Source organism: Phaeobacter sp. G2, assembly GCA_025163595.1.
Taxonomy (GTDB): domain Bacteria; phylum Pseudomonadota; class Alphaproteobacteria; order Rhodobacterales; family Rhodobacteraceae; genus Pseudophaeobacter.
This window is the reverse complement of sequence record CP104100.1, coordinates 1,945,557-2,002,668: the sequence shown is the minus strand read 5'-3', so window position 1 is coordinate 2,002,668 and position 57,112 is coordinate 1,945,557. Positions and strand designations below refer to the sequence as shown.

General features: G+C 59.0%; 57 protein-coding genes (2 of these 57 only partly in view). 15 read left to right on the top strand and 42 right to left on the bottom strand.

What is annotated here, in order from left to right; genetic code table 11:
- The 3 genes in view from N1037_09540 to N1037_09530 are tightly spaced (at most 6 nt apart) and all read right to left on the bottom strand, a layout consistent with a single transcriptional unit that may run on beyond the window.
- On the bottom strand, positions 1 to 898 hold the 5' portion of the coding sequence (locus N1037_09540) for a twin-arginine translocase subunit TatC (protein UWS81230.1). The gene continues 47 nt to the left of window position 1, outside the view; only the first 898 of its 945 coding nucleotides appear in the window; its start codon is at positions 896 to 898; its stop codon lies beyond the left edge, outside the window.
- The gene (gene tatB, locus N1037_09535) at positions 895 to 1,407 is read right to left on the bottom strand and encodes a Sec-independent protein translocase protein TatB (protein UWS81229.1); all 513 of its coding nucleotides are present in this window, start codon (positions 1,405 to 1,407) and stop codon (positions 895 to 897) included. Before tatB ends, N1037_09540 begins: the two co-directional genes overlap by 4 nt.
- A 6-nt stretch (positions 1,408 to 1,413) precedes the next feature.
- Positions 1,414 to 1,629 carry a twin-arginine translocase TatA/TatE family subunit gene (locus tag N1037_09530; protein UWS81228.1) on the bottom strand — a complete coding sequence of 72 codons (216 nt, stop codon included), beginning with the start codon at positions 1,627 to 1,629 and terminating at the stop codon, positions 1,414 to 1,416.
- Positions 1,630 to 1,849: 220 nt separating this feature from the next.
- On the opposite strand from N1037_09530, the gene N1037_09525 reads away from it, so the two are divergent.
- Entirely contained in the window at positions 1,850 to 2,161 is a 312-nt protein-coding gene (locus N1037_09525) for a hypothetical protein (GenBank protein UWS81227.1), read from the top strand.
- Between the two features lie 69 nt (positions 2,162 to 2,230).
- Positions 2,231 to 2,911 (top strand): YafY family transcriptional regulator, encoded by a 681-nt coding sequence (locus N1037_09520; GenBank protein ID UWS81226.1) that lies wholly within the window; start codon positions 2,231 to 2,233, stop codon positions 2,909 to 2,911.
- Positions 2,912 to 2,965: 54 nt separating this feature from the next.
- On the opposite strand, the gene N1037_09515 is transcribed toward N1037_09520, so the two are convergent.
- From N1037_09515 to N1037_09500, 4 genes are all read right to left on the bottom strand, one after another.
- Positions 2,966 to 4,093: an ABC transporter ATP-binding protein gene (locus tag N1037_09515; GenBank protein UWS81225.1), complete on the bottom strand. Its 1,128-nt coding sequence runs from the start codon at positions 4,091 to 4,093 to the stop codon at positions 2,966 to 2,968.
- A 75-nt stretch (positions 4,094 to 4,168) separates the two neighbouring features.
- Positions 4,169 to 5,218, bottom strand: a complete 1,050-nt coding sequence (locus N1037_09510) for a methyltransferase domain-containing protein (GenBank protein UWS81224.1) — start codon at positions 5,216 to 5,218, stop codon at positions 4,169 to 4,171.
- 157 nt (positions 5,219 to 5,375) lie between these two features.
- Complete coding sequence (locus N1037_09505; GenBank protein UWS81223.1) at positions 5,376 to 6,494, bottom strand: hypothetical protein; 1,119 nt, start codon at positions 6,492 to 6,494, stop codon at positions 5,376 to 5,378.
- Positions 6,495 to 6,529: 35 nt separating this feature from the next.
- On the bottom strand, positions 6,530 to 7,309 hold the full coding sequence (locus N1037_09500; protein UWS81222.1) for an SDR family oxidoreductase: 780 nt from the start codon (positions 7,307 to 7,309) through the stop codon (positions 6,530 to 6,532).
- A 309-nt stretch (positions 7,310 to 7,618) separates the two neighbouring features.
- Between N1037_09500 and N1037_09495 the strand changes: the two genes are divergently transcribed.
- On the top strand, positions 7,619 to 8,629 hold the full coding sequence (locus tag N1037_09495) for a Hint domain-containing protein (protein ID UWS81221.1): 1,011 nt from the start codon (positions 7,619 to 7,621) through the stop codon (positions 8,627 to 8,629).
- Positions 8,630 to 8,668: 39 nt separating this feature from the next.
- On the opposite strand, the gene N1037_09490 is transcribed toward N1037_09495, so the two are convergent.
- Entirely contained in the window at positions 8,669 to 10,228 is a 1,560-nt protein-coding gene (locus N1037_09490; GenBank protein ID UWS81220.1) for an ATP-binding protein, read from the bottom strand.
- Between the two features lie 332 nt (positions 10,229 to 10,560).
- On the opposite strand from N1037_09490, the gene N1037_09485 reads away from it, so the two are divergent.
- The 5 genes from N1037_09485 (at position 10,561) to N1037_09465 (ending at position 16,291) form a co-directional block, all read left to right on the top strand.
- Positions 10,561 to 12,168, top strand: a complete 1,608-nt coding sequence (locus tag N1037_09485) for a peptide chain release factor 3 (GenBank protein UWS81219.1) — start codon at positions 10,561 to 10,563, stop codon at positions 12,166 to 12,168.
- A 141-nt stretch (positions 12,169 to 12,309) separates the two neighbouring features.
- Positions 12,310 to 13,050 carry a hypothetical protein gene (locus N1037_09480; protein ID UWS81218.1) on the top strand — a complete coding sequence of 247 codons (741 nt, stop codon included), beginning with the start codon at positions 12,310 to 12,312 and terminating at the stop codon, positions 13,048 to 13,050.
- Positions 13,051 to 13,052: 2 nt separating this feature from the next.
- A complete protein-coding gene (locus N1037_09475; protein ID UWS81338.1) occupies positions 13,053 to 14,021 on the top strand; it encodes a glycosyltransferase family 2 protein in 969 nt (322 codons plus the stop codon).
- Positions 14,022 to 14,298: 277 nt separating this feature from the next.
- Positions 14,299 to 15,933, top strand: coding sequence for a DEAD/DEAH box helicase (locus tag N1037_09470; GenBank protein ID UWS81217.1), 1,635 nt, complete (start codon positions 14,299 to 14,301; stop codon positions 15,931 to 15,933).
- Between the two features lie 184 nt (positions 15,934 to 16,117).
- Positions 16,118 to 16,291, top strand: coding sequence for a hypothetical protein (locus N1037_09465; protein UWS81216.1), 174 nt, complete (start codon positions 16,118 to 16,120; stop codon positions 16,289 to 16,291).
- A gap of 112 nt (positions 16,292 to 16,403) precedes the next feature.
- Here the strand turns inward: N1037_09465 and N1037_09460 are convergent, their stop codons facing one another.
- From N1037_09460 to N1037_09320, 29 genes are all read right to left on the bottom strand, one after another.
- Positions 16,404 to 18,074 carry a ribonuclease J gene (locus N1037_09460; protein ID UWS81215.1) on the bottom strand — a complete coding sequence of 557 codons (1,671 nt, stop codon included), beginning with the start codon at positions 18,072 to 18,074 and terminating at the stop codon, positions 16,404 to 16,406.
- Positions 18,071 to 18,853 (bottom strand): type III pantothenate kinase, encoded by a 783-nt coding sequence (locus N1037_09455; protein ID UWS81214.1) that lies wholly within the window; start codon positions 18,851 to 18,853, stop codon positions 18,071 to 18,073. The genes N1037_09460 and N1037_09455 overlap by 4 nt, the downstream gene beginning before the upstream one ends.
- Before the next feature lie 15 nt (positions 18,854 to 18,868).
- Positions 18,869 to 19,618, bottom strand: a complete 750-nt coding sequence (locus tag N1037_09450; GenBank protein UWS81213.1) for a biotin--[acetyl-CoA-carboxylase] ligase — start codon at positions 19,616 to 19,618, stop codon at positions 18,869 to 18,871.
- A 71-nt stretch (positions 19,619 to 19,689) separates the two neighbouring features.
- A complete protein-coding gene (gene nuoN, locus N1037_09445; GenBank protein UWS81212.1) occupies positions 19,690 to 21,129 on the bottom strand; it encodes an NADH-quinone oxidoreductase subunit NuoN in 1,440 nt (479 codons plus the stop codon).
- A gap of 14 nt (positions 21,130 to 21,143) precedes the next feature.
- Positions 21,144 to 22,691 (bottom strand): NADH-quinone oxidoreductase subunit M, encoded by a 1,548-nt coding sequence (locus tag N1037_09440; GenBank protein ID UWS81211.1) that lies wholly within the window; start codon positions 22,689 to 22,691, stop codon positions 21,144 to 21,146.
- A complete protein-coding gene (gene nuoL, locus N1037_09435; GenBank protein ID UWS81210.1) occupies positions 22,691 to 24,805 on the bottom strand; it encodes an NADH-quinone oxidoreductase subunit L in 2,115 nt (704 codons plus the stop codon). Before nuoL ends, N1037_09440 begins: the two co-directional genes overlap by 1 nt.
- Before the next feature lie 6 nt (positions 24,806 to 24,811).
- Positions 24,812 to 25,117, bottom strand: coding sequence for an NADH-quinone oxidoreductase subunit NuoK (gene nuoK, locus N1037_09430; protein UWS81209.1), 306 nt, complete (start codon positions 25,115 to 25,117; stop codon positions 24,812 to 24,814).
- A complete protein-coding gene (locus tag N1037_09425) occupies positions 25,114 to 25,659 on the bottom strand; it encodes a hypothetical protein (GenBank protein ID UWS81208.1) in 546 nt (181 codons plus the stop codon). The genes nuoK and N1037_09425 overlap by 4 nt, the downstream gene beginning before the upstream one ends.
- Positions 25,656 to 26,258, bottom strand: a complete 603-nt coding sequence (locus N1037_09420; protein UWS81207.1) for an NADH-quinone oxidoreductase subunit J — start codon at positions 26,256 to 26,258, stop codon at positions 25,656 to 25,658. The genes N1037_09425 and N1037_09420 overlap by 4 nt, the downstream gene beginning before the upstream one ends.
- Complete coding sequence (locus N1037_09415; protein ID UWS81206.1) at positions 26,255 to 26,686, bottom strand: carboxymuconolactone decarboxylase family protein; 432 nt, start codon at positions 26,684 to 26,686, stop codon at positions 26,255 to 26,257. The genes N1037_09420 and N1037_09415 overlap by 4 nt, the downstream gene beginning before the upstream one ends.
- Complete coding sequence (nuoI, locus tag N1037_09410) at positions 26,683 to 27,180, bottom strand: NADH-quinone oxidoreductase subunit NuoI (GenBank protein UWS81205.1); 498 nt, start codon at positions 27,178 to 27,180, stop codon at positions 26,683 to 26,685. The genes N1037_09415 and nuoI overlap by 4 nt, the downstream gene beginning before the upstream one ends.
- A gap of 2 nt (positions 27,181 to 27,182) precedes the next feature.
- Positions 27,183 to 28,220, bottom strand: coding sequence for an NADH-quinone oxidoreductase subunit NuoH (gene nuoH, locus N1037_09405; protein UWS81204.1), 1,038 nt, complete (start codon positions 28,218 to 28,220; stop codon positions 27,183 to 27,185).
- A 6-nt stretch (positions 28,221 to 28,226) separates the two neighbouring features.
- Positions 28,227 to 28,586 (bottom strand): hypothetical protein, encoded by a 360-nt coding sequence (locus N1037_09400; protein UWS81337.1) that lies wholly within the window; start codon positions 28,584 to 28,586, stop codon positions 28,227 to 28,229.
- A 23-nt stretch (positions 28,587 to 28,609) separates the two neighbouring features.
- Entirely contained in the window at positions 28,610 to 30,640 is a 2,031-nt protein-coding gene (nuoG, locus tag N1037_09395; GenBank protein ID UWS81203.1) for an NADH-quinone oxidoreductase subunit NuoG, read from the bottom strand.
- Between the two features lie 3 nt (positions 30,641 to 30,643).
- Positions 30,644 to 31,003, bottom strand: coding sequence for a DUF5333 domain-containing protein (locus N1037_09390; protein ID UWS81336.1), 360 nt, complete (start codon positions 31,001 to 31,003; stop codon positions 30,644 to 30,646).
- Positions 31,004 to 31,170: 167 nt separating this feature from the next.
- On the bottom strand, positions 31,171 to 31,515 hold the full coding sequence (locus N1037_09385) for a hypothetical protein (protein ID UWS81202.1): 345 nt from the start codon (positions 31,513 to 31,515) through the stop codon (positions 31,171 to 31,173).
- Positions 31,516 to 31,535: 20 nt separating this feature from the next.
- Positions 31,536 to 32,834 (bottom strand): NADH-quinone oxidoreductase subunit NuoF, encoded by a 1,299-nt coding sequence (gene nuoF, locus N1037_09380; protein ID UWS81201.1) that lies wholly within the window; start codon positions 32,832 to 32,834, stop codon positions 31,536 to 31,538.
- A gap of 6 nt (positions 32,835 to 32,840) precedes the next feature.
- Positions 32,841 to 33,080, bottom strand: coding sequence for a DUF5337 domain-containing protein (locus N1037_09375; GenBank protein ID UWS81200.1), 240 nt, complete (start codon positions 33,078 to 33,080; stop codon positions 32,841 to 32,843).
- A gap of 51 nt (positions 33,081 to 33,131) precedes the next feature.
- A complete protein-coding gene (locus tag N1037_09370; protein UWS81199.1) occupies positions 33,132 to 34,301 on the bottom strand; it encodes an NADH-quinone oxidoreductase subunit E in 1,170 nt (389 codons plus the stop codon).
- Positions 34,301 to 35,512, bottom strand: coding sequence for an NADH-quinone oxidoreductase subunit D (locus tag N1037_09365; protein UWS81198.1), 1,212 nt, complete (start codon positions 35,510 to 35,512; stop codon positions 34,301 to 34,303). Before N1037_09365 ends, N1037_09370 begins: the two co-directional genes overlap by 1 nt.
- Complete coding sequence (locus tag N1037_09360; GenBank protein UWS81197.1) at positions 35,512 to 36,117, bottom strand: NADH-quinone oxidoreductase subunit C; 606 nt, start codon at positions 36,115 to 36,117, stop codon at positions 35,512 to 35,514. The genes N1037_09365 and N1037_09360 overlap by 1 nt, the downstream gene beginning before the upstream one ends.
- Positions 36,118 to 36,140: 23 nt before the next feature.
- On the bottom strand, positions 36,141 to 36,674 hold the full coding sequence (locus N1037_09355; GenBank protein ID UWS81196.1) for an NADH-quinone oxidoreductase subunit B: 534 nt from the start codon (positions 36,672 to 36,674) through the stop codon (positions 36,141 to 36,143).
- Positions 36,665 to 37,030 (bottom strand): NADH-quinone oxidoreductase subunit A, encoded by a 366-nt coding sequence (locus N1037_09350; protein ID UWS81195.1) that lies wholly within the window; start codon positions 37,028 to 37,030, stop codon positions 36,665 to 36,667. Before N1037_09350 ends, N1037_09355 begins: the two co-directional genes overlap by 10 nt.
- A 335-nt stretch (positions 37,031 to 37,365) precedes the next feature.
- Positions 37,366 to 38,148: a crotonase/enoyl-CoA hydratase family protein gene (locus N1037_09345; GenBank protein UWS81194.1), complete on the bottom strand. Its 783-nt coding sequence runs from the start codon at positions 38,146 to 38,148 to the stop codon at positions 37,366 to 37,368.
- A 49-nt stretch (positions 38,149 to 38,197) separates the two neighbouring features.
- Positions 38,198 to 39,055, bottom strand: a complete 858-nt coding sequence (locus N1037_09340; GenBank protein UWS81193.1) for a hydroxymethylglutaryl-CoA lyase — start codon at positions 39,053 to 39,055, stop codon at positions 38,198 to 38,200.
- Between the two features lie 62 nt (positions 39,056 to 39,117).
- Positions 39,118 to 41,061 (bottom strand): acetyl/propionyl/methylcrotonyl-CoA carboxylase subunit alpha, encoded by a 1,944-nt coding sequence (locus N1037_09335; protein ID UWS81192.1) that lies wholly within the window; start codon positions 41,059 to 41,061, stop codon positions 39,118 to 39,120.
- A gap of 87 nt (positions 41,062 to 41,148) precedes the next feature.
- Positions 41,149 to 42,753, bottom strand: coding sequence for a methylcrotonoyl-CoA carboxylase (locus N1037_09330; protein UWS81191.1), 1,605 nt, complete (start codon positions 42,751 to 42,753; stop codon positions 41,149 to 41,151).
- Positions 42,754 to 42,766: 13 nt separating this feature from the next.
- Positions 42,767 to 43,039 (bottom strand): hypothetical protein, encoded by a 273-nt coding sequence (locus tag N1037_09325; GenBank protein UWS81190.1) that lies wholly within the window; start codon positions 43,037 to 43,039, stop codon positions 42,767 to 42,769.
- Between the two features lie 203 nt (positions 43,040 to 43,242).
- Entirely contained in the window at positions 43,243 to 44,811 is a 1,569-nt protein-coding gene (locus tag N1037_09320) for an AMP-binding protein (GenBank protein UWS81189.1), read from the bottom strand.
- 146 nt (positions 44,812 to 44,957) lie between these two features.
- Here N1037_09320 and N1037_09315 point away from each other — a divergent pair, with 146 nt between their 5' ends.
- The gene (locus tag N1037_09315) at positions 44,958 to 45,560 is read left to right on the top strand and encodes an outer membrane beta-barrel protein (GenBank protein UWS81188.1); all 603 of its coding nucleotides are present in this window, start codon (positions 44,958 to 44,960) and stop codon (positions 45,558 to 45,560) included.
- 100 nt (positions 45,561 to 45,660) lie between these two features.
- On the opposite strand, the gene N1037_09310 is transcribed toward N1037_09315, so the two are convergent.
- Complete coding sequence (locus N1037_09310; GenBank protein ID UWS81187.1) at positions 45,661 to 46,821, bottom strand: isovaleryl-CoA dehydrogenase; 1,161 nt, start codon at positions 46,819 to 46,821, stop codon at positions 45,661 to 45,663.
- A gap of 178 nt (positions 46,822 to 46,999) precedes the next feature.
- On the bottom strand, positions 47,000 to 47,455 hold the full coding sequence (locus N1037_09305) for an Lrp/AsnC family transcriptional regulator (GenBank protein ID UWS81186.1): 456 nt from the start codon (positions 47,453 to 47,455) through the stop codon (positions 47,000 to 47,002).
- 117 nt (positions 47,456 to 47,572) lie between these two features.
- Here N1037_09305 and N1037_09300 point away from each other — a divergent pair, with 117 nt between their 5' ends.
- The gene (locus N1037_09300; GenBank protein ID UWS81335.1) at positions 47,573 to 48,430 is read left to right on the top strand and encodes a PhzF family phenazine biosynthesis protein; all 858 of its coding nucleotides are present in this window, start codon (positions 47,573 to 47,575) and stop codon (positions 48,428 to 48,430) included.
- 156 nt (positions 48,431 to 48,586) lie between these two features.
- Here N1037_09300 and N1037_09295 read toward each other — a convergent pair whose 3' ends face one another.
- Positions 48,587 to 49,780, bottom strand: coding sequence for a DegT/DnrJ/EryC1/StrS family aminotransferase (locus tag N1037_09295; GenBank protein ID UWS81185.1), 1,194 nt, complete (start codon positions 49,778 to 49,780; stop codon positions 48,587 to 48,589).
- 77 nt (positions 49,781 to 49,857) lie between these two features.
- Positions 49,858 to 50,520 (bottom strand): HAD-IA family hydrolase, encoded by a 663-nt coding sequence (locus N1037_09290; GenBank protein UWS81184.1) that lies wholly within the window; start codon positions 50,518 to 50,520, stop codon positions 49,858 to 49,860.
- Between the two features lie 130 nt (positions 50,521 to 50,650).
- Here N1037_09290 and glmU point away from each other — a divergent pair, with 130 nt between their 5' ends.
- The 3 genes from glmU to N1037_09275 are packed head-to-tail and all read left to right on the top strand — an operon-like array spanning position 50,651 to position 54,614.
- The gene (gene glmU / locus N1037_09285; GenBank protein UWS81183.1) at positions 50,651 to 52,006 is read left to right on the top strand and encodes a bifunctional UDP-N-acetylglucosamine diphosphorylase/glucosamine-1-phosphate N-acetyltransferase GlmU; all 1,356 of its coding nucleotides are present in this window, start codon (positions 50,651 to 50,653) and stop codon (positions 52,004 to 52,006) included.
- A complete protein-coding gene (gene glmS, locus N1037_09280) occupies positions 52,007 to 53,830 on the top strand; it encodes a glutamine--fructose-6-phosphate transaminase (isomerizing) (protein ID UWS81182.1) in 1,824 nt (607 codons plus the stop codon). It begins immediately after the preceding gene.
- 4 nt (positions 53,831 to 53,834) lie between these two features.
- Positions 53,835 to 54,614 carry a DNA alkylation repair protein gene (locus N1037_09275; protein ID UWS81181.1) on the top strand — a complete coding sequence of 260 codons (780 nt, stop codon included), beginning with the start codon at positions 53,835 to 53,837 and terminating at the stop codon, positions 54,612 to 54,614.
- Positions 54,615 to 54,616: 2 nt separating this feature from the next.
- Here N1037_09275 and N1037_09270 read toward each other — a convergent pair whose 3' ends face one another.
- A complete protein-coding gene (locus N1037_09270; protein UWS81180.1) occupies positions 54,617 to 55,117 on the bottom strand; it encodes a hypothetical protein in 501 nt (166 codons plus the stop codon).
- 92 nt (positions 55,118 to 55,209) lie between these two features.
- On the opposite strand from N1037_09270, the gene moaA reads away from it, so the two are divergent.
- On the top strand, positions 55,210 to 56,220 hold the full coding sequence (moaA, locus tag N1037_09265) for a GTP 3',8-cyclase MoaA (protein UWS81179.1): 1,011 nt from the start codon (positions 55,210 to 55,212) through the stop codon (positions 56,218 to 56,220).
- 10 nt (positions 56,221 to 56,230) lie between these two features.
- Positions 56,231 to 57,112 carry the 5' portion of a 3-deoxy-D-manno-octulosonic acid transferase gene (locus N1037_09260; protein ID UWS81178.1) on the top strand. Its footprint extends 453 nt past the window's final position, so 882 of the gene's 1,335 nt are visible here — the first part of the coding sequence; it begins with the start codon at positions 56,231 to 56,233; its stop codon lies off the right edge, out of view.

The window sequence follows — 57,112 nt, the reverse complement described above, 5'->3', positions numbered from 1 at the left end:
ACTCATCATCATAATAGCCCTCTGCCCGCAGCTTCTCTTCACGCTTGGCCTCAACCCGGCGCACCAGGAAGATCGAGATCTCATAGAGACCATAGACCACCACAAAGAGGATCAACTGGGTGATCACATCCGGCGGTGTCACCAGCGCGGCCAGCACCAGAATGGCAACAACCGCATATTTGCGCATCGCCCCCAGCCCATCAGAACTGACCAGGCCAGCCTTACCCATCAGGGTCAGCAACACCGGCAACTGAAAGCACAGGCCAAAGGCCATGATGAATTTCAGGGTGATATCCAGGCTCTCATTCACCTTGCCAAAGAAGGTGATTTTGACCCCATCCGTGGTGGCAGGCACGACAGCTGTATCGACGTTTACGCCATCCGGCAGGGTTACAGCCACATCTCCAGCCGCCTTGGAAATCAGGTTGGCAAAGATCGAGCTGACATCCGCAAAGCCGAGGAAAAACTGCATCGCCAGGGGGGTCACCACCAGTTGGGCAAAGGTCGCGCCCAACAGGAACATGAAAGGCGAGGCAACCAGAAAGGGCAGAAACGCGCCTTTTTCCGTCTTATAAAGGCCCGGCGCCACAAACCGCCACAGCTGGTAGCCGATCATCGGAAAGGACAGCGCAAAGCCAAAGACCATGGAAATCCGAAACAGGGTGAACAGATATTCCTGCGGCGAGGTATATTGCAGCGTCGGCGAAGGATCACCCAGCGCCCGCAGGGTCTGTTCGATCGGCTGCACCAGGAATTGCAGGATCGGCTCGGCCACGACAAAGGCCAGGATGACCCCTACCGCAAAGGCCAGCACCGACCGGATCAAGCGGGTCCGCAGCTCGGCCAGATGCTCGATCAGCGGGGCGGTTGAGTCTTCAACCTCTTCGCTATGGCTCATGTTTTGGCCTCACTTCCGTCAGAGGGTGCCACTGCTGGCTCGGCGTTGCTTGGCTGTTCAGGCGCGCGGTCCACCGCGGCTTCAGCCGCTTCGGCATGGGCCAGGGCTTCGGTTGCTTCCTGTGCCTTGCGCTCGGCTGCGGCACGCGCGGTTGCGGCTTGAATTTTCTTGGCGTCCTTGGCCCGTTCAGCAGCCAGTTTCCCGGTTTCTGACTCCGGTTTGTAAGAGGTCGGATCAATGGATCTTGCCATATCCTGCGCCGCCTCTTTCACCCCGTCCATAGCCGAACCAACCGGATTGGTCGCAGCCTTCAGCCCCTTGGCCACATCCCGCACGCCGCTTTCGTCAGCAGCGTCGTTCATCGCCGAGCTGAACTCGCGCGCCATGCCCTTGGCCTTGCCCACAAACCTGCCGACATTTCGAAACATCTCCGGCAGGTCCTTGGGCCCGACGACAATCAGCGCCACGACGCCAATAACCAGTAGTTCGGTCAACCCAAGATCAAACATCGGCGCTTACGCCTTGTCTTTGTCAGCTTCGGGGGTCACGTCCTTGGCTTCAGTGGCCGCATCTTCTTCCAGCTCAGCGGTGCCTTCACTGACGCCTTTTTTGAACGATGTAATGCCCTTGCCGACTTCGCCCATCAGGGAGCTGATTTTACCGCGACCAAACAGCACCAGAACCACAACAGCGATAAGCAGGATGCCTGGAAGACCAATATTGTTAAGCATGTGAATCTCTCCTTCACTTTGCCAATGCGCAGTGCATCGGCTGACTATTCCTCTGACCACAGGTCTACGCAGCTCCTGTGTCGGCGCAAAGAGCCCGCAGCCGCTTTGCCCCCTGTGCAGGATGCAAAAACAGTTTTTTTCAGTCACAGGCAAACACAACTGACAGGTTTGTGTCAGTTGCCTCTTGTTAGAGAACCCACATCAACAAAAGGAGTTTGATATGACACAACACGTCGCCGAAACCGTCACCTTTACCCTCAACGAAGGTGTCACGCCTGAGCAATTCGTCCAGCTGAGCAAGGCAAGCGAAGGCTTTGTGCGCGCCAACCCCGGCTTTGTCTTTCGTCGCCTCAGCTGTGGCAGCGACGGCTCCTGGACCGACACGGTGATCTGGAAAGACATGCAAACCGCGCTGGAGGTGGCGGATAGTTTTGGCAAACAGGATTTTGCCCCGGCCCTGATGGCAGCGATTGCGCCAGACAGCGTCACCATTCGCCATGAAACCATTCTCTGGACCCTGATGCCAAACTGATCTGGAACTGTTTCTGGTGGGGGCCGCCTGTCTTGACGCGGCCCCCACCTCTGCGCCAAGGGTAGTCCCATGCGCCGCACCGACCGTCTTTTTGAAATCATCCAGATCCTGCGCGATGGCAAACTCCATCGCGCCCAGGATATTGCCGCGCAGCTAGAGGTCTCCACCCGCACTATCTATCGCGATATGGACACGCTGGTGGCCTCTGGTGTGCCGGTGGAGGGAGAGCGCGGTGTCGGCTATCTGGTGCGCGAACAGATTACCCTGCCGCCCCTGACCCTCACCCCGGCGGAGCTGGAAGCCCTCAACCTTGGCATGGCCATCGTGGCAGAGGCGGCGGATGCGGATCTGAAAGCCGCGGCACAGGCCCTGGCCGCCAAGGTCGATGCGGTTTTGCCAACCGAGGTGATTGCCGAGGCCGACGCCTGGAAATTTGCCGTCTACCCCTTTGCCGATGTGGCCCGTGGCTTTGCCCATATGCCCACCCTGCGCGCCGCGATCAAATCCCGGCAAAAGCTGGCGCTGCGGTATCGCCGCCTTGATGGCACCCTGACGGATCGCACCATCCGGCCGCTGCATATGGAGTATTGGGGGCGTGTCTGGACCCTGACGGCCTGGTGCGAGACACGCGGTGATTTCCGGGTGTTTCGCGTTGATCTGATCGAAGAGGTGCGCGCCCTGCCCGAACTGTTCCTGGATGAACCCGGAAAGACCTTGGCGGATTACGACCCCCACCGCGACAAGAGCTGAAGCCAGATCTCGACTATTCTTAACGGGTCTTGCCTTGGCTGATCTTGCCTTGGCTCAGGCAGGGAAAACGAAACAGCGGTTGCGCGGCACGGTTAGCCACATCACCCGGCCCACCTCTGGCAGGAACACCCGTGGCACCGTCACCTTGAGCACCGATCCATCATAGTCCATCTGGAATTCCACCAGGCTTTCATGGCCAAGATAGCGCGCCCGTTTCACCACTGCGCGGGCTGGTACACCGTCGGTGGCGGTGGGCAGCGGTCCCTTGCCAGCGCGGTCAAAATCGATCCGCACGTGTTGCGGGCGAAAGACAATATCCACATCCGTGCGATCTGCGATGCCCGGCGCCAGGAATTGACCAAAGGGCGTATCGGCTAACGCTCCGTTAACTTGTGACTTCAATACATTGATATCACTAAAGAACGCGACTGATGCCTTGTCGCTGGGGCGGGTATAGACATTATATGGCGCGCCCTGCTGGACAATCTTGCCACCACGCATCAGCGCGATCTCATCCGCCATGCGCATGGCCTCTTCCGGCTCATGGGTGACCAGCAAAACGGCGGTGTCTTCTTCTTTCAGCAGGGTCAGTGTCTCGTCGCGGATGCCATCACGCAACCGGTTGTCCAGCCCGGAAAAAGGCTCATCCATCAGCATGATGCGCGGACGTGGTGCCAATGCCCGCGCCAGGGCGACCCGCTGCTGCTCACCGCCGGACAGCTGGTGGGGATAGTCGTCAATGAACCGCGTCAGCGACACCTTTTGCAGCAGCTCCTCGACCCGGAGGCGTTTTTCATCCTTGCTGCCCTTCAGCCCAAAGGCGACGTTATCGGCGACGCTGAGATGGGGAAACAAGGCAAAGTCCTGAAACATCAAGCCAATCTCGCGCCGCTCTGGGGGAACCCGAAATACCGTGTCGCAGATCAGCTTGCCATCGACATAGATCTCGCCGCTGTCCTGCATCTCAACCCCGGCGATCATCCGCAGGGTGGTGGACTTACCGCAGCCCGAAGGCCCAAGCAGGCAGGTCACCTGCCCCGCCTGAATCTGCAAGGACACATCATCCACCACCGCGCGGCCATCAAAATAGCGATGGATATTGCGGATCTCCAGCCGCGGATGCGACTTAGGCCCAGTCGCAACGGACTGGGAACCCTGAGAGTGGGGGGATGCTGTGCTCATGCGGCCTCGCAAGCTGCGCCGGTTAACGAACGGCTTTAGCGGCAAATACCAACCAGGCGCGCGCCGCGCAAGTGCTCAGCAGCAGGCCGCCGCTGTGCCTTCGGGATCCAACCCGGTGAAGGGAGAATTGCCACCGCAGCCTGCAAAGATGCCGTAGTGATTGGAGAAATCACCAATAAAGTCAAAATGCGGTTCCAGCCGCGTGTCCTTGAGCATCATCCAGGTATTGCCGCAGACAGGAAAGACCTTACCCGCCTCGATCACGTGATGATCATCCAAGCGCAGGGCATGGGGCGCATGGGGAATTGTGCCTTTATAGATCACCGCCTGGCCGTAGTCTTCGCAGTCAGATTCCAACGCCGGCAGCTTGAACAGACGGTAGGTCGCCGACAGGAAGCTGAGCGGCGCCACGCGGGCTTCCAGCTTGGGGTTTTCTATGGTCAGGGGCCGCGCCGTCACCATACGCGGGTCATTAAATCCCGCCCCCTTGGCCAGGGTCAGGAAATCGTTCCAATACAGCGCCCCGGACAGGCATTCCCCGTAGAGCACCTCATCCCGAGCCATGGCATCGGGTACCCGGCGGTCAGCATAGACATCGGAGAAATACATCTCTCCGCCGTCTTTCAGTAGATGATAGGCGCCACGCAGCACCGCGGCCTTATCCGTGGCCAGATTGATCACACAGTTGGAAACGATAATATCAAAAGAGCCCGGCTCCAGGTCCAGCTCTTCCAGTGTTTCGATAAACCCGTGGTGGAACTCCACGTTTGAGCTGTCATGGCCAAAGGCCTCGGCGTGGAAATCCTGATGACGGCGGGCCACATCCAGCTGCGCCGGGGTCATATCCACACCGACAACACGGCCCCTAGGCCCCACCATTTTTGACAGCGCATAGACATCGCGCCCGGCCCCACAGCCAAGATCCAGAATACGCGCGCCTTCCAGCGCCTCAGGCGCGATCAAGCCGCAGCCATAGTAGCGCGTCAGCACCTCATCGTGGATCTGCGACAGCACCTCTTTGACGTGATCCGGGATGTCATCCGGGGTGCAGCAGGCATTGGTCTGCAAATCCTCGCTGCCCTGGAGCACTTCGCCATAGTAGTTCTGCACGGATTCATGGGACATCGGGGGCTTCTCCAAAGTGGCGCGTTCTTAGCAATCGGCCCGGACAGGACTTCCAGACCCACCTTCCGGGCTATCTTGCCCGGTCGCCGCCGACAAGAGTGCGGGCGCATTGCTAACAAATCTGTGACAGAAGGTGAGCATCAGGACGTTAGGGGTATCATGGCGTCAGCTCAAAGCTGTCCTGCGCGGCGACGCGGCCATTGACCAGAACCTCGACCTCATGCCTGCCGGGATGCAGCTTAAACGTCGTGGCGTCGCCCTTTAGCCGATGTCGTTTTGTCAGCGTCACAGGAGACCCTTTTAACTCAGTCTGTTTGAGCTTGAACACCTTTTGCGAGGCTTTTCCCGTAGCCCGCGGGAACCGCACCCGGTAGTCGACCAGAACAGGCAAATCACCGGGCGCAGAGAGGGTTACCTCAAAGTTCAGGACATCGCCTATTTTAACTGTTTTTGTTTCAATTCCTATACTTACATTGACTTCTGCATCCGGATCATACCCCAATACCCGCAGAGCGCGCGGGTGGCCTGATTTCACCAATCCACGGCAGGCATGGGCGGTCAACCAGCTGAGTTCTTTGTCCTGCTGCTGCCCCAACGCGCGCCAATCTTGCAGCACATCCAAAACCAGATCCGGGTCTTTCTTGCTGATATCATTCAAATGATTGGCCACGGATCGGGTCACATAGCGGGTCGGGTCGCTGTGCAGCTGTTGCAAAAGCGGTAGCGGGGTGCGCAGATCCAGGGAAACTCCCTGTCCCCAGGGCAGACGCGGCCGGGTGCCTTCGCTCACCAGGCGGCGGACATGGTAGCTGGGATGACTGGCCCAGTCCTGCATACGTGCCAGTGTCAAATCAGGATGTTCGTTTAAAAACGGTCGGATAGCCCATTCCATTGAGAAACGTTGCGTGACCTCCCCCAACAGGTCCAGCGCCAGTTCCGGGTCACTCTCCAGCCCGCGTGCGACAATGAGCTCCCCCAGGGGGGCAAAAATGAAATCGCCAAAGTCATCATCGGTCTTGCTGGGGTCAAGCGGAGGTGGCAAGGCGCGCAGGATATGTGGCGCCACCTCAGAAAGCGGCCCTTGCAGATGCTGCCCCAACACCTCGGCGATCCAGCTGATGCGGGCCTTCAGCTCCAGCGGCAAAAGCCCCGCCATCACCTCGGCTTCAAAGTGATCAGGTTTAAAACCCGGCACCGCCTCGGCAAAAAGACCCGCCAGATAGCGGGTCTTCTCGATGTTGAACAATTGGTCCTTCAGGGAAAACCCGCTGGCCATGGACATACTCCAAAAATGTTCGGTAATGTAAATTATTACAGGGTTGCGTTGGTTGAACCGCCATCAAGAAGGATGTTTTGTCCAACGATAAAACCAGCGTGTTGCGAACACAGGAAGGCGCAGGTGGCACCAAATTCCGTGCGCGATCCATAGCGCCCGGCCGGAATGGTTGCGGCGCGCTGCGCCTTGGCCTCTTCCATGGTGATGCCCTGCTGGGCGCTGACACCGCTATCCAGCGAGACCGCACGATCGGTGGCATGAATGCCGGGCAGCAGGTTGTTGATGCAAACCCCGCTGCCAGCCACCTGACGCGCGGTGCCCGCCACATAGCCCGTCAGACCGGCACGGGCCGAATTGGACAGACCCAGCACAGCAATGGGGGCTTTGACCGATTGCGAGGTGATATTCACCACCCGCCCCCAGCCCCGGTCCATCATCCCAGGGAGGAGCGCCTTCATCAGGGCAATAGGCGCCAGCATATTGGCGTCCAGAGCCTTGATAAAGTCGTCACGCTCCCAGTCCGACCACAGGCCGGGAGGCGGCCCACCGGCATTGGTCACCAAAATGTCGATATCCGTGGCCGCGGCCAGCAGCTTTGCCTGACCTTCGCTGGTGGTGACATCCGCCACCACGGTTTCAACCTCAACGCCGTAAGCGTCGCGGATCGATTGCGCTGCCTGCACCAGTGCCTCTTCGCCCCGTGCGTTCATCACCAGGTTGACGCCTGCTTCCGCCAGCGCCTCAGCGCAGCCCAGTCCCAGACCTTTGCTGCTGGCACAGACCAATGCTCGTTTTCCCGCGATTCCTAGATCCATTCCTTACCTCCAATGGGTCATTCTTGTGATTTGGCACAGAGTGCACTGCCCCCCCGTCAATGGCCAGCCCTGAAACGCGCCACAGGTCGGCGCTTGGCGACTGTTTGACTGGTAGGTTAACTGGCAGAGTTTGGGGCGCTAAACTGGGCGTCAGAAAGGCCACGCTTTGCAAAATTAACGCCTTGTCAGGAATTCTGCCCGTAATTGTCGGTATCATGCCATAATTCACTGCTAGACCCGCTATGCAGTCCCTGGGCATCCGACGATGTCCACGCCCTGCACCGCATCAGACCAACCACCGGAGCTCCTGTGTCCACACCAGATCGCGCCATCCAATCCATCCCGGCCTATCCCGCTGACCAGTTTCAGGTGGAGATTGGGGCCAATATGGGCGACGGCCTGAGCGTCATGGATGAGCTGATCCTGGATGACATCTACCAGCTGTCCCCGACGGCTCATGCCAAACGGTTGGGATTGGCCAGCGGTGCGGACGGCAGTTTTTACATCGCCCAGGATACCGAACTCGGCATGGCGGGCGCCCAGCTGCATCTGGACTGTGTTGTAACCTTGATGCCGAACGCAGGTAACAACATTGAGGCCCTGATCATGGTCGAAGTCGACCATGAGGGGCTGATCGCGGCGATTTATCTGGTGCCTATGGCGCCAATGGGCATCCAGCAAAGCTATACGCTGGTGCGCGCCGAGCAAGACAGCGCCCGGCGCAAACTGGCACAGATGGCCTGCGTTTCCTTTACCCGCGGCACCCGGATCACCATGGCCACCGGCGCGCAAAAACCAATCGAGGATCTGAAACCCGGAGACCGCATCCTGACCCGCGATGAAGGCGTGCAAGAGCTGCGCTGGATCGGCCAGACCACCTCGCGCGCTGTCGGGCGCATGGCGCCGGTGCTGATCCGCGCCGGGGTTTTGAACAATGCCGCCGACCTGTTGGTCAGCCCTGACCATCGTCTGATGGTCTATCAACGCCATGATGAATTGGGCACCGGCAGCCCCGAATTGCTGGTACGGGCGCGGGATCTGGTCAATGGGGACAGCGTAGTGGTGCAGGATGGCGGCTTTGTCGACTATTTCCAGCTGCTGTTTGATCGTCATCACATTGTCTACGCCGAGGGCATCGCCGCCGAGAGCCTGTTTCTGGACCCAATGACCCAATCAGCCCTTCCGGATGAGATCCTGGATCGCATCTCCCCTACCTTAGAAATTGGCCAGCGCCGCGACGCCCATGGTATCGAGGTACAAAAATCCCTGCTCGACCGCCCCGACGCCGTCAGCCTGCTGAAACGCGCCTCCCTGCGGTAGCCGGGCCTTGTGCCCCAACCCCGCCGAGCCCACGAGTCTTCAGTCAAGAGCGCTAAGGTACGCCAGCAACTCAGATTTCCGAAATGGTTTGGTCAGAAAGCCATCCATTCCCGCCTCGTAACAGGCTTTTACATCGCTTTTCTGTGCATTTGCCGTCAGCGCAACAATCTTACAGTTCGCGCGACCGGTGTCTGTCTCGTGCTGCCGGATCCGGCGGGCCGCTTCCAGCCCCCCCATAACAGGCATGGAAAGATCCATCAGGATCAGGTCGAACTCCGCCGCGACATAGGTCTCGTAGGCCACTGCGCCGTTCTCCGCAAAACGAGCCTTCGCACCAAATTTCTGCAGCATTTTTTCCACGACCAACTGATTGGTCTTGTTGTCTTCCGCCACAAGGATCTTCATGCGACGCAACCGCTCTAAGGTTTCCGTCTCCGAAACAGCAACGGCACTGGCGGGGCCACCGCCAAGCTGATTTTGCGGCGCGCCCTGCTCCCCGGCCTCCGCTGCCTTGGCTCCATCGGCTTCAGGCGCGAGGTCCAGCCACACGGTAAAACACGATCCCTGCCCCGGAGCGGATTTGACTGCAATCTCTCCCCCCATGCGCTCCAACAGGGCCTGCGAAATGGCAAGGCCCAGCCCCGTCCCTTCGGCCTGTGCTTTGGGCGTTCCCTTGGCTTGTTCAAAGGCTGAGAAAATGGAGGCAAGCTTGCTTTCTTCAATACCGCAGCCGGTGTCAGAAACCGCAAACCGCAAAGGCCCCATTGATGCACTCAGATCATAGTCAACCGTGAGCGAGATATGCCCTTGGTCGGTGAATTTGATCGCGTTGCCAATCAGATTCAACAATATTTGGCGGATCTTACTGGCGTCACCGATGAAGGTGGAAGGCAGTGTGTCAGGGTAATCCACAAGAAAGCCAAGCCCCTTGTAGGAAGTCTTGGCGGACAAGAGCACCCTGATTTCTTCAATAAGATCACGCAGTGAAAAGGGCTGAGCGTTGAGGGAGACCTTTTTTGCCTTGATCTGAGCAAAATCGAGAACTTCATTGATCATGTCCAGCAACGCTGTCGTGGAACTGAAGATCGTATCGGCAAAGAGGCTTTGCTCGTCGTCCAGCTTGGTTTCCTTCAACAGCTCACAGAGACCCAGAATTCCATTCATCGGCGTTCTGATCTCATGGCTCATTTCTGCCAGAAATCTCTCCTTGGCCTGGCCCGCTTCCTCCGCTTTTTCCTTGGCAATCTTGGTCAGCTCCAAAGCAGCGTCTCGTTCGCGCTCCGATGTTACATCCGCAGATGACCCGACAAGATGCGTCAGTTTACCAGCGGCATCAAACACCGGGGTCATTGTTGTGCGAATGTAAAATGTCTTGTGAACAGACGGCAAATTGATCTCGTAGGTGGCTTCCTGTTGCGACTGCACCACTTCCAAATGATGCTCCAGCGCACGTTCTCCGGTGGAGCCGCCAAATATCTCCAAAGCAGTCTTGCCAAGCCAGCCGTCCCCAGAAAGCTTTGTAATCGCCCGAGAACGCTTATTCATCGCCACATATCGGGGTATGCCGTCGTCGCCGACTTCCAACACAATCTCGGCCATGCCAACAGCATCCAACAATGAATAGATGTCGCAGGCTTGAAGTCGTTTCACTCGCTATTTCCTCTGAACACAGGAACACTGACCTACACTCTAGACAGCAAATTTTCCTTTAATAGTAATCATTTTACACATCAACTCTAACCAAAACTGAAAAGGGGTCTCGACACAGGCTCCTGTCTGCCAGATGGCGCCGTACCGCGCTGACCGCCAGAATGGGCAAAACGAATGCCAGGACCACTTTAGCAAAGGTACAGGGCGCATACGAGAGGGGCCGGCAATGTCTGCGGCTGTTTTCCTTGCCTCCCCCCCGGTTTCTGGCTAGAGGCAATGCCATGTTGGATACCGCTGCAAACCGCCCAGACCTGCCGCCCGAAATCGCGCGGCGCCGCACCTTTGCGATCATCTCGCACCCGGATGCGGGCAAAACCACGCTGACTGAAAAGTTCCTGCTTTATGGTGGTGCTATCCAGATGGCCGGACAGGTGCGGGCCAAAGGCGAAGCCCGGCGGACCCGCTCGGATTTCATGCAGATGGAAAAGGACCGCGGGATTTCAGTTTCCGCCTCGGCGATGTCTTTTGATTTTGATGGCTACCGCTTCAATCTGGTGGACACTCCCGGTCACTCTGACTTTTCCGAAGACACCTACCGTACGCTGACGGCGGTGGATGCGGCCGTGATGGTGATTGATGGCGCCAAGGGCGTTGAAAGCCAGACACAAAAACTGTTTGAAGTTTGCCGTCTGCGTGACCTGCCGATCCTGACCTTCTGTAACAAGATGGACCGTGAAAGCCGCGACACCTTTGAGATCATTGACGAGATTCAGGAAAACCTGGCAATTGACGTAACCCCGGCGGCCTGGCCCATTGGAGTGGGACGTGATTTCATCGGCTGTTATGACATGCTGCGCGATCGGCTGGAACTGATGGATCGCGCCGACCGCAACAAGGTGGCCGAAAGCATCGCCATCGAGGGACTGGATGACCCCAAGCTGGCGGAACATGTGCCCGCCCACCTGCTGGAAAAGCTGCTGGAAGAGGTCGAGATGGCCCGCGAGCTGCTGCCCAAGCTGGACCCGCAGGCGGTGCTCGAAGGTCACATGACGCCGATCTGGTTTGGCTCGGCGATTAACTCCTTTGGCGTCAAAGAACTGATGGACGGGATCGGCGCCTATGGGCCCGAACCCCAGGTGCAAACCGCGCAGCCGCGCAAAATTGCCCCCGAAGAGAAAAAAGTCACCGGTTTTGTCTTTAAGGTGCAGGCCAATATGGATCCCAAGCACCGCGATAGGGTGGCCTTTGTGCGTATGGCCTCAGGCCATTTCAAACGCGGCATGAAGCTGACCCATGTGCGCACCAAAAAGCCGATGGCGATCTCTAACCCGGTGCTGTTTCTCGCCTCGGACCGTGAACTGGCCGAAGAGGCCTGGGCCGGCGATATCATCGGCATTCCCAACCACGGCCAGCTGCGCATTGGCGACACCCTGACCGAAGGCGAAGCATTGCGGGTCTCGGGTATTCCCTCCTTTGCGCCGGAGCTTCTGCAAGGCGTGCGCGCGGGCGACCCGATGAAGGCCAAGCACCTGGAAAAGGCGCTGATGCAATTTGCCGAAGAAGGCGCCGCCAAGGTCTTTAAGCCCTCGATTGGTTCGGGCTTTATTGTCGGCGTGGTTGGCGCGTTGCAGTTTGAAGTGCTCGCCAGCCGGATTGAGATGGAATATGGCCTGCCCGTGCGGTTTGACAACTCCCAGTTTACCTCGGCTCGCTGGGTCAGTGGTGACAAGCAAGCACTTGATAAGTTTACCGAAACCAACAAACAGCACATCGCTTATGACCATGACGGCGATATCGTCTATCTGACCCGTTTGCAGTGGGATATCGACCGGGTCGAACGCGACTACCCCGATCTGAAACTCACAGCAACCAAGGAAATGATGGTCTGATCCCATCACTCACCCGGAGGGGGTGTTGACCGCCCCCTCGCCTCGTCCCTTGGGGTTCACTTCGCCTATTGCCTTGCGATACCGGAATTTTCTCAGCTATGTTGCCGCCAAGAAACCTTGGTTTGCGCGGTGACTTGAAGTATGGAATTTGACAGCGAGTTGTATCCCGGAGGGTTCTTTAGCCTGATGAAACGGCTTGAGAAAAGGGAGCACCCGTTTCTGCGACCTGAACAATCCCTTCCAAAGGCTGATGTGGAATTTGCCTCCCTTTGGCGCCAGACCATCCCGGAAGACATCGCAGACCCGGACGTGACCACCCAGTATGACCCAGAGCACAAACTGCAGCAATTGCGGTATGAAATGCGCGGTCAATCCGAGATCTTTGCCCTGCATGCCTTTTTGATTGCAATCCTGCGGCGCCGTCCGACTTCAGAACTCGCCCGCCAGCTTTTTCTACGCCTCTGGAGCGAAGATGGGGCGAAACTGGCGAAGGAACTGGCCCCCCGCTGGCTGATCTCTGCCGCCACAACCTTTGCCGACCATGGGGCTACTACTGACCAACGTCTAGGGGGACAGGGGCTGGCGCTACTCTTTGACCTCATCAAGCTTCACGATAGTGAACGCCGCCTGTCAGGTCGTCTCAATAGCTCGGGGTTTCCTCGTATCAAAGGTCGGTCGAAGGACGATCTTGCCTTTGACCTCGAGGGCTATTCCCTGCGCCGCGGTGATATGGACAAGAATATTTTGGCCCGCCTGTGGCGGCATGGAGTGAACGACCAGGTCATCGCCCCGCTCTGCCAGCGGATGCTTGGCGATCTCGTACGGGAGCCCCGCACGGTCTTTGCCCGCATTCAACGCTACAAAAATCGTCGCGCCTCCTGATGATGACGCCAACCGAAAAATGGGGCCTTGTCAGCACCATCAAGGCCCCCGCCGAAGATATCCTGACCTTTGCTGCCTACCACCTTGAGATCGGGGCGCACCGGCTGTTCATCTACCTGGACAGCCCCTGCCCCGAGGCCCGTGCGCTGCTGAAAGCCCATCCAAAGATCCGGGTGTTTGATTGCGATGATGCCTCCTGGTGGCAACGGCGCAAAAAAACCGGCAGGCCGGAAAAACATCAGGCGCGGCAAAGCCTGAATGCCACCCGCGCCTATCGGCGTCAGGCCGGGGATCTGGACTGGCTCGCCCATATTGACGTCGACGAATTCCTCTGGGCGGACAGGCCTATCGGTGAGATCCTGAACGCCCTGCCAGCCACCACGCTCTGCGCCCGTGCCCGCCCCATCGAGGCGCTGGCAGGTGACGGCACCGCCTTTAAAGGCCACATTCCCAGCGGCCCGGAGCAAGGCGGCACGGTTGGCCGCATCTACCCGAGGTATGGCGAGCATCTGAAGGGCGGATTTCTCAGCCATGTTCAGGGCAAAATCTTTGTACGCACCGGGATGGCCAATATTTCTCTGCGCATTCACAATGTTTTTCAAAAAGACCCGGCGGCGGGCAAGGATATTGAAAATCCCGGCGCGCAGGAGCTGCCAGAGGTTGACCTGTGCCACCTCCATGCACCGGATTGGCAACATTGGCTCGCCCACTACCGGTTCCGCCTCTCGCAAGGCTCCTACCGCGCCGGGCTGTCCCCGGCGCGCCCCCTTGATCGCGGTGGCCTGTCCAAACATGACTTGATGACCATGATCGAAGCCGAAGAGGGTGAGGCCGGTTTGCGCGCATTCTATGACGAGATCTGCAACGATAGCCCCGCGCTACGGGCGCGGCTGGAGGCAGAGGGTCTGCTGCGGATCCGGGATCTGAACCTGGCGGCCTGTCGCCGCAAGCATTTCCCCGCGTTTCCCTAACCCGCTGCAACGCTATCAGGGTAATAGCCCCCTCGCCCCCTATCTGTCAGATGCCCCATCAGGTGCCCCAGCAGGCGCGCCTGCCCGCTGGCGCACGGCATGGTCAGCGCTTTCATGCCAAGTGTCCAAGCTCTTAAACACAGGCAATAATTGACCGCTCGACTAGATTTTGCTATGTCCCCCTCAAAGTTGGATGTTGTCACACCGCATGTCTTTGCGGACCCAGCTTTGTCAAAACACGCGCGGGCCAAATCAGTGTCCGCATAAACGGACGCATATGACAAAATTTACCGATCTGAATCTGAACCCAAAGGTCCTCAAAGCTATCGAAGAGGCCGGGTACGAATCCCCCACCCCTATCCAGGCAGGTGCTATTCCGCCCGCGCTTGAAGGTCGTGATGTGCTGGGCATTGCCCAAACCGGCACCGGCAAAACCGCCTCTTTTACCCTGCCAATGATCACCATGCTGGCCCGTGGCCGTGCCCGTGCCCGCATGCCGCGCAGCTTGGTTTTGTGCCCCACGCGGGAACTGGCCGCGCAGGTAGCTGAGAATTTCGACACATATACCAAGCACTTGAAGCTCACCAAGGCGCTGCTTATCGGCGGCGTCAGCTTTAAAGAGCAGGACCAACTGATCGACAAAGGCGTCGATGTTCTGATTGCCACCCCTGGCCGTCTGCTGGATCATTTTGAGCGCGGCAAGCTGTTGCTGACCGGCGTGCAGATCATGGTGGTTGATGAAGCGGACCGGATGCTCGACATGGGCTTTATTCCGGATATCGAGCGGATCTTCTCGCTCACGCCCTTTACCCGGCAGACCCTGTTCTTCTCGGCCACCATGGCGCCAGAGATCGAGCGGATCACCAATACCTTCCTGTCGGCGCCAGAGCGAATCGAAGTGGCCCGCCAGGCCAGCGCCTCTGAAACCATCGAGCAGCAGGTCGTTTTGTTCAAAGCCTCGCGCAAAGATCGTGAAGCCAGCGAAAAACGCACCGCTCTGCGGGCGCTGATCGACGGCGAAGGCGACAAGTTGACCAACGCAATTGTTTTCTGCAACCGGAAAACCGATGTAGATATCGTCGCCAAGTCGCTGAAGAAATACGGCTATGACGCCGCTCCGATCCATGGCGATCTGGACCAGAGCCAGCGCACCAAGACCCTTGATGGGTTCCGCGACGGGCAGCTGCGTATTCTTGTTGCTTCCGATGTGGCTGCGCGAGGGCTTGATGTGCCAAGCGTCAGCCATGTGTACAACTTTGACGTCCCCGGACATCCCGAAGACTATGTCCACCGGATTGGCCGGACCGGGCGCGCGGGCCGCGAAGGCAAGGCGATCACCATCTGCTCTAGCCGGGACGAAAAGGCGCTTGCCGCTGTTGAATCCCTGTTGCAGAAGGAAATCACCCGGTTGGAGAACCCGGTGAAAAAGGCAGAGCCTGCCAAACGCAGCTCCGCCAAGAAAGCCGCTGAAACACCTGCCAAATCAGAGACAAACGCCCGGGGTAAATCCTCTCGCGGCAAAGCCTCTGCTGACACAGCCGCGCCAGAAGCCGTAGCAGCCGAGACGACACAAGCGGATGCAGCAGCGGTGGCCGATCAGCCCGACGCAGGTAAGTCTGAGACAGCGCAGTCCGATAAGCGCAAATCCGACTCGCGCCAGGCAGAGGGTAACAAGTCCGAAGGGCGCTCTCGCTCGTCCAATCGCGCATCGAGCAAAAAGACCGAAGAGGCCCCTGCCCAGTCGAGCTCTTCCCAGTCAACCTCTTCCCAGTCGAGCGCTTCGAACTCCAAATCCAACCGCGGACGTGGTGGCAAACAGGGCGGGCGTCGTGATGACCGCACAGTTGTCGGCATGGGCGATCACATGCCCAGCTTTATCGCTCTCTCCTTTGACGAGCGCCGCGCTGGCTAGTCCATCACCTGCCACAGAGACATGACTAGAACGGTCGCTCCGCCTGGAGCGGTCGTTTTTCTTTGCCGCTTGGTCTAGGTCTGCACAGCTGGCATGGCGGAAATGCTTCTTTGATTAATGTAATCGGGGGCAAACCCCACTACATGGGCGATATCCGTACGCAAAACATAGACTGAGAAATACAATGACCGATGCCCAGCCCGTGATCCTCACCGCCGCAGAAATTCAAGCCATCGAAGCCCGCGCCCATGAAATGCGCGCTCAGGCCTTGGCGGAGTGCATTTGTGCACTGGGCCGGGGCATCAGCCGTGCAGCTCACAAGCTTTCTGCACTGCTGCACCGCCCCCGTGCAGCCTGAGAGAGCCGCAAGAGATATCAAATTACCCCAGTGACTTTTTCTGTCACCACTCACGAAAAACGCCCCGGCAGATCCTGCCGAGGCGTTTTTTTTGTCATAACACTGTGTGCGCTTAACGCATCCGGCTGATCACCACGGTGACCTCTGGTTTTTTGCCGATCTCATTCTGGCAAGACTGACGGGCGATCCGGCGCAGCTCGCCTTCCAGCTTGTCATCGTCTTTCAGCGTCTTTGCCCCAGCCCGCATCAGGAACTGGTTCAGATCCTCTTCCAGCACCTCTGTCAGCGCCGCATTGGAGCTGCCATTGTCCGTCAGCCCCTTGATGTCACACCAGGGCTCGCCCAGGGGCTCGTCCTCTTCGTCAAGGATCAGCGTGACAACCAGATGCCCGTTCAAAGCCATGCGGATACGATCGCGAATGACACCGTCCATGGCGCCAATTTTGATCGAACCATCCAGATAGGTTCTACCGGTGTCGATATATTCCAGCACCGAGGGACGGTTGCCCGACAGGTTCAGCATCATGCCGTTAACAGCAACGATACTGGGAATGCCCTTGGCCTCGCCCAGGCGTGCGTGCTGACGCAGGTGGCGGTGTTCGCCGTGCATGGGCACCAGCATCGCCGGTTGCAGCAGCTCATGCAGCGCTTCCAGATCAGGACCATTTGCATGGCCAGAGACGTGGTAAAGGCCTGAACTGTCGTCCACAACATCCACGCCACGTTCCGAGAACTGGTTGATGATGCGGATCACGCCACGCTCGTTGCCGGGGATGGTTTTAGAGGAGAACAGGAAGAGATCGCCCTCTTTCAGCTCCAGCCCGCGATACTTGCCCCGCGCCATCTGCGCCGAGGCGGCCCGGCGTTCGCCCTGGCTGCCAGTGGTGATCAGCATCAGGTTGTTGCGCGGCATATCCTTGGCTTCTTCCGGTGAATAGACCGTTGGGAAATTCTTCAGAACGCCGGTTTCCTTGGCGGCTTCGACCATGCGCAGCATCGCCCGCCCCAACAGCACAACCGAACGTCCGGCCCGAGTACCGGCATCTGCCAGGGTCTTTACCCGCGCCACGTTGGAGGCAAAGGTGGTGGCGGCCACCATGCCCTTGGCCTCGCCAATCAGGCGGGTGATTTCATCTGGCAGATCAGATTCCGAGCGACCCGGTGTTTTAGAGAACACATTGGTCGAATCGCAAATCAGCGCCTTGATGCCAGGTTTGGCGATCTCAGCCCACATCTCAGGATCAAAGGCTTCGCCCACCAGTGGGGTGCGGTCCAGTTTGAAGTCGCCTGTATGCACTACGCGGCCATCGGGGCTATCGATCACCAGACCTGCGCTTTCGGGGATCGAATGCGCCATCGGGGCAAAGCCCACCGTGAAGGGACCCAGTTTAGTCACTTCGGGCCAGGCACCGACGGTTTTCACCACCAGCGGGTCATGACCACGCTCTTCCATCTTGCGCCGGGCCAGATTGGCGGTGAAGGCGCGGGCATAGACCGGCACGTTCAGCTGGCTATAGAGATGCGATACCGCCCCGATATGGTCTTCGTGACCATGGGTGATAAAAATCGCTTCCAGCTGGTCGACGCGCTCGCGCAGCCAGCTGATGTCAGGCATGATCAGGTCAACACCGGGGGTGCTGTCCATATCCGGGAAAGCAACGCCCAGATCCACCAGGATCAGTCGCTCTTTGCCGGGTTTGCCATAGCCGTAAACATAGGCATTCATGCCAATTTCGCCCGCCCCGCCAAGGGGAAGGTAGATCAGTCGTTCATCAGTGCTCATTCAGGAGTACCGTTATCCTTATTGTATTTATGAATGATCTGGAGCCCATGCATGGTGAGATCATCCTCATATGCGTCGAACAGATCAGCAGCTTGCTGGAAAAGAGGCGCCAGCCCGCCTGTTGAAATAATCTTCATTGGAACGTCACGTTCGGCCTTAATCTGGGCGCAGATTTCGCGCACCAAGCCGACGTAGCCCCAAAACACACCCGATTGCATACAGGCCACCGTATTGGTGCCAATGACATGCTCGGGCTTGGAAATGTCCACATGTGGCAGCGCCGCCGCTGCCTGGTGCAGCGCCTCAAGGCTGAGGTTCACCCCAGGTGCAATAACCCCCCCGACATAGGCCCCATCTTCAGCCACCACATCAAAGGTTGTCGCCGTGCCAAAATCAACCATCACCAGATTGCCACCGTAGTGGTCAAAACCGGCCACCGTATTGACCAATCTGTCCGGCCCCACCGCCGTGCCCTCGTCCACTCGCACATCCACCGGCAACAGGCAATCGGATTTTCCCACCACCAGCGGGCGGGTGTTGTAATAGCGATCCGCCAGCACACGCAGATTGAACACCACGCGCGGCACGGTGGAAGAGATAATCACATCGGTAATATCTGTTTTGATGCCCTGAGCCTGAATCAGCGTGTTGAGCCAGACAAAATACTGATCCGCCGTGCGGCGCCAGTCTGTCGCTGTGCGCCAGGTTCCAATGAACCGTTCGCCATCCCAGATCGAGAAGACGGTATTGGTATTGCCACAATCAACAGCCAGAAGCATGGGAGGCCCTTACGGTCAGAAAAAGATTTCAGCGGCAGGGATACAGACCCGGCCTTTGGCGCTGTTTAAGACAAGGTTACCCTCCGCGTCTACCGTCTCGAAGGTTCCGGTCGTCTCAGACTTGTTAGTACGTGCGGTAATAACCTCACCCAACTTGGCAGCGCGGGCCAGCCAGGCCGTGCGGATGGGTTCAAACCCGTAGGTGGTGAACTGGTGTTCATAGCGGGCATAGGCCAGCGCCAAGGCGTTGAGAAAATCCTCTGGCGTGACCTGCACCCCGGTTTCAGACAGCAGCGACACCGGCCAGACCGCGCCGGGGTCCAGCCATTCCTTCATCGGAGTTTCCACCAGATTGACACCAATGCCAATGGCCAGATGGCTGAGCCCCTGGCCTGCCCCGGCGCTCTCCAGCAGGATCCCTGACAGTTTGCCACCGTTGAGCAACACATCATTGGGCCATTTCAACGCCAGCCCCTCGGTGCGCCCCGTCAGCGCCTCGCAGGCATCATAGACCGCCAGCGCCGCCACAAAGCTGCGCAGGGCCACCACCTGGGGGGGCTCGGTTGGGCGCATCACCAGGGTGGCGGCAAAATTGCCTTGTGGTTCTTTCCAGGCGCGACCACGACGCCCGCGCCCCTTGGTCTGACGTTTGGCCAGTATCCATTCAGGTCCTGAGAGATCCGCAGCGATCCGCGCCGCCTCATCCAGGGTGCTGTCCACCTCGTCAAGGATGCGCTTGCCGTAGCCTTCGGGCCAATCCATCATCGTGCCATTCCTTCAAAAGCCAAAAGGCCCGGTCCAACGAACCAGGCCTTTTGTCAGAGATGTAAAGCTGGTCAGTTGACCAAGGCCGCGGCCGCCGCGGCCGCGACGCCATCGACACCAAACATATTGATGATCCCCAGAACCATCACCGCAGCAGAGCCCATGAGGAAAGTCCAGAGCACTGGCGAGCTGCTACGATCCAGGTCTTCGGCCTCGTCACCGAAATACATGAAATAGACGATGCGCAGGTAATAGAAGGCACCAATAACCGAGGCTACAACACCGGCAATTGCCAGCCAGGCCAGATCGGCCTCATAGGCGGCACGCAGCACATACAGCTTGCCAAAGAAGCCCAGCATCGGCGGCACACCCGCCAGCGAGAACATCAGGATCAGCACCGCCAGCGCCTTGCCAGGCTCACGGCGGGAGTACTGGTTCAGCGCACCGATATCGGTGATCGGTTTGCCGTCTTTTTGCAGCATCAGGATAAAGGCAAAGGTGCCGATATTCATCGAGACATAGATTGCCATATAGACCAGCATGGCCTCAACACCCAGCACGGTGCCCGCAGCCAGGCCCATCAGGGCATAGCCCATATGGGCAATCGAGGAATAGGCCATCAGACGCTTGATATCGCGCTGACCAATCGCAGCCACGGCGCCGACAAACATCGACAGCAGGGACAGCACCGCCACAACCTGGCTCCAGTCAGCAACCGCATGGCCAAAGGCGTCATGCATCACCCGGGCAAACAGGCCCATGGCGGCAACCTTGGGGGCTGAGGCAAAGAAGGCCGTAACCGGCGTAGGCGCGCCCTCATAGACATCAGGCGTCCACATATGGAACGGCACTGCGGAAACCTTGAAGCCAAGGCCCGAGATCAGCAGAACCAGACCAAAGAGCAGACCAACAGAAACTTCGCCATGCTGGGCAACTTCGATGATGCCAGAGAATTTGGTTGTGCCGGCAAAGCCATAGACCAGCGAGGCCCCATAGAGCAGCAGGCCAGAGGACAGCGCGCCAAGAACAAAATACTTCAGGCCGGCCTCGGTGGATTTGACACTGTCGCGGCGCATCGAGGCGACCACATAGAGCGCCAGAGATTGCAGCTCCAGCCCCATGTACAGCGACATCAGATCACCGGCGGAAACCATCATCATCATGCCGACGGCGCTCAGGGCAACCAGAATGGGGTATTCAAAGCGCAGCATGCCACGACGGGACATATACTCCTGCCCCATGACCAGAACCGCCGCTGCCGCCAGCAGGATCACAACCTTGGAAAAACGGGCAAAACCGTCATCGACAAACATGCCGCCAAAGGCTGTGTTCGCCTCGCTACCGCTGGTGCCAATCCAGATGGCCAGGGCCACCATCAGACCAGATGTGGACCAGATCAGCGTCGAGGCCAGCTTGTCCTTACCGGTGTAGACCGCGCCCAAAAGCGCCGCCATTGCGTAAAGTGCCAGGATAATCTCTGGCAGAATTACGGAGAGATCAGCTTGGATCATCTGCCCATGCTCCCTTAGTGCGACGCAGTCTGGGCAACGGCGGAGATGTCCGCAGCAGCCAGAGACTGGTTGAAGTTAGCGATCAACGCCTCAGTCGAGGGACTGATGATATCGGTGACCAGCGAAGGATAGACGCCCAGCAGGATGGTCATCACCACCAGCGGCGCAAAGATGAACCGCTCGCGCGCATCCATGTCCTGGATTGTCTTCAGGCTGCCCTTGATCAGGTCACCAAAGACCACCCGACGATACAGCCACAGGGCATAAGCTGCCGAGAAGATCACCCCGGAGGCCGCAACAGCCGCCACCCAGGTGTTTTTCTGGAAGGTGCCCATCAGGGTGAGGAATTCACCGACAAAACCCGATGTGCCCGGCAGGCCGACGTTGCCCATGGTAAAGAACATAAAGACCAGCGCATAGGCGGGCATACGCACCACCAGGCCACCATAGGCACTGATCTCGCGGGTGTGCATGCGGTCGTAGATAACGCCGACGCACAGGAACAAGGCTGCCGAGATAAAGCCGTGGCTCAGCATCTGGAAGATCGCGCCATCGACACCCTGCTGGTTGGCCGCAAAGATCCCCATGGTGACAAAGCCCATATGTGCGACAGATGAATAGGCGATCAGCTTTTTCATGTCTTCCTGCACCATCGCCACCAGCGAGGTATAGACCACCGCAATGGCTGACATCCACAGGATCACATCGGTCATCACATCCGCCCCCACCGGGAACATCGGCAAAGAGAACCGCAGGAAGCCATAGCCGCCCATCTTGAGCAGGATTGCCGCCAGCACCACAGACCCGGCGGTCGGCGCCTGAACGTGGGCATCTGGCAGCCAGGTGTGCACCGGCCACATGGGCATTTTCACCGCAAAGGAGGCAAAGAAGGCCAGGAACATCAGGGTCTGCATACCGCCAACCACATGAATGCCCAGCACGTCAAAGCTTGCAGCGGAGAAACTGTGGGACAGCAGGGTCTCGATATCCGTGGTGCCCGCATCCGCATACATTGCCACCATAGCCACCAGCATCAGCACCGAGCCAAGGAAGGTATAGAGGAAGAACTTAAAGGAAGCGTAGATCCGATCCTTGCCGCCCCAGATGCCAATGATCAGGAACATCGGAATGAGGCCTGCCTCAAAGAACATGTAAAACAGCACCAGATCCAGCGCCATAAAGACACCCAGCATCAGGGTCTCCAGCAGCAGGAAGGCGATCATGTATTCCTTGACGCGGGTCGTGACTTTCCAGCTGGCCAGAATGGTCAGCGGCATCACAAAGGTGGTGAGCATCACAAACAGCACCGAGATGCCATCGACGCCCATTTTGTACTGCAGGCCAAAGATCCAGTCGCGCTCTTCCACAAATTGAAAGCCGGTATTGGTCGGGTCAAACTGGGTATAGATGCCAAGGCTCACCAGAAAGGTCAGCGAGGTGGCCATGAGGGCCAGCCATTTGGCATTGCGTTGCGCCGCTTCATCCTCGCCACGCATGAGCAGCGCCATGACAGCAGCCGCTACAGCAGGGATGAAAGTGACAATTGATAGAAGGTTGTCCATCAGTGGGCTCCTCCGCCGATCGACATCCAGGTGATCAGGGCTGCGATGCCCAGCACCATCCAGAAGGCATAGGTAAAGATGAAACCGGACTGCGCGCGACCGGCAAGTTTGGTGAAGAAGGGTACAATCCCCATGGCCACCCCATTGAGGAAGCCATCAATGACATTGCCGTCGCCCCGCTTCCAGAAGAAGCGCCCCAAGGCCAGGGCCGGTTTGACAAAGATCGCGTCATACAGCTCGTCAAAGTACCACTTGTTCTTGAGGAACAGGTAGAGCGGCTGGAAGTTATTGGCCAAACGACCCGGCAGGCTGGGGTTCACGATGTAGAACAGGATCGCCAGCAATAGCCCCAGAGACATCGCAATAAAGGGCGAAAACTTGACCCATTTTGGCGCCGCATGGGCCTGTTCCAACACATGGTTGTCTGGCGCGAAATACAGCGCCCCCTCGCCTGGCTGGCCCGCAAAGGCAACGTGATGTTCGCCAGCTGCAGCCTCGCCGTGGCCGGTATCAGCAGCTGCGTGACTGTCAGCCTCACCGTGGCCTTCAGCGGCAGCGCCATGGTCATCTGCGGCAGCCTCGGCCACAGGGATACCATAGAATTTGCCCACCTGATCCGCATGACCAAAGAAGGAGTTGTACCAGATCATCCCCGAGAACACCGCCCCCAGCGACAGAACGCCCAGAGGGATCAGCATGGTCATCGGGCTTTCATGGGCGTGGTCATGGGTGTGCTTGTCACCACGTGCCTTGCCAAAGAAGGTCAGGAACATTAGGCGCCAGCTGTAGAACGAGGTCATAAAGGCGGCAATCACCAGCATCCAGAAGCCATAGTTGGACCCACCGGCAAAGGCGCTTTCAATGATCGCATCCTTGGACAGGAAGCCGGCAAAACCAATATGGGTGAGCGGGATACCAACACCGGTAATGGCCAGGGTGCCGATCATCATCGCCCAATAGGTATAGGGGATTTTTTTGCGCAGGCCGCCGTAGTTCATCATGTCTTGCTCGTGGTGCATGGCATGAATGACCGACCCGGCGCCCAGGAACAACATCGCCTTAAAGAAAGCGTGCGTGAACAGGTGGAACATCGCAGCGGAATACATGCCAACGCCAGCGGCGACGAACATATAGCCCAGCTGCGAACAGGTGGAATAGGCAATGACGCGTTTGATGTCGGTCTGAACCAGACCAACCGTGGCGGCAAAGAAGGCCGTGGTGGCGCCCAGCACAGTGATGAACATTGTGGCCTGCGGCGCAAACTCCATCAGCGGCGACATGCGGCAGACCAGGAAGACACCCGCGGTCACCATGGTCGCAGCGTGGATCAGCGCCGACACAGGAGTCGGGCCTTCCATTGCGTCCGGCAGCCAGGTGTGCAGGATCAGCTGCGCCGATTTACCCATAGCACCGATGAACAGCAGCATCGCCAGCAGGTTGGCCGCATCCCATTCCGCCCAAAGGAAGGAGATCGAATGACCTGAAACCTTAGTTGGGATATCCGCAAAGATCTCTGTAAAGCTGATGCTGTCGGTCATCAGGAACAAACCAAAGATCCCCAGCGCAAAGCCAAAGTCGCCAACCCGGTTGACGATAAAGGCTTTCATCGCCGCAGCATTTGCGCTTGGCTTGCGGTAGTAAAACCCGATCAACAGGTAGGAGGCAACGCCCACACCTTCCCAGCCAAAGAACATCTGCAGCAGGTTATCCGAGGTCACCAGCATCAGCATGGCGAAGGTAAAGAAGGACAGATAAGCAAAGAAGCGCGGCTTGTAGCTCTCGCCGTCTTTCCACTGTGGATCGTGATCCATGTAGCCAAAGCTGTAGAGATGCACGAGGCTGGAGACCGTGGTCACCACGATCAGCATCAAGGCTGTGAGGCGGTCAAGACGGATACCCCAGGAGGTATCCAGGCTGCCGCTCTGGACCCAGGTCAGGATCTCGATCGAGCGGGTGACGCCGTCAAAGCTGATAAAGACAATCCACGACAGCAGGGCCGACAGGAACAACAGGCCCGTCGCCGTCACCATGGCGGCTTTTTCGCCGATGTATTTGTGACCAAAGCCACAAATCAGCGCGCCCACCAGAGGGGCAAAGAGGAGGATGGTTTCCATGATGCTTTAGCCCTTCATCATATTGATGTCTTCCACGGCGATGGTGCCGCGGTTACGGAAGAAGCAGACCAGGATCGCCAGACCAATGGCAGCCTCGGCGGCGGCTACGGTCAGCACGAACAGGGTAAAGACCTGCCCCACCAGATCCCCAAGGAAGCTGGAGAAGGCCACAAGGTTGATATTCACTGCCAAGAGCATCAATTCGATGCTCATCAGCAGGATGATCACGTTCTTGCGGTTCAGGAAAAGCCCGAAGATGCCGATGACGAACAGCGTCGCTGCGACGGTAAGATAATGTTCAATGCCGATCATGACTTGGCTCCTGGCGTGTCGGGGTAGAAAAGGCTGCAACCGCAAAAGGGATCGAACGCACGCGCCACCGGTTTGGAAGTCAACCAGTTTTTGAAGCTGCGGGAATGATCAATGCCATTCTTGATGGCCGTCTGTTCCAGATTTTCAACAGTGCTGTTTGCCGAAAATACAATGGGACCCTCTGGAGGCTGTAGAGATTTAACAGATGTTTTCTCTCCATAGCAGCAGGAATCGCTTTCAAGCCCTTCCAAAATGACAAGCTCTTTGGTCGTGCAGTTTGCGACAATAGCGCTTTCTTCATACGCGCAGCCGTGGTCTCCAAACCGAACGAGTTGGGCGATATTCCCTTGACCTAGGTTGAGTGCCTCTTCGCCTCGACCAAAGCCCATGCGCCCCTTCCCCGCATTGGTAAAGCTACAATCCGGATTCGTCTGAACACCGCTTAACCGCATGACCAATGAATTAGGCACAGGATCACATGCAGCAGCCGAAACAGGCGCAAAAACAAGCAAACCCATCATTAAAGACAAGGTTGTTTTCATAGCCCCTGCCCCGGTTTGATGTCTTTCAGTTCCATGGCTTTGGCCGGGTCGCGCGACATTTGCAGCATCACGTCCTGGCGTTTGACATCTTTACGATGGCGCAGGGTCAGGGTGATCGCGCCAATCATGGCGACCAGCAGGATCAAACCCGACAGCTGGAACAGAAGGAAATATTGGTCATAGATGATTAGCCCCAGGGCCTCGGTGTTGTGCCGGTCGGTCGGAATGGGCTGCGCCAGTTGTTCGGCGGCGCCGTGGGCGCTTTCCCAAGAGCCATAGGCCATCACGAACTGCATCAGGATGACCAGACCGATCAGCAAGGCGAGCGGCATGTACTGCGCCATCTCGGCCTTCAATGCAGCAAAGTCCACATCCAGCATCATCACCACAAAGAGGAACAGCACCGCGACTGCGCCCACGTAGACGATGACCAGCAGCATGGCGACGAATTCCGCCCCCAGCAGCACAAACAACCCGGCCGAAGAGATAAAGGCCAGGATCAGCCACAGCACCGAATGCACCGGCTGGCGGCTGATCACAGTGAACAGCCCGCCGGTGATGGCGCTGATGGCGAAGAGGTAGAAGGCAAAAACGCTCATGTCTCATCGTCCTTTTTGTCGGCCATGACCTCCTGCGCCAATTCAAGCGCCCGGTTCATGGCCGGTATGCCGGCAAAAACCGACATCTGTCCGATCGTTTCAACGATCTCTTGTTTCTTTGCACCCGCCTCTACAGCGTGGCGTACGGTTTGGCGTACAGCGGAATCCGCCTGCGCGCCCTGACAGGTCAACCCGGCCAATGTCAGCAAAAGCCGGGTCTTGGCATCCAGGCCATCCTTGTTGATGGTCTTGCCAAACATCATCTCCATGACCTCTTTGGGCATGGTCGGCCACAGGGCCTCGAACCCTTTCATGGACATGGGGTCCAGACCCGCCGCCAGATCCGGGTTCATGGCCTTGACCATCTCCTGGTACTGGGCCTGCGCCTGGGCCATCATGGCCTCGAATGGGTTCTTTGCATCAGTCATCGGTACGGCGCGTCGATTTCTAGGTTCCGGGCAATCTCGGCTTCCCAACGTTCGCCATTCGCCAACAGCTTGTCCTTGTCATAGAACAGCTCTTCGCGGGTCTCGGTGGCGAATTCAAAGTTGGGGCCTTCGACAATGGCATCCACCGGGCAGGCTTCCTGGCAGAACCCACAGTAGATGCATTTGGTCATGTCGATGTCATAACGCGTGGTGCGCCGCGAGCCATCTTCGCGGGGTTCCGCATCAATGGTGATCGCCTGTGCCGGACAAACAGCTTCACACAGCTTGCAGGCAATGCAGCGCTCTTCCCCATTGGGATAACGCCGCAGGGCATGTTCCCCACGAAAACGCGGGCTAAGAGGCCCCTTTTCATGGGGGTAGTTGATGGTCGCCTTGGGGGCAAAGAAGTACTTCATCCCCAGTTTGAAGCCGACCCAGAAATCCTGCAGCAGGAAATATTTGGCGGCGCGGGTGTAATCGACTTGGTTTGTCATGATTAGGCTCCCACGGTCCAGCGGGCAAAGATGCCCCAGAACCAGTCAAATTTGGCAGCAAAGGCAACAAAGACCACCCAGAACAGCGAGAAGGGCAGAAACACCTTCCAACCAAGGCGCATCAGCTGATCATAGCGGTAGCGCGGGGTGATGGCTTTTACCATTGCAAAGAGGAAGAAGAAGAAGGCCATCTTGCCAACCATCCACAGCACCCCATCGGGCAGGCCGGGAATGGGCGACAGCCAACCACCAAAGAACAGCAGCGAGGTCAGGGCGCACATCAGGAAGATGGAGATATACTCCCCCGCCATAAACAGCAGGAAGGGCGTGGCCGAATATTCCACCTGATAGCCTGCCACCAGTTCTGATTCCGCTTCGGGCAGATCGAACGGTGGGCGGTTGGTTTCCGCCAGGCAGGAGATGAAGAACAAAAACACCATTGGGAAATGCGGCAGCCAGTACCAGTTGAACAGGCCTGCGTTGCCATCCTGTGCCCGCACGATATCGCCAAAGTTCATCGAGCCGGTAGAAATGATCACCCCAACGATGATCAGACCAATGGAGACCTCATAAGAAATCATCTGCGCTGCTGAACGCAGGGCGCCGAGGAAGGGGTATTTCGAGTTCGAAGCCCAACCGCCCATGATGACGCCGTAGACTTCGAGGCTGGAAACCGCAAAGACGTAGAGGATCGCCACGTTGATGTTGGACAGGACCCAGCCATCATTGAAGGGGATCACCGCCCAGGCCACCATGGCCAGCACAAAGGAGGTCAGCGGCGCCATGATAAAGACAGTGCGATCGGCGCCCGCCGGGATCACCACCTCTTTGACCACATATTTCAGCGCGTCCGCCACCGATTGCAGGATGCCAAAGACACCCACAACATTGGGGCCACGGCGCATCTGCACAGCCGCCCAGATCTTCCGGTCCCCGTAGACGAGGAACAGAAGGGAGATCATCACAAAGGCAACAACTGCAAGCACTTGTGCCAATATCAGTACAGCAATGCCGCCTGGGGTGTTAAAGAATTCAGCCATAGGTCCTCACACCGTAGGTATTCCGTTTGCCTCGCAATTTGCCACCACGACTTCTGCGTCGATGGTGCGCAATCCGCGCGGTAGGGAGGGTGAAATCGTGTAGACCGCATCAGCCGTCTGATTGCCACCCTCTTGTTTCATTGTTGTGCGCACGTGGCGCGCAAACCCGTATCCCCGGATAAGCGCATATTGTGCCGCTGCACATTCGGCGTAGTCATCCACATCCGAACCCGAGCGGGCACCAGACATGGTCACATGAAATTGCACCAGATCGCCCTCCAGCAAACTGGTCCGAACCCCGTTGTAATCAGGATCGAACCCGTCAGCTGATCCGCCGGGAACCGGGGCACAGCCCGCCAGCGTCAAAGACGATATGAGTGCCGCGCGGATCACTCTGCCGCAATCTTCTCGGCCCGGCGGGCCTTGGCGTTTGCCGACAGCTCAGCCATCACCTGCGATGACCGGGCAATCGGGTTGGTCAGGTAGAAATCCTTGACCGCAGGCAAGAAGGCCGCCTTGCCCATAGGCTCCAGCTCCAGAGCCGCGCCTTCGTTTTCGATAACCTGGTCAACCTTTGTCAGATGCGGCACCTCGGCTACCAGGGCCTGGCGCAGCTGCGCCAGTGAATCATATGCCAGCTTGGCGTCCAGTTCGGCGCTGAGCGCCCGCAGGATGGCCCAGTTTTCCTTTGCTTCGCCAGGCGCAAAGCCCGCGCGCAGGGCCAGCTGTGGACGCCCCTCGGTGTTCACAAACAGACCACTTTCTTCGGTATAGGCCGCCCCTGGCAGGATCACATCAGCGCGGTGTGCGCCCCGGTCCCCGTGGCTGCCCTGATAGATCACAAAGGCACCACCGTTTTCAGAGCTGTCGATTTCGACTTCGTCAGCGCCAAGGTTGTAGATCACATCGGCGCCATCAATGGCCGCAGCCATGCCGCCTTCGGTCACCGCGCCAATGTCCATGGCACCAACCCGCGATGCAGCAGTGTGCAGCACCATCAGCTTGGAGCCGGTATCAGCTGCGAATTTCTGCGCATGGGCCAGAACCGCCAGACCGTCGGCTTCGCGCAACGCGCCCTGCCCGACAATGACCAGGGTTTCTTTGCCCAAAGCACTGGAATGATCGGCGCTGTGCAAGGCGTCCAGAGCGGCGCGATCGCCGCCAAGGTGGGTGTAGTCATAGGTCAGATCCACAGCTTCACCAACCAGTCCAACAGTTGCCCCGTTGATCCAGGCCTGACGGATACGCGCATTCAGCACCGGCGCTTCATTACGTGGATCTGTCCCGATCAGCATGATCGCCTTGGCACTGTCGATATCTTCGATGGTCGCGGTGCCGACATAGCCCGCCCGGTTGCCAATTGGCAGGCGCGCATTGTCAGTGCGGCATTCAACCTGACCGCCCTGCCCCTCGACCAGTTGTTTCAGGGCAAAGGCAGCCTCGACCGGGGCCAGATCCCCAATCAGGCCAGCGACTTTCTTGCCCTTCATCGCGGTGGCAGCGGCGGTCAGGGCCTCTGGCCAGGTGGCGGGTTTGAGTTTGCCGTCTACCCGCACATAGGGGCGATCCAGACGCTGACGACGCAGGCCATCCCAGACAAAACGGGTCTTGTCGGAAATCCACTCTTCGTTCACGGCGTCATTGTTGCGCGGCTGGATCCGCATCACTTCGCGGCCTTTGGTATCGACCCGGATGTTGGAGCCAAGCGCATCCATCACGTCGATGGTTTCGGTCTTGGTCAGCTCCCAGGGGCGGGCGCTAAAGGCATATGGTTTTGAGGTCAGCGCCCCAACCGGACACAAATCAATGATATTGCCCTGCAGGTTGCTGTCCAATGTCTCGTTCAGGTAGCTGGTGATCTCAGCATCTTCACCGCGCCCCGTCTGCCCCATCTGGCTAATCCCGGCCACCTCGGAGGTGAAACGCACACAACGGGTGCAGCTGATGCAACGGGTCATCGCCGTGGAGACAAGCGGCCCAAGGTTCAGATCATCCACCGCCCGTTTGGGCTCGCGGAAGCGTGAAAAATCAACACCATAAGCCATGGCCTGATCTTGCAGATCACATTCGCCGCCCTGATCACAGATCGGGCAATCCAGCGGATGGTTGATCAGCATGAACTCCATCACGCCTTCGCGGGCTTTCTTGACCATAGGTGAATTGGTCTTGACCTGTGGCGCCTGACCTTCGGGGCCGGGGCGCAGATCGCGAACCTGCATCGCGCAGGAGGCCGCAGGCTTGGGCGGGCCGCCGACGACCTCTACCAGACACATGCGGCAGTTGCCGGCAATCGACAGGCGCTCGTGATAGCAAAAACGCGGGATTTCCACCCCGGCCTCTTCGCAGGCCTGGATCAGGGTCATTGCCCCGTCCACCTCTACCTCGGTTCCGTCGATGTTGATCTTGCGGAGGTCAGACATGGTCTATTTCGCCCTCAGTAACGCGCCGATCGCGCTGTTTTTCTGTATTTCCGCACGACCAAACGCGCAGAATGTTTCTGGATCTTCATAGGACACGCCGCTCTTGCTGAGTAGCTGTTCGCCCTTTGCCCGCATCCGGGCCTTTTCTGCGTCGGATTCGATGTAGGCCCGGATTTCGCTATCCGCATAGCCCAGCGAATTGGCATGGGAGCGCAGCCGACGCAGCTCTCCGATGCCCTTAAAAAGCCGGGCCCCCAGGCTGTCGCAATGATCTGCGACCTCCTTGGCCATGGCCACGGCAAACAGCGGGTCTTCGATTTCGGGAATCTCCCGCAATGATGGCTTTGCCGCCGCCGTAGTCATGGGAAACAGAACCGCCGCTGCAAAAAACAGCGGGGCAAGCAGGGTTGGTTTGTCTTGGCCACGTGTCATGGAGCTCTCCTGTGTGGTGGAGAGGCCAAAACACCAAGACCCGGTCACGTTATGCAATAACGCTCCGGCCATTTGGCCAGGATATGCCAACAATCCGCTCACGGGTTGCATGTCCCCCGCAGCAAAGCATTGTCACCGTCACGCGGTAATGGAACCTCTGGATTGTCCAGATCAATCTCCCAGTCGATCTTGGAGGTGCCATAGTTTTCGATGCAATAAGTGGTGCCTGCATAGCGCATGGCCTCACGTGCGCCCAAAGGCGAGGCCGCAACATCGTAGACTTCGGCTTCAAAAAACGCCCGCGAGACCTTTTTGTCCACAACAGAGGCCTTGGTGCGGAAGGCGACGCCATCAAATACCGGGCGGGAGTCCTTATCGCTGCAGCCAGCCACAAGCCCAACTGACACAACAGCAGCCGCCAGTAATTTGAGATCCACACTCATCATCCGTTCCCTACCCATATTCATTCAGCGGCGATGGCGCTTTTACGACCAGTTTTTTGCGCCTTGATGCGATCTTCGATTTCCTCGCGGAAATTGCGGATCAGGCCCTGGATGGGCCAGGCGGCCGCATCGCCCAGGGCGCAGATGGTGTGGCCTTCGACCTGTTTGGTCACATCCCACAGCATGTCGATCTCTTCCAGGTCGGCTTCGCCTTTGACCAGACGGTCCATCACCCGCATCATCCAGCCAGTGCCTTCCCGGCAGGGCGTACACTGGCCGCAGCTTTCATGTTTGTAGAACTTGGCCAGGCGCCAGATCGCCTTGATGATATCGGTCTGTTTGTCCATCACGATGACCGCTGCAGTTCCCAGCCCCGAGCCCAGCTCACCGCGCAGGTAATCAAAATCCATGATCGCATCGCGCATGTTCTCACCGCGCACACACGGCACGGAAGAACCACCGGGAATCACCGCCAGCAGATTGTCCCAACCGCCGCGAATGCCACCGCAGTGTTTCTCGATCAGCTCTTCAAAAGAAATCGACATGGCTTCTTCAACCACACAAGGGTTGTTGACGTGGCCGGAAATCGCAAACAGTTTGGTGCCCGCATTGTTGGGGCGGCCAAAGCCTGCAAACCAATCCGCGCCACGGCGCAGGATGGTGGGCACAACGGCGATGCTTTCTACATTGTTCACCGTGGTGGGGCAGCCATACAGACCCGCGCCGGCCGGGAAAGGCGGCTTCATCCGGGGCATGCCCTTTTTGCCTTCGAGGCTTTCGATCAGAGCGGTTTCTTCGCCGCAGATATAGGCGCCGGCGCCGTGGTGCAGGAAGACGTCAAAATCCCAGCCGGATCCGGCTGCGTTTTTGCCCAAAAGCCCCTTGTCGTAGCATTCGTCAATGGCCGCCTGCAGCGCCTCGCGCTCGCGGATATATTCGCCGCGCAGGTAGATGTAGCAGGTATGGGCCTGCATGGCGAAGCTGGCGATCAGCGCACCCTCGATCAGCGTATGCGGATCGTGGCGCATGATTTCGCGGTCCTTGCAGGTGCCGGGTTCGGATTCATCGGCGTTGATCACCAGGTACGAAGGGCGACCGTCACTCTCTTTCGGCATGAAGGACCACTTGAGGCCGGTGGGGAAACCCGCACCACCACGGCCGCGCAGGCCTGAATCCTTCATGGTCTGGATAATCCAGTCACGGCCCTTGTCGATGATCCCCGATGTGCCATCCCAATGGCCCCGCGCCTGGGCACCTTTTAGGGTGCGCTCATGCATACCGTAGAGGTTGGTAAAGATCCGGTCCTGGTCCTTCAGCATGTCTGCCTACCCTTGGTTTTCGTTTTTACTGGCCTGACGCATGCGCCAGAGTTGCAATATGTTGACCAATGCATAGATCAGCCCCGCAAGCGCGGCAAAATCAAACAAAATCGCGTAACGGCCAGGCATTCCAATTGCCGGGCCTATGATCATGGTCAGGGCCAACCAGGCCAGCATTGTTCCGGCAATCACCAATGAGATGTGCCGCCCCTTTGCTGCGATCGCCCTATCCAGATCAACGCTCATTCAGGTCCTCATATTTGTTTCCTGTCCGCCCCAACAGGGCGGCCAGGTGGATTATTCGTCGTCGTAACGGCCGTCTTTTTTGGCCTTCTTGGCAAAGTCGGTCTCATCCCCGGCGGCCAGCGAAGCAGCCTGCGCGATCCAACCATCCCGTTCGATACGACCTTTGAATTTCAAGCGGCTATCAACCCAGGCCACTTCGGCCGCGCCCCAACCGGCAATCTGATCAAAGTGGAAAAAGCCCAGATCGTTCAGGGTCTGCTCCAGCTTGGGACCAACGCCTTTCAGCAGTTTCAGATCATCGGGCAGGCCACCGCGCGCTTCTTTCAGCGTCTCAGGTTCTACCTCAGCAACCTCCGCAGCGGCAGCTGGTTTGGCTGCAGGCGCTTTTGCAGGCGCGGATTTTGCTGCAGGGGCAGGCTTTTTCGCCTCTTCAACCTGTTTGGCAACCGGTTTGGGCGCGTCAGGGGCTTTGGGAGGCTGGTCGGCGGCTGCACGACCGGCAACCACGCCATCCTTGCCAACCCAAGGGGTCAGCAAAGGCACTTCGTCGCCCTGAATGCGTTTGACGCTGTCGCCAATATCCATCGCCAGCTGCGCCGAGGCATTATACTGCGTCTTGCCGCTGTCATATTCAGCCAGCGAGGTCAGGCCGGACTGCGGCTCGGCTGCGTAGCGGCCATTTTGTGGCCCAGGCACAACTGTCTTGCCAGCGGCCAGATCATCCAGCATCTGGGCAAAGCCCTCTGCGGTGAGATCCTCAAAGTAGTCTTTGCCGATCTGCGCCATCGGCGCATTGGTGCAGGCGCCCAGGCATTCCACCTCTTCCCAGCTGAATTTGCCATCCGCAGACAGGGTATGCGGTTTTGCCGCGATCTTGTCCTTGCAGACCGCGATCAGATCCTCGGCGCCGCAGATCATACAAGACAGGGTGCCACAGATCTGCACATGGGCCACCGATCCGGTGGGCTGCATCTGGAACATGAAGTAGAACGAGGTGACTTCCAGCACCCGGATATAGGCCATACCCAGCATATCGGCGATATATTCAATCGCCGGCTTGGAGACCCAGCCTTCCTGCTCCTGTGCACGCCACAACAGCGGGATCACAGCCGAGGCCTGACGGCCTTCGGGGAATTTGGTCAATTGCGCCTCGGCCCATTTCTGGTTCGCGGGCGTGAAAGCAAAACTTTCGGGCTGTTCGGAATGAAGGCGACGAAGCATTAGCGGTCAATCTCTCCAAATACGACGTCCATGGTGCCGATGATGGCAGCGACGTCGGCCAGCTGGTGGCCTTTTGCAACGTGGTCCATGGCTTGCAGATGCAGGAAACCCGGCGCGCGGATCTTGCTGCGGTAGGGTTTGTTCGACCCATCTGCCACCAGATAGACGCCAAATTCGCCTTTGGGGGCTTCGACGGCGGCATAGACCTCACCGGCGGGCACATGGAAGCCTTCGGTGTAGAGTTTGAAATGGTGAATGAGGCTCTCCATCGAGGTCTTCATGTCACCGCGTTTCGGTGGGCTCAGCTTGCCCCGTGCCATCACATCGCCGGTGGCTTCACGCAGTTTGGCGATGGCCTGACGGATGATCGACAAGGACTGGCGCATCTCTTCCATGCGGACCAGATAACGATCATAGCAGTCGCCGTTCTTGCCCACAGGGATCTGGAACTCAAACTCGTCATAACATTCATAGGGCTGGGCGCGGCGCAGATCCCAGGCCATACCTGAGCCACGCACCATGACACCAGAGAAGCCCCAGTCGAGGATCTCTTGCTCGGTGACCACGCCAATGTCGCAGTTTCGCTGTTTGAAAATCCGGTTTTCGGTCAGCAATCCGTCGATATCGGCCAGAACTTTGGGGAATTCCAACGCCCAGAGGTCGATATCGTCCAGCAGATCATCGGGAATGTCCTGATGCACGCCTCCGGGACGGAAATAGGCCGCGTGCAGACGGGCACCGCAGGCGCGCTCGTAAAACACCATCAGCTTTTCGCGCTCTTCAAAGCCCCAGAGCGGCGGCGTCAGCGCGCCCACATCCATGGCCTGAGTGGTGACGTTCAGCAGGTGGTTCAGAATGCGGCCGATCTCGGAATACAAAACCCGGATCAACGAGCCACGGCGCGGCACTTCTACGCCGGTGAGTTTCTCAATCGCCAGACACCAGGCATGTTCCTGGTTCATCGGCGCCACATAGTCGAGCCGGTCAAAATACGGCAGGTTCTGCAGGTAGGTGCGGCTTTCCATCAGCTTTTCGGTGCCACGGTGCAGCAGGCCGATATGGGGATCGCAGCGTTCCACGATCTCACCGTCGAGCTCCAGCACCAGACGCAACACGCCGTGGGCCGCCGGGTGTTGCGGGCCAAAGTTGATGTTAAAGTTACGGATCTTCTGTTCGCCCGTCTGGGCGTCGTCGAATTTGGAGCCGTCCATTATTTTGCCCCCTCTTTTTCATCACCGGGCAGGATGTATTCGGCACCCTCCCAGGGAGACATGAAATCAAACTGACGGTATTCCTGCACCAGGCTCACCGGTTCATAGACAACGCGCTTTTCGGCCTCGTCGTAACGGACCTCGGTGTAGCCTGTGGTGGGGAAATCCTTGCGCAGGGGATAGCCGCGAAAGCCATAGTCGGTGAGAATGCGGCGCAGATCCGGGTGGCCCGAGAACAGGATACCAAACATGTCGAAAATTTCGCGCTCAAACCAATTGGCCGAGGGGTGCACATCGACAATCGAGGGCACCATATCGTCTTCGCGCACCGAAACCCGCAGGCGAATGCGCTGGTTTTGGTACATCGACAGGAAGTGATAGACCACATCAAAGCGTTTACCACGTTCCGGGTAATCCACCGCAGTGATATCCACCAGCGAAGAAAACTTGCAGGTGCTGTCGGTTTTCAGAAACTCAACCAGACCATTGATATTGGCCGGGGCCACATCAACGGTCAATTCATCAAAAGCGATATCCCAGGACAATACACAGTCAGGGCGTTTGGCTGCGATCTGAGTACCAAGTTCTTGCAGTGCTTCAGTCATTTATGTCTCTCCAGCCAGATCGCTTAGCGCACCAGGGTGCCGGTACGGCGGATTTTGCGCTGCAACTGCATCAGCCCATAAAGCAGGGCCTCAGCGGTGGGTGGGCAGCCCGGCACGTAGATATCAACTGGCACAATACGGTCACAGCCGCGCACAACCGAGTAGCTGTAGTGATAATATCCACCACCATTGGCGCAGGACCCCATCGAGATCACATAGCGTGGCTCGGGCATCTGGTCGTAGACCTTGCGCAGCGCTGGCGCCATTTTGTTGGTCAGGGTGCCGGCAACAATCATTACATCGGATTGGCGCGGGGAAGCGCGCGGGGCAATGCCAAAGCGTTCCGCATCGTAGCGCGGCATCGAGGTATGCATCATCTCAACCGCGCAGCAGGCCAGACCAAAGGTCATCCAGTGCAGCGACCCGGTGCGAGCCCAGTTGATAATGTCCTCCGTCGAGGTCAGCAGAAATCCCTTATCCTGCAGCTCGGCGTTCAGGGCCTGGGTGGCAACTTCCTTGTCGATCCCAGCGGTATTTGCTCCGGTCATCACTCCCATTCCAGAGCTCCCTTTTTCCACTCATAGGCAAAACCAATGGTCAGAACTGCCAGAAACACCATCATCGACCAGAAACCGGTATCGCTCATGTCCTTGAAGCCAACGGCCCAGGGAAACAGGAAGGCAATTTCCAAATCAAAAATGATGAAAAGAATCGACACCAGATAAAATCGCACATCGAATTTCATCCGGGCGTCATCAAAAGCGTTGAAACCGCACTCATAGGCGCTGACTTTTTCCGGGTCAGGATTGCGAACAGCCAGTACAACTGCCGCCAGAATAAGAACAATTCCCAGGCCGACTGCGACGACCAAAAACACCAAGATCGGGAGGTATTCCCGCAACATCTCTTCCACGAGTGGCTCCTTTCCGAGCGCGCGGCTTCTCGCGCGCCGTCAATTGGCGTGTTGACTTGCGCATGTGTCTACTCCCACCCCCCCCTATCGTCAACCAAACCAATGGTGAAGAAAGTGGCTTTCTGTACAAGTCGCGACCCTGCGGCATCACTTAACGCTATTTGGGCCAGCAGGGGTTAATTTCTTATTATTTCCATAAGGAAAGGCGCCATGATTTCTCACGGCGCCCTGAAAACTGACATTCAAAATACTGGTTAACGCCGCCCCTAGGCGGCTTGGCTCTGCTCTGCTGCGGACCTGCAACAGACAGGCCTCTGCCCAGGTTCACTCCAGGTTCAGCCCTGCCAACGAGGCTTACGCTTGTCAAAGAAGGCGCCGATGCCCTCTGAGGCCTCATCGCCCTCCCAGCGGCTGACCAAAGCGCCGATTGTCATGTCGATGGTCTCGTCATCCAGTCGTGGCCCCAGATCGCGGGTCAGTTTCTTTGCAGCCGCCACTGCGCCCGGAGCACAAGCCATATAGGGCAACACCTCGGCCTCGACCGCCGCCGCCAGATCCGCAGCGGGAACCGCCTTGGCCAAAAGCCCCAGCTCCACGGCTTCGGCAGCACCAAACAGGCGCGACGACATAAAGACCCGACGGGCGCGCGATTCTCCCATCCGTGCCACCACATAGGGGCCGATGGTGGCCGGGATCAAACCCAGCTTGGTCTCTGTCAGGCCCATCTTCAGATGATCGACACCAATGGCCACGTCACAGACCGACGCCATGCCAACGCCACCGCCAAAGGCATTGCCCTGGATGGCACCGATCAAGGGCTTTGGCAGCGTGTTCAGGATCTGCAGCATTTCTGCCAGGACCCGCGCCTCGGCGCCACGGGTGGCGGCATCTGCCTGCATCTGCTGCTGCATCCAGCCCAGATCACCCCCGGCACAAAAACTTTTGCCTGCACCCGTCAGCACCACAACGCGCACATCGTCATCCAAGGCCAGCTGCTGCGCCGCCGCTTTCAGCTCCTGCAGCATCTCGCCAGACATCGCATTGTGCTTTTCCGGACGGTTCAACGTCATGGTGGCAACGCCACGCGCGTCCTGTTCGATCAATACTGTCTTATACATTCTCAGTCCCTCTACCCTCTTCCCTCTGGCCCATGGTCTTAGACCCACATTAGCTGTCGCTGCGCATGGCCTGTGCCATCTCAGCCGCTTCAACCAGGACATCCCGGTCCAGGCCCGTCTCATAGCCGAGCCCCACCAGATGGTCCTGCACGGCCTCGGTGGCAACATTGCCTGCAGCGCCTGGCGCATAGGGGCACCCGCCCAGGCCACCTACCGCCGCATCAAACACCCGAACCCCCTGCGCCAGAGATGCCTCGATATTGTCCAAGGCGCGTCCAGACGTGTCGTGATAATGGCCGGCCAGATGGCTGACCGGCACCCGTTTCGTTACGGCAGACAGCATTTTGCTGATGGTTTCCGGCGTGCCCTGCCCGATGGTGTCGCCCAGTGACACCTCATAGCAGCCCAGCAGATGCAGCGTTTCAGCCACCAAAGCCACCTGATCTGGATCCGTTGGTCCGTCAAACGGGCAATCAGTGACACAGGACACATAGCCCCGCACCGGCAGCTTGATGGCTGCGGCGGCCTGCAGAATGGGCTTGAACCGTTCAATGCTCTCGGTGATGGAGGCATTGATATTGGCACGGGAAAATCCCTCCGAGGCCGAGGCAAACACCGCGATTTCATCCGCCCCTGCCGCTACCGCATCCGTGTAGCCACGCATATTGGGCGTCAGAGCCGCATAAGACACGCCCGGCGCACGGCTGATCCCGGCCAGAACCTCACCGCTGCCTGCCATCTGTGGCACCCATTTCGGCGACACAAAGCTGGCCACTTCTATCCGGCGAAAGCCAGCCTGGGACAGGCAGTCCACCAAAGCGATTTTCTCTGCCACCGGGATGGCGCGCTTTTCATTCTGCAGCCCGTCGCGCGGTCCCATCTCGAAGATCTCGACAGATTGGCTCATGGCGGATCCTTCCCTCTTCATCTTTCCAAAATAATCAAACGGCCCAATCAGCAGCCCGCGCCTCAGTCCTCTTCCAGGCGCACCAGGGCCGCCCCTGCCTCAACCTGATCACCACCCGCAGCCAGCACCTCAGCGACAACGCCGTCGCGCGCCGCCAGCAGCGAATGCTCCATCTTCATCGCTTCCAGAATGGCCAGTCGGTCGCCTTCTTTCACCACATCGCCAGCCTTAGCAAAAACCGCTTTCACCAGCCCCGGCATCGGCGCCACAATCACATTGAGATCGCCGCCGGCAGTGGCATCGCGGTCCAGCGGGTCGATCACCTCAAAGACGTGACCATATCCATCGAACACGGTGATTGTATTGCCCGCCTGGGCCATCGGAGGCAAACGATCCCCGCTCAGCACCCATGTGCCGTCAGTGCAATAGGCGCAGATCTGATCCTCGGGATGGTCCGGAAACTCCCAGATCTGAAAGTCAGGCCCATCCACCTGGACCGTGGCCTCAAAGACCTCGCCCTGATAGCTGAGATGCACCGAGCGGCGCAGGTCGGACCACAGGGTAAAGCCAGCTGTGCTATCCAGGTCCACCAGGCCCAAGGCCTGCATTCCTGCGGCAGCCTTGTGTTCAAATTTCACCTGCGGCACCTGCACCAGCTGGTCCAGATCCCGTGCAATGAGCCCCGTGTCCACATCACCGGCAGCAAACCCATCATGGGTCGCCAGCGCGCCCAGGAATGCCAGGTTGGTGACCGTGCCGCCCACCTCGGTCGCCGCCAGCGCCTGGGACAGGCGCGACAGGGCGATGTCGCGCGTCGGCCCATGCACAATCACCTTGGAGATCATCGGATCATACCAAGGGCTAATGGTATCGCCCGCACGCACGCCGCTGTCGGCCCGGCAATTGGCGGGGAATTTGAGATGGGTCAGGGTGCCGGTGGCTGGCAAAAAGCCCTTTGGCACATCCTCGGCATAGAGCCGCGCCTCAAAGGCATGGCCGTTGATCGACAGCTCATCTTGCTGTTTCGGCAGGCTCTCCCCTGCGGCGACGCGCAGCTGCCACTCCACCAGATCGACGCCGGTGATCAGCTCTGATACCGGGTGTTCCACCTGCAGGCGGGTGTTCATTTCCATGAACCAGAACCCATCGGCGCGCAGACCGTTGCTGCCATCGACGATGAACTCCACCGTCCCGGCGCCCTTGTAGCCGATGGCCTCGGCGGCGCGCACGCCGGCCTCGCCCATTGCGGCGCGCATTTCATCCGTCATTCCCGGCGCCGGGGCTTCCTCGATCACCTTTTGATGGCGGCGCTGCAGGGAACAGTCACGTTCAAACAGATGTACCGCCTGGGTGCCATCGCCAAAGACCTGGATTTCGATATGGCGCGGTTGCTGGATGTATTTTTCGATCAAGACATCCGGATTGCCAAAGGCGGTTGTCGCCTCGCCCTGGGCACTGGCCAGCGCCTCGGCAAACTCGGCAGGTGCTTCGACCAGGCGCATGCCCTTGCCGCCACCGCCGGCGACCGCCTTGATCAGCACAGGATAGCCAATCTTGTCGGCCTCGCCTTTCAGGAAATCCGCATCCTGGTTGCTGCCGTGATAGCCAGGCACAACCGGCACGCCTGCCTGTTCCATCAGCACCTTGGCGGCGTCTTTGAGACCCATTTTGCGGATCGCATCGGCCGAAGGGCCGATAAAGGCAAGGCCAGCCGCCTGCACCGCATCAACAAATTCAGGATTCTCCGACAGGAAACCATACCCTGGATGGATCGCCTGGGCGCCGGTGGCCTTGGCCATGGCAATGATCTCGTCGCCCAACAGATAACTGTCGGCTGGGGCCGGACCATGGCCGATGTGGCAGGCTTCATCCGCCATGGCCACATGTTTCGCGGCGCGGTCCGCATCAGAATAGACGGCCACGGTTTTGACACCCATGGCGCGGGCGGTTTCCATCACCCGGCAGGCGATCTCGCCGCGGTTGGCAATCAGAATTTTATCAAACATGGGGTTGGGTCCTTTGTTTGGAAGGTCGGTCCGGGGGCGCTGCCCCCGGACCCCCGAGGTATTTTTGGAAAGATGAAAGACGCGCGCTTACATGCGGAAGACGCCAAAGCGTGTTTCGTCGATCTCGGCATTGAGAGCGGCACGCAGGGACAGGGCCAGCACATCGCGGCTTTTGCGCGGGTCGATGATACCGTCGTCCCAGAGCCGCGCCGAGGCATAAAGCGGGTGGCTTTGCTCTTCGAACATATCGATTGTTGGCTGTTTGAACTGCGCTTCTTCATCCGCTGACCAGCTGCCGCCCTGACGTTCGATAGCGTCCCGTTTTACTGTTGCCAGCACGCCTGCGGCCTGTTCGCCCCCCATCACTGAGATGCGGGAATTGGGCCAGGTCCACAGGAAACGGGGCTGATAGGCCCGTCCTGCCATGCCGTAGTTGCCCGCGCCAAAAGAGCCGCCTACCAGCATGGTGATCTTGGGAACATTGGTGGAGGCCACGGCGGTGACCATTTTGGCGCCATGGCGGGCGATGCCTTCGTTCTCATATTTGCGGCCCACCATGAAGCCGGTGATGTTTTGCAAAAAGACCAGCGGGATTTTGCGTTGCGAGCAAAGCTCGACAAAATGGGCGCCCTTCTGCGCCGCTTCAGAGAACAGCACACCATTGTTGGCGATGATCCCCACGGGGCAACCTTTGACATGGGCAAAACCGGTGACCAGAGTTTCCCCGTAGCGCGGTTTGAACTCGTCAAAGCGCGAGCCGTCCACCAGCCGGGCGATGACTTCGCGGATGTCATAGGGGGTACGCAGATCGCCGGGCACCACACCGAGAATCTCTGCCGGGTCATAGGCTGGCTCTTCGGGGGAGGCCCAGTTTACGGTTTGCGGCTTGATGATATTGAGCGACTGCACCGCACGGCGCGCCAGGGCCAGGGCATGGGCGTCATCTTCGGCCAGGTAGTCGGCAACACCGGACAGGCGGGTGTGCACATCGCCGCCGCCGAGATCTTCGGCCGAGACCACTTCGCCAGTGGCGGCTTTGACCAGAGGGGGGCCCGCCAGGAAGATGGTGCCCTGTTCTTTGACGATGATGGTGACATCGGACATCGCAGGCACATAGGCGCCCCCGGCGGTACAGGAGCCCATGACCACGGCGATTTGCGGGATGCCCTTGGCGGACATGCGCGCCTGATTGTAAAAGATACGGCCAAAGTGGTCGCGGTCCGGGAAAACCTCATCCTGCTGCGGCAGGTTGGCACCGCCGCTGTCCACCAGATAGATGCAAGGCAGGCAGTTTTCCTCGGCAATCTCTTGCGCCCGCAGGTGTTTTTTCACCGTCATCGGGAAATAGGTGCCGCCCTTTACGGTGGCATCGTTGCAGACCACCATGACCTCTTGGCCATGCACCCGCCCGATACCGGCGATGACACCTGCAGCCGGGGCCGCGTTGTCATACATGTTATGGGCAGCTGTCGCTCCGATCTCGAGGAAGGGAGAGCCTGGATCCAGTAGGTTCGCCACCCGGCGGCGTGGCAGCATCTTGCCCCGGCCCTCATGGCGAGCGCGGGATTTTTCACCACCGCCCAGGCGGGCGGCCTCTGCCGCGTCGTCGATCTGGCCAAGCGCCTCAAGATGCGCAGCCTGATTGGCCTTAAAGGCTTCGGAGGAAGGCATTGCCTTGGATTTGAGTTTCATATTTGCGTCCTTCTCACCTGTTACGGTTTGATTGGTGGCGTTCAACCACGCGGAGTTTGAACCATTTCAAAAGCGCCGTTTGATAAGCGCAGAGTTCGGCGGCGTTCAGGCCTGCAACCTGAGTCGTGGAGCAATCCCCCTGCGGCGTCGCCTGTGGCCACAGATCGGCAAATGCAGACGGGGCTTCAGCCTGCTCGGAGGCCTCACGATAGGTGCTTTCAATACGAGCGCCGTCCTGTTCCAGCCAGGAGGTCACATCAGCGAGACAATCTCCCTCAGACTGCATCTCCCGACCCATGTTGCAAAGTTCCCTCGCTTTAGAAACACAAAGCTGAAGCATTGGAGTTTGCAGAGGGCCATCGAGGGTACGACTGCTGCAGGCCACGAGATACCCCTCAGTATCAAAACCCGGGCTTGGGTGCCTGTCCGCCGCTGCCAAGATGGGGGCTAGAACCAGTGCCAGGGCGGCAACACAGGATTGAATGATTCTCATGCCCCGACCTCCCCAGCAGCCCGCGCTTTCAGCTCTTTGCGAATGACCTTGCCGGTCACGGTCATCGGAAGGGCCTCCAAAAAGGTGATTTCGCGGGGGTAGGAATACTGGGCCAGACGGTGCTTCACGTAGTCCTGCAGCTCTTTTTCGCTGGCGACGGCGCCGTCTTTCAGCACCACATAGGCTTTGACGATCTCGGTGCGCAGCGGATCAGGCTTGCCGACAACGCCCACGGTCGCGACGCTGGGGTGGGTCATCAGGCAGTCTTCGATCTCTGCAGGGCCGATGCGATAGCCAGCTGAGGTGATCACGTCATCCTCGCGGCCGACAAAACGCAGGAAGTCACCCTCCCAGATGCCGCGATCGCCCGTTACCAGCCAGTCGCCGTGAAACTTCGCGGCTGTCTCATCGGGCCGGTTCCAATACTCCAGCATCATCGAGGCCGAGCCGCGCCGCACAGCGACATCGCCTTCTGCGCTGGTTGGTTTGCCCGCGGAATCAAGCACCGCCAATTGATGCCCCGGCACGGCCTTGCCGATGCAACCGGGACGCGGCGGGTAGTCGACACCACAGGAGGAAGCCACCATGTTACATTCGGTTTGGCCGTAGAACTCATTGATGGTCACGCCAAAGCTCGACTGGCCCCAAGCGAGCATCTCTGCGCCCAGGGGCTCTCCGCCAGACGCAACCGAGCGCAGGCCGTCGAGCCCCTGCCCTGCCGCTTTCAACATGCGCAGCGCGGTGGGGGGGAAGAACACATTGCGCACCTCGCCACGGCGCACCAGATCGGCGCAGGCCTCAGGGGTGAATTTGTCGAGCCGGGCGGCAACAACCGGCACGCCCAGCGCCAGACCCGGCATCAGGACGTCGAACAGCCCGCCAATCCAGGCCCAGTCCGCCGGGGTCCAAAGACAGTCCCCTTGCTGGCCCAAATGGTCATGACTGATCGCCACGCCGGGCAAATGCCCGGTCAGCACCCGATGCCCATGCAGCGCGCCTTTGGGGCTACCAGTCGTCCCGGAGGTATAGATCAAAATGGCCGGAGTGTCGGGCTTGGTCTGCGCAAAGGCCACCGCCTGCCCCGGCAGGGACACCTGATCCACCATCACCGCTTCGGCCAGATCGCCCAGCAGCTCCGCGCCCTCGGGATCCGTCAACACAAAGGACACCCCTGCATCCCCTGCCCGCGAGGCCAGAGCGTCGCGTTTGAACAATTTGAAAAGCGGCACCGAAATGGCCCCCAGCTTCCAGATCGCCAGATGCGCGGCGGCGCACCAGGGGGATTGGCTCAGCAGAACGCCTACCCGGTCACCGGGCTGAATACGAGTCAGCAGGTAACGCGCCAGCCCATCGACCATCTCAGCCAGGTCCCCATTGCTGATATCTCGCCGCTCAGCCCCGGTGAGATCAATCAGCGCCAGGGCGTCTGGGTCCTGCGCCAGGGCCTGCGCCGCCATATTCAACTGGTCCGGCAAGCGCCAAGACCCATCCGCAGCCAGTCCAATTGCGGCCAGTCGATCCGCGGCCGGTCCAGTTCCGGCCTGTGCAAAAGCTGCTTTTGTCATGTGACATTCCCAAAATGCATAGCCGATATGCTTATTTTCCCTGTGTTTCCAAAGGGAAAGCGACCGCCTCTTTGATCCAGATCAGAGCGCGTTTTTGATTTTGGGCGCAGATAGATCGGGTAAATACAAGAAAAGGGACTCTCCCCATGAAACGCTCTGCTTCCATCCTGGCCTTGGCAACAGCCTGCACTGTTCTGGCTGTACCGGCCTTTGCGCAATCGCAAGGTGATTGGACCTTTGGTGTTGGTGTCATCAACGTCAACCCCAAGTCCGACAACGGCACATTGGCTGGTGCCCCAGCGACAATGACCGACGACACGCAGATCTCTTTGACTGCAGAGTATTTCATCCGCGACAACCTCGGTATCGAATTGCTGGCGGCAACTCCGTTTGAGCACGACATCAACATCGGCGGCGCCTTTGCCGGCACCTCCAAGCAGCTGCCGCCCACCCTGTCGATCAACTACCACTTCCCCACCAAGGGCAACATCAAACCCTTCATCGGTGCTGGCATCAACTACACCACCTTCTTTGAAGAGCAGTCCGCTCTTGGTGTTCTGGAGCTCAAGGACAGCTGGGGGTTTGCACTGCAGGCTGGTGCCGACTGGCAGATCTCTGACAATGGCGCTCTGCGCCTGAACGTCCGCTATATGGACATCGACTCCGATGCATTCCTGAACGGTGCCTCGATCGGCAAAGCCGAAATCGATCCGGTCACCATTGGTGTCAGCTACGTTCACAGGTTCTGATCCTTTGATCTAATATCTATCGGTGGGCCCCTGCGGGCCTGCCAACCCGATAAGCAAAACCCCACCTGGCCTCCCTCGGACAGGTGGGGCTTTCTGTATCTTACATGGTGCCCATCAGCTCACGACCGATCAGCATGCGGCGGATTTCAGAGGTGCCCGCCCCAATTTCCATCAGCTTGGCATCACGGAAGATCCGGCCCACTGGATTGTCGGACAGATAGCCCGCCCCGCCCAGCGCCTGTACCGCCTGATGCGCCTGCACCATCGCCTGCTCGGAGGCATAGAGGCAGCACGCCGCCGCATCCTGCCGGGTCACGGTGCCCTTGTCGCAGGCCTTGGCCACCTCGTAGATATAGGCACGGGCCGAATTCATCGCCGTATACATATCGGCGATCTTGCCCTGCATCAGCTGGAAGTTCCCAATGGGCTGACCAAACTGTTTGCGTTCTGCCAGGTAGGGCATCATTTCATCCATACAGGCGGCCATGATACCGGTGCCGATGCCCGCCAGAACCACACGTTCATAGTCCAGACCAGACATCAGAACCTTGACGCCCCGGCCCTCTTCGCCCAGCACGTTTTCAAAGGGCACTTCACAGTCTTCAAAGATCAGCTCGGCGGTGTTGGACCCACGCATGCCCAGCTTGTCGAAATGCGGCGAGGTGGAAAAGCCTTTGAAATCCTTCTCGATGATAAAGGCGGTAATCCCCTTGGAGCCCGCATCCGGGTCGGTTTTGGCATAGACCACCAGCGTGTCGGCGTCAGGACCGTTGGTGATCCAGTACTTGTTACCGTTCAACCGGTAGTGATCATTGCGCTTTTCCGCCCGCAGCGACATCGACACCACATCCGAACCGGCGCCCGCTTCGGACATCGCCAGCGCCCCAACATGCTGACCGGAAACCAGGCCCGGCAGGTATTTCTTTTTCTGCTCATCCGTGGCGTTCAGCTTGATCTGATTGACACAGAGATTGGAATGCGCCCCGTAGGACAGCGACACAGAAGCACTGGCCCGAGCCACTTCTTCCACCGCAACCGTATGGGCCAGATAGGACATGCCCGCGCCGCCGAACTCTTCCGGTACGGTGATGCCCAGCATGCCAAGCTCCCCCATTTCCGTCCACAGTTCCGGGGGGAATTCGTTCTTCTGGTCGATTTCCTGCGCCATCGGTTTGACACGGTCCTGCGCCCAGCGATGCACCATGTCACGCAGTGCATTTACCTCATCCCCAAGATCGAATTGCATGCTTGCATTGAACATTGCCCGCTCCCTTTTCCAAGCTATCTGTCAAATTATCTGAACACCTGTTCATTTACTAGCCGCAAAGGTCGATTCGGGTCAATCCCCAGCCCTCCGGTCTTTGCCGCACTGGACAAAACACCACAGCCAGAACGCAAAGCCGCCCCGCAGGCGCTGCTGCGCCAATAGTGGTCGCTGATCAGGGTTTTACGGACAGCGGCGGCAGCCTGGTCTCAAAGATTGAGGATTTCACAATAGAGGTATGGGTCTCGGCCCGGTCGTGGAACGGCAGTAGAATGTCATCCAATTCGGCCACATCCGCCAGGGCCAGACGGGCGACATAACAATCATCGCCAGTGACACGGTCACAGGACATGAACCGCGGCTGCTCCTGGATCATGCGCTCCACCATATGAAGCTGGCCACTGCGTGGCTTGATCCTAACCTGGGCCTGAATGGTATAGCCCAGCTCCCGAAGATCCAGTCGGGTGCCAAAGCCGAGAATATAACCGGTATCTTTGAGCCGCCGCAGCCGTTCACCCACTGCGGGACCAGACAGCCCTACCTGCTTACCAATATCTGATAGGCTGGCACGGCCATCACCATCGAGAATCTCGATAATGGCGCAGTCAGTTTGATCCAGTAATTTCGACATGAAGGCAGGTTAGAAAGATCGGCGACGTTTTGAAAGCTCTTTGTCTCCTCCGCCTTTGCCATGCCGGGGACAAAGCCGCTGCAGATGCCTAGATTCTCCCTATCAAACACACAGGAGATACCCATGGACGTGCAACGCATTGCAGCATTCAGCACAGGCCCCGAGGGCGGCAACCCCGCCGGCGTGGTTTTGCTACAGGAAGATCTGACAACAAAAGATATGGCGCGCATCGCGGCAGAGGTCGGCTATTCGGAGACCGCCTTTGCGGTGGCCAAGGATGACACCGGGAACGCCTGGCGGGTCCGCTACTTTTCACCCGAATCCGAAGTTCCCTTTTGCGGCCACGCGACAATTGCCCTGGGCGCAGCCCTTGGCCAGCATCACGGCGCCGGAACCTACGCGTTAGAGCTCAACAACAGTGCAATTACGGTGGATGCAACCCCCGCCGACGACGCTATGGACAGTGCAATGATGGCGACGCTGTCTTCGCCCCCGACCAAAAGCAGCGCAATCCAGCCGCAGGAGCTTGAGGATGCGATGGCGCTGTTTGGCCTCACAAGCGACGATCTTGACCCGCGCCTGGCCCCAGCGCGTATCCATGGTGGAGCAGATCACATCCTGCTGCCTCTCAAGAACCGCGCCACCCTCGCCGCGATGAGCTATGATCTGGATGCGGGGCGCCAGGTCATGCGCCAACATGAGCTGGTGACGATCATGCTGGCCTATATCGAAACGGATCAGACCTTTGTGGTGCGCAATGCCTTTGCTTCGGGGGGCGTTCTGGAAGACCCCGCCACTGGCGCCGCAGCCGCAGCCTTTGCCGGGTATCTGCGGGACGCGGGCTGGCCACATGGTGGCGCGCTGACCATTCGCCAGGGCGAGGACATGGGCAGCCCTTCCCTTATCCATGTGGCACTGGATGACACCACTGGTGCATCAGTTCGGGTCTCCGGGAGTGCCCGGGCAATCGGGTAACAATCCGGTAAAAAGACCACACAGATCAGGAAAGACCGGGCACCGCGGGTGCGCCGGTCTTTTCTTTATTGCACCTTGGGAACGGTCCTGGGGCTGCTATTGCGCCCTCAAGCAGCCCGTAAGCAGCTAACAAGCAAACACCTATCCTGGCCGGGCTTACCCCGCCTGATAGACCGTCCCCACCTCAGAGCGAATGATCCGCGCAATCTGTGCGCAGTCTTCTAAGCTAAAGGTCAGCGGCACCCGCATATCCAGGATTGCCGCCAGAATGCGGTCACTTTTGGGTAGGCTTTGTGCCGCCGCGTAGCGCCAGCTGTCATAGCGCGAGGTAAAGCCCACAGGCTCGGCGCCGCCAAACCATTTGAGCTCAACTCCGCGCCGCGCACAGCGGCTGATCACTTCGGCGATGCTGTCTGCGCTCCAGTCCAGCAACAGAAACTGAATGGAAGAGCCGACATAGCGCTCTGCCTGCGGGCGCTCCACCAGCGTCAGGCCGGGCGTGTCGCGCAGCCCCGCCTCGACGGTCTGGTAGCGAGCATTCCAACGCTCCACCTGACGATCCAGATCGGCCAGTTGCGGCCGCAGGATTGCCGCGCGCAGATTGTCCATGCGGCCGGAAATATTCGGGGTCTCATACTTCACCCGCTCAAAGACCTCAGGATCGGGCGCCGCCAGATGGCGCTCATAAAGCATATAAGAGCCCGAGAGCATGATGGCGCGGGCCGCGACCTCTGCATCGTCGGTGATCAACAGGCCACCTTCACCGGAATTCACATGCTTATAGGTTTGGCAGGAATAACAGCCCACGGCCCCCACCCGCCCTGAGGCGACGCCGTTCCAGGCCGCCCCCATGGTATGGGCGCAATCCTCGATGACGGTGATGCCAGCGGCGTCGCAGATCTGCATCAGGCGATCCATGTCGCACAGATGACCGCGCATGTGGCTCAGCATCAGCACCGAAGCCTGATCCGCCTTGGCCGCCAGATCCTCCAGATCAATGGTCAGCTCTTCCGTCACCCCAACAAAGACCGGCGTGGCGCCCACAGCCGCGATGGATCCCGGCACCGGCGCCAGGGTAAAGGCATTGGTCAGCACCCGATCGCCGTGCTTTACACCAATCGCGCGCAGGGCCGTGGCCAGGGCATAGCCCCCCGAGGCCACAGCCAGACAGTATTTTGCCCCGACCTGCGCGGCAAACTCCTGCTCCAGCAACGCTGTTTCGCCCAGCTCTGCCTCAGTGACATTATAGCGGTGCAGGCGCCCGTGGCGCAGGACATTCAAAGCGGCCTCGATGGCTGCCTCGGGAAGTGCTTCTTGCTGGGTGAAGCTGCCGGTAAATTTCTCGCTCATGGCCCGTTTGTGAGCCGCCGCCCGCCGAGGGTCAAGGGGAACAATTCCGCCTGCAGCCCCGCTGACAGGGGGCAGGATCAGCCGATCAAGCGGGCGACCACCTCCGGCAGATCCTCATAGCGGTCTAGCAGCGCCTCGGGGTTCAGCGCCGCCATATCACCGCCGGCAGGACCAAAGGTAACCAGCACCGACGGCACCCCCGCATTGGCCGAGGTGTTGCGGTCGGTGTCACTGTCGCCAATCAAAATGGTGCGGGCCGGATCGCCCCCTGCCCGGCGCGCGGCCTCAAACAGCGGTTCGGGGTCGGGCTTTCGCACCGCCAGCGTATCCGCCCCCACCAGTGAGGCAAAGGCCTGCCGCACCCCCAGCGCGCGCATCAGCTGCTCGGCCAGGGCTTCGGGTTTATTGGTGCAGATGCCCACGCCGTAGCCCGCCTGTTTCAGGGCTTCAACCGCCTCCATGGCGCCGGGATAAAGGTAGCTGTGGTGGTCAATCGCGTCGCGGTAGGCCTCCAGCAGCACCGGGTAGTAGTCCTCGACCTTTTGGGGATCGTAGATACCGGCCCGCTTCATCCCCGCCGTCAGCATCATCTTGCCGCCGCGCAGCGCCGTGGCCGCATCCCCAGGCTGGGTCAGGATATCACCCAGCCCCATATGGCGAAAACAGGCATTGGCCGCCGCCAAAAGATCCCCGGATGTATCCGCTAAGGTCCCATCAAGATCAAAGATAACTGTACGCATATTGCCTCCGTTCGGCGCCTTTTCGCTGCCCTTTATTGCAAGCCGCAACCTTCTTTGATGGCAGATTGGCTTGCACCTTTGCTGTTAGCGGATAGAACGGGGGCGTTAAAAGTCAAAGAGAAAACTGATAATGAGCACTGCCCTTGTCGTCCTTGCCGCAGGCAAAGGCACCCGAATGAATTCTGATATCCCCAAGGTTTTGCACCCCATTGCCCAGGGCTCGATGCTGGAGCACGCTCTGGCCGCTGGTCGCGCCCTGGATCCTGAGCGGGTGATTGTCGTCGCCGGGCACGAGGCCGAGGCGGTCCGTGCCGCCGTAGCCGAGATTGACGAGAATGCCGAAGTTGTGTTGCAGGAAGAGCAGCTTGGCACCGCCCATGCGGTGGATCAGGCCCGCGCCGCGCTGACAGGCTTTAGCGGCGATGTTGTGGTGCTTTATGGCGACACGCCCTTTGTCAGCGCCGAAACACTGGAACGCATGGTCGCTGCGCGGGCGCAGGCGGATCTGGTGGTGCTGGGCTTTCACGCCGCAGACCCGGCGCGCTATGGCCGCCTGCTGATGCAGGGCGACAGCCTGGAACGCATTGTCGAGTTCAAAGACGCGTCAGAAGCAGAACGCGCCGTGGATTTCTGCAACTCCGGCCTGATGGCCTGTGATGCGGATCTGATGTTTGATCTGCTGGCCAAGATTGGCAACGAAAACGCCTCCGGTGAATATTATCTCACCGATCTGGTGGAACTTGCTCGCGCCCAAGAGCGCTCGGTCACTGCCATTGCCTGCGATGAAAGCGAAACCCTGGGGGTGAACTCGCGCGCGGATCTGGCCGCTGCGGATGCGGTTTTCCAGACCAAAGCCCGGGCTGAATTGTTGGATCTGGGTGTCACCCTGATGGCGCCCGAGACGGTTTACCTGGCCTTTGACACGGTCATTGGCCGCGACACGGTGATCGAACCCAATGTAGTCTTTGGCCCCGGTGTCACCGTGGAAAGCGGCGCTGTCATTCGCGCCTTTTCCCACCTGGAAGGCTGCCATGTCAGCCGCGGCGCCAAGGTCGGTCCCTATGCCCGCCTGCGCCCCGGCGCGGAACTGGCCGAAAACACCCACATCGGCAATTTTGTCGAAATCAAAAACGCCGAAATCGCCGAAGGTGCCAAGGTCAACCATCTGAGCTATATCGGCGATGCCACGGTGGGTAAGGAAAGCAATATTGGCGCTGGCACCATCACCTGCAACTACGACGGGGTGATGAAACACCGCACCAAAATTGGTGCCCGCAGCTTTATCGGCTCCAACACATTGCTGGTGGCCCCCGTCACCCTGGGCACTGAAACCATGACCGGTTCTGGCACGGTGGTGACCAAAGACGTCGAAGATGGCGCGCTGGCGCTCTCACGCACCCGGCAAGAGAATAAGCCCGGCTACGCCTATAAACTGATGGACATGCTGCGCGCCAAAAAGGCCCGGCTGACAAAAGGATCTGAGTAGATGTGTGGTATCGTTGGTGTTCTTGGTAAACATGAAGCGGCTCCCATTCTGGTCGAAGCCCTGAAGCGGCTGGAATATCGCGGCTATGACAGTGCAGGCATTGCCACCGTGAACGATGGTAAACTGGCGCGACGGCGTGCCCTGGGCAAACTGGTCAACCTGAACGACCTGCTGGTCCACGAACCTCTGCCGGGGAAATCTGGCATCGGCCATACCCGCTGGGCCACCCATGGGGTGCCCTCGGTCAGCAATGCCCACCCGCACCGGGCCGGGGCAGTGGCAGTTGTGCACAATGGCATCATTGAAAACTACCGCGAACTGCGCGCCGAACTGACGGGCTGCGGCATCGAGTTTCAGACCGAAACCGATACCGAAACCGTGGCGCTGCTGGCCCAGCGCTATCTCTCCGAGGGCGCCACTCCGATTGAAGCCGCCAACAAGACCCTGGACCAGTTGCAAGGCGCCTTTGCACTGGCCTTTTTGTTTGATGGCGAAGACGACCTGATGGTTGCCGCCCGCAAAGGCTCGCCCCTGGCTGTGGGCCATGGCGATGGGGAGATGTTTGTCGGCAGTGACGCCATTGCTCTGGCGCCGCTCACAGATCGCGTCACCTATTTGGATGAGGGCGACCGGGTCTATCTGACCCGCACCAGCATCGAGATCCGCGATGCCAACGGCGCCCTGGCCAATCGCCCGATGAAGACCATCCAGATCGACGCCTCGCAGGTCGATAAGGCGGGTCACAAGCACTATATGGCCAAAGAGATCGCCGAACAGCCCACCGTGATTGCCGAAGCCATCCGCCACTATTTGCCAGTGGGTGAAGACGCCGTGCATCTGCCCGGAGAGGGCATTGATTTTTCAAAAATCGAGCGGCTGACCATGGTGGCCTGCGGCACCGCCTTTTATGCCTGCCTCACTGCCAAATACTGGTTCGAGCAGATCGCCCGCTTGCCGGTCGAGGTCGATATCGCCTCGGAGTTCCGCTACCGGGAGCCGCCCATTTCGGGCAAAACAGCGGCGCTGTTTGTCTCGCAATCCGGTGAAACCGCAGACACCCTTGCCGCGTTGCGCTACTGCGAAGGCAAAGCAGACAAGATTCTGTCCGTGGTCAATGTACCCGAAAGTTCAATCGCGCGCGAAAGCGATCTGGCCCTGCCCATTCACGCAGGTGTTGAAATCGGCGTCGCCTCGACCAAGGCCTTTACCTGCCAGCTGAGCGTTCTGCTGATGCTGGCGCTCAAGGCGGCAACGGACCGCGGCACAATCTCAGCTGAGGATCTGCAGGCACATATCTCTGCCCTGCGTGGCCTGCCCAATGTGCTGGCGGCCGGGTTGGAACAGAATGACACCATTCGTCAGGCGGCACAAAAGCTGAGCGAGGCCCGCGACGTGCTGTTCCTGGGCCGTGGTTTGATGTTCCCGCTGGCGCTGGAAGGCGCGCTCAAGCTCAAGGAAATCAGCTATATTCATGCCGAGGCCTATGCCTCAGGTGAGCTCAAGCACGGTCCCATTGCGCTGATTGACAAGCAGATGCCAGTGGTGGTCATGGCGCCAAAGGATGGGCTTTTTGACAAATCGGTCTCCAATATGCAGGAGGTCATGGCCCGCAAAGGCAAGGTGCTGTTGATCTCGGATGCGGCTGGGCTTAAGGAGGGCGGAGACGGCACCTGGGAAACCATCCAGATGCCACAGGTGCACGATAGCCTGACGCCCATCCTTTATGCGCTGCCAGCCCAGATGCTGGCCTATCACACCGCGGTGGCCAAAGGCACCGATGTGGATCAGCCGCGCAATCTAGCCAAATCCGTTACGGTGGAGTAACCTGATGACCCTTGAAGATGCCCTGAACGAGTTGAACGCCGCTTTTGAGCCCGGTCGCGCCGAACAGATGGTGAGCTACCACAAGCAAAAGCGCATCGTCCTGGGCATCCCCAATACCGCCATCAATGACATCACCAAGGGCTGGCGCCAGACCCTGACGCTGGAAGATCGCGTCACCCTGGCGGATGAGTTGTGGAAAACAGATGTGTTTGAAGCCCGCATTGCCGCAGGCAAGCTGCTCACCCAGGCGCGGATCCAGGATGACGCGGCGGTCTGGGAGCTGCTGCAAAGCTGGCTGCCTGATTTTGACAGCTGGGCCATTGCCGATCACGCCTGCATGGCAATGCAAAAACGCCTGACCGCAGATCCCGCACGGCTGGATGAGGTCGAGGCCTGGACCAGCTCTGATCACATGTGGACCCGGCGCGCTGCCCTGGTGGCCTGCCTGCCCTGGGCCAAGCTCAACAACCTCAAACCCGAAGATCAGTCCCGGCGCGACCGTATCTTAGGCTGGGCGGCCTCTTATGTGCCGGATCGCAACTGGTTCCTGCAAAAGGCCATTGCCTGGTGGGTGCGTGATCTCAGCAAACATGACGCCGCCGCCAGCCGCGCATTTCTGATTGCAAACGGCGCCGGGATGAAGCCCTTTGCCCGCAAAGAGGCGGCCAAATACCTGAAAGAGCCCATCGACTATCCCGATCTGGTGTCCCCAGTGGTTGCAGCGGACGATGCGGCAGAGGTCGAGATCTCCGACGGCGCAGACACCAGCCAGCCGAGCTCCTGAGCTCAGCCTGCTGGCAGCACTTCGACTTCAATCAGTTCGGTCAGCGGCGCCCCAAGCGCCCGCATGGCGCCAATCGACAGCCGACCGCTAGAGCCGCCTGTGGTTGCCGGTTTCAGCGTCACGGTGACTTGTTTGCCATTGGCGCTGCGCAACCGGGCGATCTGTTGGGTTGTAACCAGGGACGTCTCCATCCACAGGCCGGGAATCGCAGGGTCCCCCAAAGAGGCCACCGTCTGTGCCCGCCCCTGGAACCGCGCAGAAACAGGCGCACTTCCCGCACTCGGGGCCAGGTCAGTCGCGCTGACCGCAGCAGGGTCCTGCACAATAGCGCCCTGTTGCAGGCTTTCATCGCTCGGAATGGCCGACAAAGGCGCACCGGGATCACGTTGCGGTGTCTGTACCGCCGCGCCGGAAGCGCCTCCCAAAATATCGGAATTCCACTGCAAGGTATTGCAACCACTCAAAAACACCAAAGGTGCCATGACAAATAATATCTGTTTCATAGGGCAAGCCTAGCTTTGACGCTGCCCTAATGCCAGCACCAAAACGCAGTCTATCCTTGCCCTAGGCGGGACTGCGCCTTAGCTATAGGCCTATGAATGCCCCACTGATTGATCCCTTCGCCCGCGCCATCACCTATCTGCGCGTTTCAGTCACCGACAGGTGCGATTTCCGCTGCGTGTACTGCATGTCGGAAAACATGACCTTTCTGCCCAAGAAGGAGCTGCTGACCCTGGAAGAACTGGATCTGTTATGTTCCAGCTTTATCAAAATGGGGGTGCAAAAGCTGCGTATCACCGGGGGCGAACCACTGGTGCGCCGGGGCATTATGACCTTCTTTGAAAGCATGACCCGGCATCTGGACAGCGGCGCGCTCAAGGAGCTGACCCTGACCACCAATGGCTCGCAGCTGGAAAAATACGCCGACGCGCTGTTTGCTGCCGGAGTGCGCCGGGTCAATATTTCGCTCGACACGCTGGATGACGACAAATTTGCCCGCGTCACCCGCTGGGGTCGGCTGCCGCAGGTTCTGCGGGGTATTGATGCGGCGCAAAAGGCCGGGCTGCGGGTCAAGATTAATGCCGTCGCCCTGAAAGATTTCAACGAGGCCGAGCTGCCCGCCATCACCCGCTGGTGCGCCGAGCGCGATCTGGATCTCACCTGGATCGAAGTCATGCCCATGGGCGAGGACATGGGGGATGAGAACCGCATCGGCCAGTTCTGGTCGCTCAAAGACGTGCGGGCCGAGTATGAAAACCACTATACTGTGACCGATCTGACCGAACGCACTGGCGGTCCGGCGCGCTATGTGCGGCTGGAAGAAACCGGTCAGAAGATCGGCTTTATCACTCCGCTCAGCCATAACTTCTGCGAAAGCTGCAATCGGGTGCGCATCACCTGCACTGGCGAGATTTATACCTGCCTTGGTCAGGAAGGCTCTGCCGATCTGCGTGCACCACTGCGCGCCAGCCAGGATGGCACCGAGCTGCTGGAACAGGCCATCCGCGCCGCCATTGGCGACAAACCCAAAGGCCATGATTTTGACTATTCCCGGCAGCAGGTTGGCGGAACAATCACCCGCCACATGAGCCACACCGGCGGCTAAGCGGAACGTGATGAGCAAGCCTGACCAAACAGCACCGCCAACGCTGCTGTTTTACAGCTATCGCGCCTTGACCAGGCTGCTGGCGCCTTTTGCCTATCGCAAAGTTGCAACAAAACTCGCGGCCCATGGGGTGAGCGACCGGCGCCAGCGCGAAAGGCTGGGTCATGCCAGCCTACCCCGTCCAGACCTTGCAGCCTCTGCGCCGCTGATCTGGTTTCATGGTGCCTCCGTGGGCGAAAGCCTGGCTGCCATCACCTTGATCAACCGATTACATACCCGCTTACCAGCTGCGCGGTTTTTGCTGACCTCCGGCACGGCGACCTCGGCGACGATGGCCGCTAAACGTCTGCCGGACTGCGCCCAGCACCAGTTTGCGCCGCTGGATTCACCCAGCGCAGTGGGCCGGTTCCTGGCCCATTGGCGCCCGGATGCCGGGATTTTTGTCGAAAGCGAGCTTTGGCCGGTGACCCTGTCGGCTGCCAAGGCAGGTGGTACCCGGCTGGCGCTGGTCAATGCCCGCCTGTCTGCCAAATCCGTTGCAGGCTGGCGGAAGAAACTGCCAACGGCGCGCTACCTGATGGGGCTGTTTGATCTTTTGCTGACCCAGAACCAACAGGTGGCCAAAGATCTTCTGTCGCTTGGGGCGGATCCGGCGCGGGTGTTTCCCAGTGGCAATCTCAAGGCCGGGGCCGCCGCCCTGCCGGACTCGCCTGGTCTGCTGGGGGAGATGCGCACCGCCCTTGCTGGACGTCCGCTGTGGATTGCTAGCTCCACCCACAAAGGTGAAGAAGAAGCGGTGCTGGACGCCCATAAGGTGCTGTTGCAGGATCATCCCGATCTCTGCCTTTTCCTGATCCCGCGCCACCCCGAACGCGCCGATGAAATTGGCGCC

Coding starts and splice junctions, on each gene's coding strand:
- tatB (UWS81229.1), bottom strand. CDS start 1,407: ATGTTTGATCTTGGGTTGACCGAACTACTGGTTATTGGCGTCGTGGCG.
- N1037_09530 (UWS81228.1), bottom strand. CDS start 1,629: ATGCTTAACAATATTGGTCTTCCAGGCATCCTGCTTATCGCTGTTGTG.
- N1037_09525 (UWS81227.1), top strand. CDS start 1,850: ATGACACAACACGTCGCCGAAACCGTCACCTTTACCCTCAACGAAGGT.
- N1037_09520 (UWS81226.1), top strand. CDS start 2,231: ATGCGCCGCACCGACCGTCTTTTTGAAATCATCCAGATCCTGCGCGAT.
- N1037_09515 (UWS81225.1), bottom strand. CDS start 4,093: ATGAGCACAGCATCCCCCCACTCTCAGGGTTCCCAGTCCGTTGCGACT.
- N1037_09510 (UWS81224.1), bottom strand. CDS start 5,218: ATGTCCCATGAATCCGTGCAGAACTACTATGGCGAAGTGCTCCAGGGC.
- N1037_09505 (UWS81223.1), bottom strand. CDS start 6,494: ATGGCCAGCGGGTTTTCCCTGAAGGACCAATTGTTCAACATCGAGAAG.
- N1037_09500 (UWS81222.1), bottom strand. CDS start 7,309: ATGGATCTAGGAATCGCGGGAAAACGAGCATTGGTCTGTGCCAGCAGC.
- N1037_09490 (UWS81220.1), bottom strand. CDS start 10,228: ATGGCCGAGATTGTGTTGGAAGTCGGCGACGACGGCATACCCCGATAT.
- N1037_09485 (UWS81219.1), top strand. CDS start 10,561: ATGTTGGATACCGCTGCAAACCGCCCAGACCTGCCGCCCGAAATCGCG.
- N1037_09480 (UWS81218.1), top strand. CDS start 12,310: ATGGAATTTGACAGCGAGTTGTATCCCGGAGGGTTCTTTAGCCTGATG.
- N1037_09475 (UWS81338.1), top strand. CDS start 13,053: ATGACGCCAACCGAAAAATGGGGCCTTGTCAGCACCATCAAGGCCCCC.
- N1037_09470 (UWS81217.1), top strand. CDS start 14,299: ATGACAAAATTTACCGATCTGAATCTGAACCCAAAGGTCCTCAAAGCT.
- N1037_09465 (UWS81216.1), top strand. CDS start 16,118: ATGACCGATGCCCAGCCCGTGATCCTCACCGCCGCAGAAATTCAAGCC.
- N1037_09460 (UWS81215.1), bottom strand. CDS start 18,074: ATGAGCACTGATGAACGACTGATCTACCTTCCCCTTGGCGGGGCGGGC.
- N1037_09455 (UWS81214.1), bottom strand. CDS start 18,853: ATGCTTCTGGCTGTTGATTGTGGCAATACCAATACCGTCTTCTCGATC.
- N1037_09450 (UWS81213.1), bottom strand. CDS start 19,618: ATGATGGATTGGCCCGAAGGCTACGGCAAGCGCATCCTTGACGAGGTG.
- nuoN (UWS81212.1), bottom strand. CDS start 21,129: ATGATCCAAGCTGATCTCTCCGTAATTCTGCCAGAGATTATCCTGGCA.
- N1037_09440 (UWS81211.1), bottom strand. CDS start 22,691: ATGGACAACCTTCTATCAATTGTCACTTTCATCCCTGCTGTAGCGGCT.
- nuoL (UWS81210.1), bottom strand. CDS start 24,805: ATGGAAACCATCCTCCTCTTTGCCCCTCTGGTGGGCGCGCTGATTTGT.
- nuoK (UWS81209.1), bottom strand. CDS start 25,117: ATGATCGGCATTGAACATTATCTTACCGTCGCAGCGACGCTGTTCGTC.
- N1037_09425 (UWS81208.1), bottom strand. CDS start 25,659: ATGAAAACAACCTTGTCTTTAATGATGGGTTTGCTTGTTTTTGCGCCT.
- N1037_09420 (UWS81207.1), bottom strand. CDS start 26,258: ATGAGCGTTTTTGCCTTCTACCTCTTCGCCATCAGCGCCATCACCGGC.
- N1037_09415 (UWS81206.1), bottom strand. CDS start 26,686: ATGACTGATGCAAAGAACCCATTCGAGGCCATGATGGCCCAGGCGCAG.
- nuoI (UWS81205.1), bottom strand. CDS start 27,180: ATGACAAACCAAGTCGATTACACCCGCGCCGCCAAATATTTCCTGCTG.
- nuoH (UWS81204.1), bottom strand. CDS start 28,220: ATGGCTGAATTCTTTAACACCCCAGGCGGCATTGCTGTACTGATATTG.
- nuoG (UWS81203.1), bottom strand. CDS start 30,640: ATGTCTGACCTCCGCAAGATCAACATCGACGGAACCGAGGTAGAGGTG.
- N1037_09390 (UWS81336.1), bottom strand. CDS start 31,003: ATGACTACGGCGGCGGCAAAGCCATCATTGCGGGAGATTCCCGAAATC.
- N1037_09385 (UWS81202.1), bottom strand. CDS start 31,515: ATGAGTGTGGATCTCAAATTACTGGCGGCTGCTGTTGTGTCAGTTGGG.
- nuoF (UWS81201.1), bottom strand. CDS start 32,834: ATGCTGAAGGACCAGGACCGGATCTTTACCAACCTCTACGGTATGCAT.
- N1037_09375 (UWS81200.1), bottom strand. CDS start 33,080: ATGAGCGTTGATCTGGATAGGGCGATCGCAGCAAAGGGGCGGCACATC.
- N1037_09370 (UWS81199.1), bottom strand. CDS start 34,301: ATGCTTCGTCGCCTTCATTCCGAACAGCCCGAAAGTTTTGCTTTCACG.
- N1037_09365 (UWS81198.1), bottom strand. CDS start 35,512: ATGGACGGCTCCAAATTCGACGACGCCCAGACGGGCGAACAGAAGATC.
- N1037_09360 (UWS81197.1), bottom strand. CDS start 36,117: ATGACTGAAGCACTGCAAGAACTTGGTACTCAGATCGCAGCCAAACGC.
- N1037_09355 (UWS81196.1), bottom strand. CDS start 36,674: ATGGGAGTGATGACCGGAGCAAATACCGCTGGGATCGACAAGGAAGTT.
- N1037_09345 (UWS81194.1), bottom strand. CDS start 38,148: ATGTATAAGACAGTATTGATCGAACAGGACGCGCGTGGCGTTGCCACC.
- N1037_09340 (UWS81193.1), bottom strand. CDS start 39,055: ATGAGCCAATCTGTCGAGATCTTCGAGATGGGACCGCGCGACGGGCTG.
- N1037_09335 (UWS81192.1), bottom strand. CDS start 41,061: ATGTTTGATAAAATTCTGATTGCCAACCGCGGCGAGATCGCCTGCCGG.
- N1037_09330 (UWS81191.1), bottom strand. CDS start 42,753: ATGAAACTCAAATCCAAGGCAATGCCTTCCTCCGAAGCCTTTAAGGCC.
- N1037_09325 (UWS81190.1), bottom strand. CDS start 43,039: ATGCAGTCTGAGGGAGATTGTCTCGCTGATGTGACCTCCTGGCTGGAA.
- N1037_09320 (UWS81189.1), bottom strand. CDS start 44,811: ATGACAAAAGCAGCTTTTGCACAGGCCGGAACTGGACCGGCCGCGGAT.
- N1037_09315 (UWS81188.1), top strand. CDS start 44,958: ATGAAACGCTCTGCTTCCATCCTGGCCTTGGCAACAGCCTGCACTGTT.
- N1037_09310 (UWS81187.1), bottom strand. CDS start 46,821: ATGTTCAATGCAAGCATGCAATTCGATCTTGGGGATGAGGTAAATGCA.
- N1037_09305 (UWS81186.1), bottom strand. CDS start 47,455: ATGTCGAAATTACTGGATCAAACTGACTGCGCCATTATCGAGATTCTC.
- N1037_09295 (UWS81185.1), bottom strand. CDS start 49,780: ATGAGCGAGAAATTTACCGGCAGCTTCACCCAGCAAGAAGCACTTCCC.
- N1037_09290 (UWS81184.1), bottom strand. CDS start 50,520: ATGCGTACAGTTATCTTTGATCTTGATGGGACCTTAGCGGATACATCC.
- glmU (UWS81183.1), top strand. CDS start 50,651: ATGAGCACTGCCCTTGTCGTCCTTGCCGCAGGCAAAGGCACCCGAATG.
- glmS (UWS81182.1), top strand. CDS start 52,007: ATGTGTGGTATCGTTGGTGTTCTTGGTAAACATGAAGCGGCTCCCATT.
- N1037_09275 (UWS81181.1), top strand. CDS start 53,835: ATGACCCTTGAAGATGCCCTGAACGAGTTGAACGCCGCTTTTGAGCCC.
- N1037_09270 (UWS81180.1), bottom strand. CDS start 55,117: ATGAAACAGATATTATTTGTCATGGCACCTTTGGTGTTTTTGAGTGGT.
- moaA (UWS81179.1), top strand. CDS start 55,210: ATGAATGCCCCACTGATTGATCCCTTCGCCCGCGCCATCACCTATCTG.